Genomic DNA, 57,671 nt, shown 5'->3' on the forward strand with positions numbered 1-57,671 from the left:
CGCCGAGCATGGTCTACTACCGCGGCGGACGGGCCGCGGTGGACCAGACGGTGTACCCGGACCTGGAGGAGTTCTACGAGGACCTGGCCACCGCCTACCGCCAGCAGATCGCCGGCCTGGCCGGGCTCGGCTGCACGTACCTCCAGTTGGACGACACCAGCCTCGCCTACCTGAACGACCCCGAGCAGCGCGCGATGATCGCCAGCATCGGCGGTGACCCGGACAAGCAGCACGTGCGCAACATCGCCACGATGAACGCCGCCCTGCGCGACCGGCCCGAGGGGCTGCGCGTGACCACGCACCTGTGCCGCGGCAACTTCCGCTCGTCGTGGGTCGCGGCCGGTGGTTACGACTTCGTCGCCGACGCGTTGTTCAACGAGCTGAACGTGGACGGCTACTTCCTGGAGTTCGACGACGAGCGCTCGGGCGGGTTCGAGCCGCTTCGGTTCGTGCCCAAGGGAAAGCAGGTCGTGCTCGGCCTGGTCACCACCAAGCGCGGTGAGCTGGAGAGCGTCGATTCCCTGCGCGCCAGGGTGGAGGCCGCGGCGAAGTACGTCGATATCGACCAGCTCTGCCTGTCGCCGCAGTGTGGTTTCTCCTCGACCGAGGAGGGCAACGACCTGACCCTCGACGAGCAGAAGGCGAAGCTTGAACGCATCGTCGAAACGGCAGCGCTCATCTGGGGTTAGGGTGGGGATTCATCCGACTTTCGTCTGGCCGGTTTTGTCGGAAGCCGGTGCTTTTCCGCGGTTCGCGCGGGATTCGTGACAATCTGTTCCCGCGTCGGCGCAGCTCGTTCCCCTCCCGGTCCCCAAGGAGTGAACCGTGCTGTCCAACAAATTCAGAACCGGCTTGCTGGCCATCGGCGTCGCCGCGCTCGCGGCGGTTTCGGCCTTGCCCGCGGCCCAGGCGTTGCCCTCTGCGCAGGCGCTGCCCGAGCGGACGCTGACCGCCGGTGAGCAGCGCGTGCTCGACCAGCAGCCGCTCGTCCGCGCGGCGGAGGTGCTGCGCGCCCGGTTGGCCGAAGCAGGCGGCGGTTACGCGGGCATCGTGCTCGAAACCTCGGATGTGGTGCTGTGGTGGAAAGGCGCGACCACGCCCGCGGTCGAGGAAGCCGTGCGCGCGGCGAGTGCGCATGCGCCGGTTCGCGTCGGTGAGGCGGCCTACACCGAAGCCGAGCTCGACGCCGCCGCGGATCGCGTGAACCTTTGGCTGCGGCAGAATCCGGAGTCCGGCGCGTACGGCGTGAAGAGCCCCGGCGACGGCAGCGGACTGGTGCTTGCCGCGAAACCCGGCGTGATGAACACGTTCAGCGCACTGGACGAGGTCGCCGATGTCCCGGTGCGCGTACTGCACGAGGAACCGCTGGCGCCGGTGTCCCGCGGTGACGACGCCCCGCCGTGGAAGGGCGGCGCGCGCACCTGGAACCAGACCGCCAGCACCATCTGCACCGCCGGGTTCGGCGTGCGCAACGGCGCGGGCAACCAGTTCGTGCTGACCGCCGAGCACTGCGGCCAGAACGGGCACCGGATCGCCGACGGCGTCGGCGAGTTCATCGGCAACGTCGGCCAGGGCCACAACGACCACGACATCGCGCTCATCCCGACTTCCCAGGCGAGCAACCGGATGTACGTCGGCGGCGGCAACAGCAACACCACCGAGCAGGTGCTCGGCTGGACGCACGTCTTCGTCGGCCAGCTGCTCTGCCAGAGCGGGGTGACCAGCGCCGAGCAGACCGGGAACCCGGTGTGCGACCTGAAGGTGCTGTTCTTCTGGCAGGACGCCGAGGACCTGGTGGAGGTCGAACAGCAGCAGGGCCAGCCGGGCGCCCGCGGCGGGGACAGCGGTGGCTCGGTCTACCTGAAGGTCAACGGCGGGGTGCAGGCGGCGGGCACGGTGACCCGGGCGGCCGGACCGCGGATGGGCTTCCAGGACTTCGCCACCGCCAACGCCGACTTCGGCGTCTACATCCCCTGAGCCTCAGGCGCCGGTGGTCGAACCGGGCCGGACGATCATCAGCACCACGACCACCGCCCACAGCAGGTTGAACACACCGGTGAGCATGCTGAGCCGGGTCGCCAAGCGGCCCGGCTCGGCCTGTTCCGGCAGGTCGAGCAGCTTGCGCTGACCGGGCAGGATGGCCGCCACCAGTATCCCGGCCGCGGCCGCGGTGAGCACCACCGAGACCAGCAGCCAGACATCGGTGAGCACGCCGAGCGCGGCGCCGGTGGCCACGCCGAACACCGGGACCGCGATGCCGACCACGGTGTACCCGCGGCAGATCCGGTGCAGCAGCGCGCCCCCGCCGCCCTCGGCGCGCGCGTAGCGGGGGAACAGGGACGCGGCCACGGCGATCGGCCCGACCACCAGGATCGCCGCGAGCACGTGCACGGACAGCAGGAACTTGGTCAAGGGAGTAACCTCGCTACATGTAGGCAGCCAATATGTACCCTTCCTACTGCATTTATGGGTAGGCTGTCTACTCATGAGGGCGGACGCGGTGCGCGGGCACCTGGACGGGTTGCTGCTCGCGGTGCTCGAACCGGGGCCGCTGCACGGGTACGCGATCATCGCCGCGGTGCAGCAGCGCAGCGCCGGCGCGCTGGAACTGCGCACCGGCACCATCTACCCGGCGCTGAACCGGCTCGAGCGGATCGGCCTGCTGCGCAGCGGCTGGCAGTCGGTCGGCGAGCGCAAGCGCCGGTGCTACGAGCTGACCGACGCGGGCAGGCGCGCACTGGCCGACGAACGCACCGGCTGGGCCGAGTTCACCACCGCGATCGGCTCGGTGCTCAACCCGTCATGAGTGAAGACCCCGTCGAGGAGTACGCCGTCGCGCTGGCGGACGCGTTGCACGGGCCCGCGCGCGCCAAGGCCAGGATGGTCGGGGAGATCCGCGACGGGTTGGCCGACGCGATCACCGAGCACACCGCGGCCGGGGTGCCGCACCGGCAGGCCGTCGAAGCCGCGGTGCGCGAGTTCGGCACGGTCGAGGAACTGGTGCCCAGTTGCCAGCGCGAGCTGACCATCGGGCAGACCAGGGCCACCTCGCGGGTGGTGGCGCTGACCGTGCCGGTGCTGATCGTCTGCTGGCTGGCGGTGTGGAGCGGTCGGGAACTGCCCGAGGCCGCGCAGGTGCTGGCCGCGGTCGCGGTGGTCGCCGTGCTGGCGGCCGGGATCACCCTGGCCACCACCGGCGCGCTCGCGCGGCGGCTGCCGATGCCGCCGCTCCTGCCGCTGGTGGCCGCGTGGACCGGGACCACCGCGAGCGTGGCGATGCCGCTGGCCACCGTGGTGCTCGTGTTCGCGGCATCTGAGCACCGAGCCTGGCCGCTGGTGCTGCCCGCCGCGGTGCTCAGCGTGGTTTCCCACGGGGTGGTGGCGGCTTCGGCCCGTGCCTGCCGCCAGTGCGCCCGTCAGCTCAGCGCGTCGTAGACCGCCTTGGCGTAGGCCGCGCTGCGGTCCGAGCCGATGATGCCCGGGGCCATCCGGTTCATCATGTAGGTCAGCGTCATCCGGCGCTCCAGGTCCATGATCACCATCGAGCCGCCCCAGCCGCCCCAGAAGCAGATGCGGCCGTCCGGGATCCACGGCAGCACGTCCAGTCGCGGCAGCCCGAAGCCGATGCCCCAGCGCAACGGGATGCCGAGGCCGAGGTCCACCCCGTTGGCCTGCTCGTCGAAGATCAGCTCGATGGTGTCCCGGCCGAGCAACCGCACGCCGTCGACCGTGCCGCCGCGGGGGATCACCGAGAGCAGGCGCGCCAGCGAACGCGCGTTGCCGTGGCCGTTGACCGCGCCGAGATCGGCCTTCCGCCAGGCCGCGGTGTTGGCGACGCTCGCGTCGATCGCCGGTCCGGTCAGGGTTTTCACCATGATGTTGTCCGGGCCGAGCGCGGCGAAGTCCAGTGCCAAGGCCGGTGGCGGCACCACGTCGGCGATCCGGTGCCAGTCCTTTTCCTCGGCGCCCAGCCGGAAATCGGCCTCCAGCGGTCCGGCGAGCTCATCGGCGACGAACTGCTTCAGCGGCTTCCCGCTGACCCGGCGGACCACCTCGCCGATCAGGTGCCCGAAGTTCGACGCGTGGTAACCCGAGGCCGTGCCGGGCTCCCACCACGGCGCCTGCGCGGCCATCCGGGCGGCCGCCCCGGCGACGTCGTAGAGGTCCTCGACGGTGGCGGGCTGCTCCAGGCCGGACACCCCGGAGGTGTGCGAGAGCAGGTGCCGGACCTCGACGTTCTCCTTGCCGTTCGCGGCGAACTCGGGCCAGTAGCGGGAGACCGGCGCGTAGGGGTCCAGCTGACCGCGGTCGGCGAGCACCAGCGCGGCCAGGCTGGTCACGGTTTTGGTGGAGGACCAGACGTTCGTGATGGTGTGCTCGTCCCACGGGGAGCTGCGCGCCTGGTCGCGGAAGCCGCCCCAGAGGTCGACGACGCGCTCGCCGTCGAGGTCGACCACCAGCGACGCGCCCAGTTCCTCGCCGGAACCGAGGTTCTCCTCGAAAACCGCGCGGGCGGCGGCGAACCGCGGGTCATGGGTGCCGTGGACCAGGCTCATGATCATCTCCTCGAACGGGGCGGGGTGCCCTCGCTACGCTAAAACCTGACGCCCACGGCACAGGCAAGCCGGGGTCAGCCCTCGGTGATGCCGAGTTCCGCGGCGATCATCGGCTTGAGCGAAGTCGCGTACTCCCGGTTCAGGTGGTCGGCGTCGTAGTAGACGACCACGTTGCCGATCACGCCGTGGCACTGCTTGGCGTCGCAGAAGTAGTCGGTCAGGTCGATCAGGCCCACGCCGGGGTCCCGGCTGGTGCGCGCGGCCTCGGTGAGCGGGTCCAGCGGTTGCGCGCGCTTGCGGTCGACCCCGCAGGCCGCCGGGTTGTGCGCGTTGATGCTGACGCAGTCGGGCTGGCGGACGTCCCCGTTGAGCGGCGGGTCGGCGAGCACGTACACCTTGGCACCCGCCCCGGTCCACGCGCTCCAGTAGGTGCCGAGGCCTTCGCGGTACTGCGCCAGCTGTGACCGGCCGCTGCCGTCGTCGGCGGTTTCCTGCCTGGCGTAGAACGAGGTGAACACGTACGCGGGGCGTTCGGCGGCGATCGACGAGGCCAGGTCGCGCGACCAGTGCGTGCACTCCGGCACCTCGTCGGAGTCGCGGGGGTTGCCCCGGAAGCCGCGGTAGGAGATGTCGGCCATCGGGCAGGCGCCGAGCAGCCCGAGCTTGACCACCCAGCCGTGCTCGCGGGCCAGTTCGAACAGCGGGGCCTGCCACTGCTGCGCGTGCGAGTCGCCGACCAGCCAGGCGACCTTCGGCCGGGGCGTGCCGCCGCTGAAGTCGCAGACGCTGACGGTCTTCGTGTCGCCGGCCAGGTGCGTGTCGAGCCACTCACCGCATTCGGGCGGGCGCTGGTGGTACTCGCTCGACGGGCCGAGGTAGGGCACCTTGGCCGGGCCGAACGGCGCTTCGCACCCGCTGTCCGGTGCGAGGGCGGCCGCGCCGTGGCAGACCTTCACCGTGTCGCGCTTCGCGGCCAGTTCGCTCTCCGCGACCTCGTCGTCGTAGGCCCAGGTGAGGCTGGTCGAAGCCAGCGCGATCACCGCCATGCCGGCGACCACCGCGGTGAAGGTGGCCCGCGCGCTGCGTGCCAGCGGCTGCCAGCTCAGGCCGCGGTCCTCCACGAAGCGCTTGGTCAGCCAGGCCAGCAGCACGGACACCGCCAGCAGGCCCAACTGCTGCCACAGCGACAGGCGCGCCGAACCGAGCACGAACGGCGCGAGCACGATCAACGGCCAGTGCCACAAATAGAGCGAATAGCTGATGCCACCGAGGAACTGCACCGGACGTGCGGCGGTGACCCTGGTGTGCCACTGGTCCCCGGGCCGCGTACCGCCCAGGATGACCAGTCCGGTGCCGACCGTGGGCAGCAGCGCCAGCCAGCCGGGGAACGGGCTGGCGTGGTCGAAGAACACCGCCGAACCGAGGATCAGCGCGAACCCCGCGGCCGAGGCGAGCGCGCGTTCCCGCTTCAGCAGCGGGATCTTCAGCGCGCACAAGGCGAGCAGCGCGCCGATCGCGAACTCCCAGACGCGGACCGGGGTGACGAAGTAGGCCGCCTCCTTCGAGGTGGCGGTGAGGTAGACGCAGTAGGCCAGCGAGGCGGCCCCGGCGATGGCGATCCCGGTGGTCATCGCGCGCCACCCGCGCACGCGGAACAGCAGCAGCAACAGCAGCGGCCAGCAGAGGTAGAACTGCTCCTCCACCGACAGCGACCAGTAGTGCTGGGCCAGGCTCGCCGAGGCGGACAACGCCGAGTAGTCGACGGAATTGGCCGCCAGCAACCAGTTCTGCACGTAGAAGGCGCTGGCCAGGATCTCCTGCGCGTTCGTTTCCCAGCGCGGGAACGGGAGCACGAAGTAGGCGGCCAGCAGGCTGAAGAAGAGCACCAGCAGGGCCGCGGGCAGCAGCCGCCGCGCGCGGCGCGCGTAGAACTTCCCGAGCCGGATGCGGCCGGTGCGGCCCACCTCGCGGCCGAGGTGGGAGGTGATCAGGAAGCCGGAGATCACGAAGAAGACGTCCACGCCGACGTACCCGCCGGTCAGCCCCGTCGGCCAGAGGTGGTTGAACACCACCGCGAGCACCGCGATCGCCCGCAGCGCCTGGATGTCGGTGCGGAAAGGGGTCTGGGTCGCCAACAGGTCATCTTTCTCGGCTCGCGGGCGGGGCAGGGGGTCATCCAACCGGACGGGGGCGCGTGGACGCGAATTTCCTTGCTGTGAGTAGGTCCACACCGCTCGCGGGCAACCTTTTCCCGCGTGTGCGAACGGTTATCGCCGCCGCCACGCGTGGCTATCGCCGCTGGTGGCCAGGGCGTGTTTTATCGGTCTGTTCGATGGGCTTCGTGATCCAGGTGGTTCCTGGCGGTGCCGGGCGTTCGGCCTCGTACTGGCCGTACTCGGCCGAAGGCCCGGTGCCGCCAGGGGCCGCCTGGGCGCGAAGACTGCGAACAGACCGATAAAACACGCCCTAGGTGCCAGTGGCGCTGGGGAGCATGGCGGGGCACCCGGTGGCAGCGTAGTCGGCGCTGTACTCGAAGTGCCATTCCTCGTTCTCGTACCGGCGGCACCAGCCCAGCGCGGCCCCGTTGCGCTCCACCCAGCCCGCCGAGGCCAGCGGCTGGATGTCCACCGCGATGCCCTGGACGTGCATGGACTTCTCCGGCGGCAGCACGTACCGCCCGGCCAGTTCCGCGTTGCCGAACTTCTCCACGGCCTGGTCGAACTCCCGCTGCTGCTGGGCCAGGCTGCGCTTGCTGTCCTGCACGCACAACTGCACGCCCTTCGCCTGCGCGGCCTGGCGCAACCGGTCGAACGCGGCCTGCACGTCGGGGCGCAGGCCCGCGGGCTGCTCGTCGACGTACCGCTTGTCCAGCGGGCAGACCGGCCCCGTCTCCGGCCCGGGGACCTCGGCGAGGATGGCTTCGGCGCGGCCGGGCACGGGATCCTCCCCGAAGGTGACGCTGCCGGTGGCACCGAGCGTGACCACCGCGGCGATGGCGAGCACCAGCGCGGTCAGCGTGCTGATCAGGGTTCGTCTGTCTCCGGGGGTGGCCACCGCATCGATGGTAGCGACGCTGATCAACGACCGGCGACGTGCTGGATGTCACGCGTGGCGGGCAGAACCGGGGTGAGCGCGGCGATCGCGAGCATGATCAGCGCGATGCCGGTGAACGCGTCGCCGTAGTGCTGCGCCAGCGTCGCGGCACTGCCCGAGGTGCCGCTGGCGGTCACTGTCAGCAACACCGCCAGCCCGAACGCGCCGCCGAACTGGCGGGTGGTGTTCATCAGCCCGGAGGCCGCGCCCGCGTCGAGCGGTTCGACGCCGGAGGTGACCGTCCTGGCCAGCGGCGTGCCCACCAGCCCGCCGCCGATCGAGATCAGCACGGCCGGGCCGAGCACCCCGTCGAGGTAGGCGCTGTCCGGGGTGATCCGGCTCTGCCACCAGAACCCGACCGCGCCGATCACCGCGCCCGCCGCGATGAGCACCCTGGCCTGCACCCGCCGCATCAGCCACGGCACCAGCCGCAGGCCGACCACCAGCATCACCACCGCGTGCGGCACGAAGCCGAGCCCCGCCTGCGCGGCGCTGTAGCCCAGCACGTTCTGCATGGTCAGGGTCAGGAAGAACCACACCGGCACCTGGCTCGCCCCGGCCAGCAGCATGGCCAGGTTGCCCCAGCCGATCCCGGGCAGGCCGAACAACCGCGGCGGGATCAGCGGCGAGGCGGCGAACTTCGCCTCCACCACCACGAACCCGAGGAGCGCGAGCAGCCCGCCCGCCAGCGGCAGCGCCACGGACGGGTGATCCCACTGGTGCTCGTGGGTCTGCGAGACGCCGAAGGTGAGCAGCGTCAGCCCGGCCGTGGCCAGCACCGCGCCCGGCAGGTCCAGCCGGACCCGGCCCCACGGGGTGTCGGCGGGCCGGGCGAGCACGCGCGCGGCGAAGTACAGCACCGGGATGCCGATCGGCACGTTGACCAGCAGCACCGACCGCCACGACAGGAACTCGGTGAACACCCCGCCGAGCAGGTTGCCCGAGGCCCCGCCGACCAGCGCCACCGCGGTGGAGATGGTCAGCGCCCGGGTCCGGCGGGGACCTTCGGGGAACGAGGTGGTCAGCATGGTCACCGCCAGCGGCGCGAGCACCGCCGCCCCCGCGCCCTGCGCGGCCCGCGCCGCGATCAGCATCGCGGGGGAGGTGGCCAGCCCGCCGACCAGGCTCGCCGCGGTGAACACGGCGAGCCCGGCGAGGAACACCCGCCGGTGGCCGTGGATGTCCGCGAGCCTGCCGCCGAGCAGCAGCAGTCCGGCGAAGGCCAGCGTGTAGCTGTTGACCACCCACTGCAGGCTCGCCGGCGCGAAGCCGAGTTCCGCCCGCATCGACGGCAGCGCCACGGTGATCACCGAGGTGTCGAAGACCACCAGGAAGTGCGCGATGCAGGCCAGCGCCAGCGCGGTGCCGGCGGTGGCCCGGCTCCGGACGGTGGTCACCGCGCGGCGGCGGTCTTCCGGATGTTGATGTAGTTGCCGCCGATCCAGTCGTTGAAGGTGGCCGTCTCGGCGGGAATGCTGACGTCGAACCCGCACTCCCTGGCCCTGGGCACGGAGAAGGAGAAGTCACCGTTGGGGCGCAGGAAGAACACGCTGGAGGTGCGGCTGCTGCCGACCCGCTTGTCCGCACCGGGCGCGGCCACGTGGTGCTTGGGCGCCTTGATCCGGCCGTCGGCCACCAGGGTGGCCACCGCACCGCAGAACACCAGCACCGCGCCCTCCTGCGCCGGGATGTCCACATAGGACCCGCCGACTTCGACCTGGAGGCTGACGAACCCGTTCGCGCACGGGGTCTGGTGGATCAGGGTGACGATCGAGAGGTCGTAGTGCGGGGCCATCCGGAGCGGCTGTTCCTCGGCGACGCGGTCCTCGGGCACCTCCGGGAAGTACCGCAGGCGCAGCAGGGGTTCGCAGTCGAGGAAGGCGTCCATGCCCTCGACCGGCTCGGCACCCGCCGCGGTCAGCACCTGCCGCGCGACCTCCTGCGACGCCTGGTACATCCGCGCGAAGTAGTCCTCCCACGCCCGCGCGAACTCCGGGGTCGGGAACAGGTTGTCCGCCGTGCCCATCGAGTACGACATCGAGTAGTCGGTGTACTTGCCGGTGTTCGTGATCTGCGCGGTGCTCTCCGACTCCAGCCCGGCGTAGCCCCGGCGGATGGTCGGGATCGGCGTCATCACGGCCTTCTTCTCGGCCTCGGTGCCGTGGTCGAAGAAGTCGACCGCGACCTCGCGCGCCGGGGCGTGGTCGGCCTCACCGAGCCCGGTGCCCCTGAGGTAGAACACGCCCTTCTCGCTCAGCGCGCGGCGGAACTCCTCGGCGTGCAGGCCAGCGCGCAGTTCGGTCAGGTCGAAGGTGGGCACGGTCGTGTCGGTCATCTGCTCAGCTCCTTCAGCGCCTCCGCCAGGCGCTCGACTTCGGTTTCGGTGTTGTGGAAATGCGTGGACACCCGCAGCAGCGGGCGGTCGGGCGAGCCGGTCACCGGCACTTCGATCCGGAACCGCCGCCACAGCTCGCGGCTCACCTCGGGGCCGGTTCCCGGCGGCAGCGCGAACGCGGTCATCGCGCCGGACAGCTCCGGGTGCTCGGGCGTCACCGGCTCCAGCCCGTGCCAGCCGCTGAGGCGCTCACGGGTGAACGCCGCCAGCTCGCGCATGCGGGCCCGGACGCGCTCGTGCCCGAGTTCGGCCTGGAAGTCGATCGCGGCGGGTACGGCCAGCCACGGGCACAGGTCGCGCGTGCCCTCGCATTCGAGGTTGCGCAACCGGGGGGTGCTGCCGAATTCCGTGCGTTCGTCGGGTGCGTAGCCCGCCGGCGCGTGGTAACCCCAGCTCACCTGCGCGGGCTGGAGCACGTCGGCCTGGTCGTCGCCGAAGTGGAGGAAGCCGACGCCGGTCGGGGCCAGCAGCCACTTGTGCCCGCTGCCCGCGTAGTAGTCGCAGGCCAGGCCGTCCAGGTCCAGACCAGTGAAGCCGGGCGCCTGCGCCCCGTCGACCACGGTCAGGACACCGCGGCGGCGGGCCTCCTCGGCCAACCGCGCGGCGGGCAGCACCAGTCCGGTCGAGGACACCACGTGGCTGAAGAAGAACAGCCGGGTGCGCGGGGTCATCGCGGCCACCGCGGCCTCGACCACCTCCGCCGGGTCCGCCGGCTGGGCGGGGAGCCGAAAGGTCCGGACCACCGCGTCCTGCCGCCGGGCCGCCCGCTCCCAGCACCACCGCATGGGGGCGTACTCCTGGTCGGTGAGCAGGATTTCCGCACCGGGCGCCAGGCGCACGGACGAGGCCACGAGGTTGATCGCGCCGGTCACGTTGGTGGCGAAAGCCAGCCGGTGCGGTCGCGTGCCGGTGTACTCGGCGAGTCGTTCGCGCGCGGTCCAGAGCAGCGGGGGCAGTTGCCGGGAAAGGAAGTCCATCGGCGCGGAAGCCAACCGCGTACGCAGTGCGGTGACCCGGTCGAACACCGGGCGCGGCAGCGGGCCGCAGGAGCCGGTGTTGAGGTTGGTCACCGACGGGTCGCGCATCAGCTGGTCACGGGCGTTCGCCCAGGTTTTCGCGACCATGCGCAGCTCTCCCCGATAGGTAATGACAGCGGTGGGGAAATGCGCGGCCGCGCATTCTTCGAACGCACGCGCCGAGCACGGATAAAAGCATTCCCCAAGGAGCCGCAGTGCCGCGGCGAACTGTCAGGCGGAGCCCGCAGCCGATGTCGAAAGGCTACCAGTCGGCTCCGCGGGTTGGCAAAGAAAAACCGGACACGGGTGATGTGAGCGGTCGTGCGCACTGCGCGCGACCTGGCGAAATCCCTTGTGGGCAACCGATTCGCGCGCTCCACTCGGAGGAGGTCTGACGGCCCCCCGAGTTGTGGCACCCCGTCGAAGGGTGTCACTCCAATGGCGGTTTCCGGTCCGGCGCGCGCTGTTAGCCTCGGTCGAGTGGCGAGCAAGCTGCCACGTGTTGATGTGCGCTGATCATTTCCCGGCGCGGTCATCCGGCAATACCAAGAAATGGCACTGGGTGGAGCAACTGTGCGCTGAGCGAATTCGCTGATCCGTACTTCACTATCCGTATGCCCCGCTGCCGCCGAACGGGCGGATGGGGTAACTCGAACGGCCCTTTTCCCACCACACGCAGACGTTGGGGGACCGCATGGTTCTGGAGATGCCTCCCGCACGCCCGCCGGCCGCACCGGCGGCCCGCGACGTGCACCAGGCGCTCGCACGACACGTGCTCGCCGATGGCTACGACCTGGTGCTCGACCTCTCCGCGAGTTCGGGTTCCTGGCTCGTCGACGCCGTCACCGGCACCCGTTACCTCGACCTGTTCTCATTCTTCGCCTCGGCGCCACTCGGCATCAACCCGTCCTGCATAGTGGACGATCACGCGTTCGTCGCCGAACTCGCGGCGGCGGCGGTGAACAAGCCGTCCAACCCCGACTTCTACACCGTGCCGTACGCCAGGTTCGTCACCACCTTCGCCCGCGTGCTGGGTGATCCGCTGCTGCCGCACCTGTTCTTCGTCGACGGTGGCGCGCTGGCGGTGGAGAACGCGCTGAAGGCGGCGTTCGACTGGAAGGCGCAGAAACTCGGGCTGGACGAGCACGCGGTCAACCGGCTCCAGGTGCTCCACCTGGAGCGGTCCTTCCACGGCCGCAGCGGGTACACCATGTCGCTGACCAACACCGACCCGGCGAAAACCGCGCGCTACCCCAAGTTCGACTGGCCGCGCATCCCGGCCCCCGCGCTCGCGCACCCCCTCGCCGAGCACACCGAGGCCAACCGGAGGGCCGAGCGGGAAGCGCTCGCCGCCGCGGAGGCGGCCTTCCGCGCCGCCGACGGCATGATCGCCTGCTTCCTCGCCGAACCCATCCAGGGCGAGGGCGGCGACAACCACTTCAGCGCCGAGTTCCTCCAGTCGATGCAGGAGCTGTGTCACCGGCACGACGCCCTCTTCGTGCTCGACGAGGTGCAGAGCGGCTGCGGGCTCACCGGTACTGCCTGGGCCTACCAGCAACTGGGGCTCCGTCCGGACCTGGTGGCGTTCGGCAAGAAGACTCAGGTGTGCGGAGTGATGGGCGGCGGCCGGATCGGCGAGGTGCCGGGCAACGTGTTCGCGGTGTCCTCCCGGATCAGCTCGACCTGGGGCGGGAATCTGGCCGACATGGTCCGCGCCACCCGCGTACTGGAGACCATCGAGCGCACGCAGCTGCTGGACGCCGTGGTGCAGCGCGGGAAGTACCTGCGTGACGGGCTCGAAGCGCTGGCCGGGCAGCACGCCGAGATCACCAACGCGCGTGGTCGCGGCCTGATGTGCGCGGTCGACCTGCCCGACGCCGATGCGCGCGACCTCGTCCTGCGGCGGATGTACACCGAGCACCAGGTGATCGCGTTGCCGTGCGGTACCCGCAGCCTGCGCTTCCGGCCGCCGCTGACGATCACCGAAAGCGAGATCGACCTGGGGCTCGAAGCGCTGGCGAGCAGCGTGGCGCTCGCTGACGCCTGATCGCCGACCTCTTCCGCCGTTTTCCTGACGAGAAGGACCTTCCTCGATGACGTCAGCACGACACCTGAAGTCGGCCGCGGACTGGTGCGAGCGCATCGACGCGATCGCCGGTCAGCGCTGCGACCTGGAGATGTTGCTCAAGGACGAGTGGCGGCACCGCGTCGCCGTCCGTGACGACGGGTCCGGCGTCCGCGCCACCCAGGAGCAGGAGCTGGTTTTCTCCGGGCAGGACTACACGGCGCTGAAGGAAGCCCTCGGCGACCGCGGTTCGCTCGCCGCCTTCGCGCTCGCCACCCTGCACAGCGTGCTGCACGCCTACGGGCACGGGCACCAGACGGTGATCGCCTTCCTCCAGGAGGGCCGGGTGCTCCCGGTCATCGTCGACCACCTCGACCAGGCCGGGCTGACCTGCGCTGCCGCGGCCGAGCAGATCGACGACGAGGTCCGGCGGCAGGACGGATACCTCGCTGCACCGGAGTTGTTGCAGCGCGGCCTTTTCGACGCCCTGCTCGTGCTCGCCGACCGGCACCTGACGCTGCCCGAACTGCCGCCGTCCCCGCTGGTGGCGATCGTCCGGGACGACGCGGCGGCCGGTTGCCTGCACTGGACGCTCTCGTACGCCGGCGAGCTGTTCGAGGACAAGATCATCGCGGGCGTGCTCGACGTCGTTCGCGAGGTGCTCGGTCAGTTCATCGGCCGTCCCGAGCAGCTCGTCGCCGACCTCGACCTGGTCTCGGCGGAGCAGGAACTCCAGCTGCACCAGTGGAACGGCACCGACGGCGAGTTCGACGAGGACCGACGCCTCGACGAGATCTTCGAGGACGTGGTGCGGCGCGCGCCGGACCGCGAGGCGGTGGTCTGCGGGGAAACCGCCCTGACCTACCGCGAGATCAACGAGCGCGCGAACCAGTTCGCCCACTGGCTGCTCGGCGCGCCGGTGCGGGTCCAGCCCGAGGAACTGATCGGCCTCTACCTGGACAAGAGCGAACTGGGCGTGGTCGCCACCTTCGGCATCTGGAAGGCGGGCGCGGCCTACGTGCCGATCGACCCGGCCTATCCCGCCGAGCGCATCCGCTTCATCGTCGGCGACACCCGGCTGTCCGGCATCGTGACGAACCGCCGTCACGCCGACCGCCTCCGCGAAGTACTCGGCGCCGAGCACGCGTCGGTGCACGTCATCGAGGTCGAAGCGGTGCTGGCCGCGCACCACGCCGAGTCCGCCAGTGAGAACCCCGGCCTGGGGCTCAGCAGCCGGAACCGCGCGTACGTCACCTACACCTCGGGCACCACCGGGGTGCCCAAGGGCGTGCCGAAGTACCACTACAGCGTGGTCAACAGCATCACCGACCTCTCCGAGCGCTACGACATGCGCCGCCCCGGCACCGAACGCGTCGCGCTCTTCGCCTCCTACGTGTTCGAACCGCACCTGCGCCAGACGCTGATCGCGTTGATCAACGAGCAGACGCTGGTGATCGTGCCCGACGACGTCCGGCTCGACCCCGACCGCTTCCCCGAGTACATCGAGCGGTACGGCGTCACCTACCTCAACGCCACCGGTTCGGTGCTCCAGCACTTCGACCTGCGGCGGTGCCCGAGCCTGCGGAAATTGCTGCTGGTCGGCGAAGAGCTGACCGCGGCCGGGCTGCGACAGCTGCGCGAACGGTTCACCGGGCACGTCGTGAACGAGTACGCCTTCACCGAGGCCGCGTTCGTCACCGCGATCAAGGAGTTCGCGCCGGGCGTGACCGAGCGCCGCGACCGCAGCATTGGCAGGCCGCTGCGCAACGTCAAGTGGTACGTGCTCAGCCAGGGCCTCAAGCAGTTGCCGATCGGCGCGATCGGCGAGCTGTACATCGGCGGCTGCGGGGTCGCACCCGGGTACCTCAACCGCGACGACCTGACCGCCGAGCGCTTCACCGCGAACCCGTTCCAGACCGAGGAGGAGAAGGCCCGCGGCCGCAACGGCAGGCTCTACCGGACCGGCGACCTCGCGCGGGTGCTGCTGAACGGCGAGGTCGAGTTCATGGGCCGCAGCGACTTCCAGCTGAAGCTCAACGGTGTCCGCGTCGAGCCGGGTGAGATCGAGGCGCAGGCGACGGAGTTCCCCGGCGTGCGCAAGTGCGTGGTGGTGGCCAAGGAGAACGCCACCGGCGGCCGTCACCTCGTCGGGTACTACATCGCCGAGGACTCGGCGGAAGTCACCGAGGCCGATCTGCTGGCCTTCCTCGAACAGCGGCTCATCCGGATCATGGTGCCGGCGCGCATGGTGCCGATGTCGAGCATCCCGGTCAACGTCAACGGAAAGGTCGACTGGCGCGCCCTGCCGGACGTCAGCGTCGACGAGCGCGAGCACGTGCCCGCGGACGGCGTTCTCGGCGGGCTGCGGGAGATCTGGAGCGACGTGCTCGGTGTCCCGGCTTCCCGGATCGGCGACGGTGACGACTTCTTCCGGCTCGGCGGCCAGAGCATCTCGTGCATCCTGCTGATCGCCAGGGTGCGGCAGCGGTTCGCCCTCTCGCTCGGCGTGGAGGACGTGTTCGCGCTGCGCACGCTGGGCGCGCTGGCCGGGTACCTGGAGCAGCAGGCACTCGGCGCCGAATCGGCGGTGGTGACCGAGGCGGTGACCACCGGCAGCGAGCCGGTCCGCATGCTCGCGAACGGGCTCCAGCAGGGCCTGCTCTACCACCACCTGAAGACCGCCGGCGGCGACGACGCGTACGTGGTGCAGTCGGTGCACCACTACCACGCGCCCATCCGGCCGGAGCTGATGAAGGACGCCTGGCAGCTCGCCCGGCAGAAGTACCCGGCGCTGCGCCTGCGCTTCGAATGGGGCGACGAGCCGGTCCAGATCGTCGACAACGACGACAAGCCGTTCGACTGGCGCTTCGTCGACCTGAGCACGTCGGCCGACGCGGAAGGGCAGATCCGGGAGCTCCAGGAACGCGACCGCACCGAGCCCTACGAACTGGCCGGCGGCAGGCTCTTCCGCGTCTACCTGATCAAGCAGCGCGACGACCTGTTCTCGCTGATCTTCAGCTGCCACCACATCATCCTGGACGGCTGGAGCCTGCCGGTGCTGCACGACGAGGTGCACCGGGGTTATCTCGCCCTGCTCGCCGGTCGGCCCGCCGAGTCCGATGTGGACAACGCGTACGTGGCGGCCCAGCGGTACTGGGAAAGCCACCGCAACGACCACGCCGCCTACTGGGTCGAGCAGCTCGGCCGGATCGACGAGCGCGGTGACTTCGCCGGCCTGCTCAACGAGCGCAGCCGGTACCGCGTCTCGCTGGCCGACTACGACCACGTCCAGCAGCACCGGACCAGGAAGCTGTGCCTCGGTGCGGACCTCACCGAGGCGCTCCAGGCCGGGTGCGCCGCCGACCAGGTGACCCTGCACTCGGTGCTGCAGTTCGTCTGGCACAAGGTGCTCCACGCCATCGGCGGCGGCAACACCACCGTGGTCGGCACCATCGTCTCCGGCCGCAACCTGCCCGTCGACGGCATCGAGCACTCCGCCGGCCTCTACATCAACACGCTGCCGCTGATCGTCGACCACGACGAGCAGGCGGGCCGCAGCGTCGCCGAAGCGGTCCGCGACATCCAGGCCACGGTCAACACGATGAACACCAAGAGCATCGTGGAACTGGGCAGGCTGCAGAGCGGCGAGATGAAGCGCCGCCTGTTCGACACGCTGCTGGTGCTGGAGAACTACCCGCGCCTGCTGGACGAAGCCGAGGAGCGCGAACACCAGGAACTGCTGCGCTTCGAGAAGGCCTACGACGCCGACAAGGTCGACTACCCGATCGCCGTGGTGGCGCGGGAAGAGGGCGACGAGCTGACCGTCACCCTGTGGTACGCGGGCGAGTTGTTCGACGAGGACACCATCGACACCCTGCTCGAAGTCGCGCGGACGCTGTTCCGCCAGGTGGCCGAGGACATCTCGCGGCCGGTGCGGGAACTGGACCTGGTCTCCCCGGCGATGCTCGCGCGGTTCGACTCGTGGAACGAGACGGCCGAGGACTTCCCCGCGGACAAGACGCTGCACGCGGTGTTCGAGCAGATGGCCGCGCGCTGGCCGGACGAGATCGCCGTGGTGTACCGCGAAAACCGGCTCACCTACCGCGAACTGAACGAGCGGGCCAACCGCCTGGCGCACTACCTCCGCTCGGTGGTCGAGCTGCGCCCGGACGACCTCGTCGCGCTGGTGCTGGACAAGAGCGAGCTGATGATCACCGCGATCATCGCCGCCTGGAAGACCGGCGCCGCGTACGTGCCGATCGACTCCGGTTACCCGGACGACCGGATCGCGTTCATGCTGGAGGACACGGCGGCCCGCCTGGTGGTGACCAACGAGATCCACAGCGAACGCCTCCGCGCGCTGCCGGACGCCTCGTCGCGGCACGTGCTGGAGATCGAACTGCTGCACCTCGACGACCAGCCCGCCACCAACCCGGTCACCGAAACCACCAGCACCGACCTCGCCTACGCGATCTACACCTCGGGCACCACCGGCAAGCCGAAGGCCGTGCTCGTCGAACACCGCGGCGTGGTCAACCTCCAGGTGTCCCTGGCGAAGTTGTTCAACCTGGGCAAGGAGAACCGGGACGAGGCGCTGCTGTCGTTCTCGAACTACATCTTCGACCACTTCGTCGAGCAGATGACCGACGCGCTGCTCAACGGGCAGAAGCTGGTGGTGCTCGACGACAGCATGCGCACCGACCCGGAGCGCCTCTGCCGGTACATGAACGACGAGCAGGTCACCTACCTGTCCGGCACGCCGTCGGTGCTCTCGCTCTACGACTACTCGAGTGCCACCTCGCTGACCCGGATCGACGCGATCGGCGAGGACTTCACCGAACCGGTGTTCAGCAAGATCCGCGGTACCTTTCCCGGCCTGATCATCAACGGGTACGGGCCCACGGAGATCTCGATCACCAGCCACAAACGGCCCTACCCGCCGGACGTGCACCGGGTGAACAAGAGCATCGGTTTCCCGGTCGCCAACACCAAGTGCCACGTGCTGAACAAGGCGATGAAACCGGTACCGGTCGGCGGGATCGGCGAGCTGTACATCGGCGGCATCGGCGTGACCCGGGGTTACCTCAACCGGGAGGACCTGACCGCCGACCGGTTCGTGGACAACCCGTTCCAGACCCCGGAAGAGGCGCGGCTCGGCGAGAACGGCCGCCTCTACAAGACCGGCGACCTGGTGCGCTGGCTGCCCAACGGCGAGGTGGAGTACCTCGGCCGCACCGACCTCCAGGTCAAGATCCGCGGTCAGCGCGTGGAACTCGGCGAGGTGGAGGCGGCGCTGTCCTCCTACCCCGGCGTGGTCCGGTCGCTGGTGGTCGCCCGTGAGCACGCGGTGGGGCAGAAGTACCTGGTCGGGTTCTACGTCGGTGAGCAGGAGTTCGACGAGCAGGACCTGAAGCAGTGGATGCGCAAGAAGCTGCCCGAGTCCGTGGTGCCCGCGCGGGTCCTGCGGATCACCGACATCCCGGTGACGCCGAGCGGGAAGCTGGACGCGCGACGGCTGCCGGAGACGGACTTCGGGGCCGGTGAGGGCGCCGAGTACGTGGCGCCGGTCAGCGAGTTCGAGCTGAAGCTGTGCGGTATCTGGTCGCAGGTGCTGGAGGTCGCGCCGGACCGCATCGGCGTGCACGACGACTTCTTCGCGCTCGGCGGGGACAGCATTCGCGCGATGGCGCTGGCGCAGGCCATCACCACCGGCTTCGGCCAGGGCCTCGGCGTCGCGACCGTGCTCCAGCACACGACGCTCGCCGCGCAGGCCGAGCACATCCAGGCGGCTTCGCTCGACCACTCGGCGTGGACCCCGCTGCCCGCCGCGGCCGAGAACCCGCCGGTGTCGCTCGCGCAGGAACGCCTGCTGTTCATCGACGACTTCGAAGGCGGCACGGCGGCCTACAACATCCCGTTCGTGCTCCGGCTGCCCGTGGAACACCGCGACGCGGTCCCGTCGGCGCTGGGCGCGCTCGTCCGCCGCCACCCGGCGTTGCACACCCTGCTCAAGACCGACGAGCAAGGCGTGCGACGGCAGTTCCCCAGTCCCACAGCCGAATTCCGTGTCCTTTTCTCTACAGTGGACAGTCGTGCGGAGTTGGACGAGGTGCTGGTCCGGCACGCCGCCCACGTGTTCCGCCTGCACGAGGAACTGCCCATCCGCGCCGAGCTCGTCGAGTTCGACGGTGAGCTGTACCTCAGCGTCGTGGTGCACCACACCTGCTTCGACGGCTGGTCGTGGGACCTATTCCGCCGCGAACTGGCGGCCCTGCTGGACGGCGCCGAACTCGGCCCGCTCCGCGGTACCTACGGCGATTTCGCCGTGTGGCAGCGCCAGTACCTGACCGGCAGGCGCCTGTCCGCGCTGACCGAGTTCTGGACGGGCGCGCTCGGCGGGTTCGAGACGATCGGCCTGCCGCTGGACCACCCGCGTCCGCCGCGCTTCGACTACCGCGGCCGCGAGCTGGAGTTCGAGCTGGACGCGCGGACCACCGAAGCGCTGCGCGAGCTGGCCCGCACGGCCAGGGTGAGCCTCTACAGCGTGCTGCTCGGCGCGTGGTGCGTGATGCTGAACCTGTACACCGGGCAGCACGACCTGGTGATCGGCACGCCGTCGGCGAACCGCGGCCGCCCCGAGTTCGACCGCACGATCGGCTTCTTCGCGAACCTGCTGGCCTTGCGGGTCCGCATCGACCCGGCGGCGACCGTGCCCGCCTACGTGCGTTCGGTCGGTGAGGCCGTGGTGGCCGCGCAGGTGCACGGCGAGCTGCCGTTCGAGCAGCTGGTCAAGGAACTCGCGGTGGAGAAGGACCCGAGCCGCCACCCGATCCTGCAGCTCAACTTCACCCTGCAGAACGTCTCGGACCACACCAGCGCGCTGACCGAGTACAAGCCGGACGCCGGTGGCTGGACCACCACGAAGTTCGACCTGTCGGCGACGCTGACCGAAACGGCGACCGGGCTGGCGGGCAACCTCACCTACGCCGCCGCGTTGTTCGACGACACCAGTGCCAGCGGGTTCATCGCCACCTTCAAGCACGTACTGGCCGAATTCGCCGGGGCGGCGGCGCAAACCCCGATCGCCGAACTCACCGCGCTCGACTCGGACGGCCAGGCCGCCCTGCTGTCGGTGCCCGCCGAACCAGCCACCGGGCAGACCCGCACGCTGCACGCGGTGTTCGAGGAGATGGCCGCCGCGTGGCCCGACGAGATCGCCGTGGTCCACGGTGACGCGCGGTTGACCTACCGGGAGCTGAACGAGCGGGCCAACCGCCTCGCGCACCACCTGCGTTCGTGGGCCGAACTGCGCGGGGACGACCTCGTCGGCCTCGTGCTGGACCAGACCGAGCAGACCATCGTCGCGATCCTCGCGGTGTGGAAGGCGGGCGCGGCGTACCTGCCGGTCGATCCCAGCTATCCCGACGAGCGGATCGCGTTCATGCTGTCGGACACCGGCGCGAAGCTGGTGCTCGCCGGGGAGGCCCACGGTCCGCGGGTGCGCGGGCTGTCCTCGGTGCGGGTGCTGGATCTCGAACAGCTCGAACTGCACCAGGAGTCCCCGGCGACCCCGGTCACCGACACCACGAGCACCGAGCTGGCGTACGCGATCTACACCTCCGGCACCACGGGCAAGCCCAAGGCGGTGCTCGTCTCACACGGTTCGGTCGACAGCTTCCGCGCGCAGTTGCGCTATTTCGGCTCGCCCGGCGAGACCCGCGAAGCCGTGTTGTTCCTGGCGAACTACGTGTTCGACTTCTCCGTCGAGCAGCTGGCGCTCTCCGTGCTCGGCGGGCACAAGCTGATCGTGCCGCCGCCCTCGGCCGCCGACGATCCGGCGTTCTACGAACTGGCCAACCGCGAAGGCCTGAGCTACCTCAGCGGCACACCGACCCAGGTGCAGCGCTTCGACCTGACCCGGCTGACGCACCTGCGCCGGGTGCTGGTCGCGGGCGAAGCCTTCCAGCCGCAGCACTTCGACAAGCTCCGCGGCGAGTTCGACGGCCCGATCCTCAACGCCTACGGCACCACCGAAACCACCGTGTACAACACCGTGCACCGCTTCGAGCCCGGCGACCCCTACCGGAACACGCTCGGCACGCCGCTCGGCAACACGCGGCTGTACGTGCTCGGCGACGGGTTGAAGCTGCTGCCCACGGGCGCGGTCGGTGAGCTGTACGTGGCGGGCGAGTGCGTGACCGAGGGCTACCTGCACCGGCCCGAGCTGACGCGGGAGCGGTTCCTGCCGAACCCGTTCCCGGCCGAGGCCGGCCGGTACCCGATGATCTACCGGACCGGTGACGTGGTCCGGCGCGGTCCGGACGGCGAACTCCAGTACCTCGGCCGCAACGACGCCCAGGTGAAGATCAACGGCCTGCGCATCGAACCCGGCGAGGTCGAGGCCGTGCTGGCGGCGTGCCCGGGAGTGCGTCAGAGCGCGGTGCTCGCGGGTGCGGACCCGCAGGCGCCGGAGCGCAAACGGCTGGTCGGCTACTACCTGCCCGAGCCCGGCGCGTCCGTCGACGAAAGCGACCTCCTCGCCCAGTTGCGCGCGCGGTTGATGCCGAGCATGGTGCCGTCGTTGCTGGTCCGGCTCGATCGCCCGCTGCCGATGACGATCACCGGCAAGCTGGACGTCGACGCCCTGCCCAGCGCGGACTTCTCGCCGAAGCGCGCGGCCTACGCGGCGCCACGCGACCGCGTCGAAGCCCGGCTGTGCCAGCTGTGGAGCGCGCAGCTGCCAGGTGGCTCGGTTGGCATCGACGACGACTTCTTCCGCTCGGGCGGGGACAGCATCAGCGCACTGCACCTGGCGAGCCAGGTGCAGCGGGAGGTCGAGCACAAGATCAGCGTCAAGCACGTCTTCGACTACCCGACCGTGCGGCAGTTCGCCGACCACGTGCTCTCCGGTCTGGCCGCCACCGGCGGTGGGGAAGAGCCCGAACAAGGGCGCCTGACCGGCGAGTGCCCGATGCTGCCGATCCAGGAGTGGTTCTTCGCGAAGCCGCTGCCCGAGCCGCACCGGTGGAACCACCACTTCGCGATCCAGACGCCGCCGCTGGACCCGTCGCGGCTGCGTGCCGCGGTGGACCGGCTCGTCGACCACCACGACGCCTTCCGGCTGCGCTTCCCGGAATCCGGCGGTCAGGTCTACGCCGAGAACGCCCCGGCGCTCACGGTGCACGAGTTCGACGTGCGCGACGGGGGCCTCCAACAGCGGCTGGTCGACTGGCAGAGCGAGTTCGACCTGGCCGACGGGCCGACCGCCTGCGCGGCCTACCTGCACGGGTTCGAGGACGGCACCGCGCGGGTCTGGTTCGCCGTGCACCACCTCGTGGTCGACACGGTCAGCTGGCACATCCTCGCCCAGGACCTGGAGATCCTGTACAACGGCGGCGAACTGGGCGCGAAGACGGCCAGCTACCGCCAGTGGGCCCAGGCGGTGCGCGAGTACACCCCGCACGAGGACGAACGCCGGTTCTGGGCGGACACCACGCGGGACATGGAGTCGCCGGAACTGCTGGCGCAGACCGAAGGCGGCACCCGGCGGCGCGAGGAGTTCGCGCTCACCGCCGAGCACACCCGGACCCTGCTCGCGGACAGCCCGTGGGCCTACGACACCGAGGTCAACGACCTGCTGCTGACCGCGACCGGGTTCGCGCTGCGGTCGATCACCCGGCAGCCGGTGAACCACCTCACCGTCGAAGGCCACGGCCGCGAACTGTTCGACGGCGCGCCGGACGTGCGGGACACGGTCGGCTGGTTCACCACCATGCACCCGTTCGCCGTCGAGGTGGATCCGGGCGACCTCGGCCGCAGTGTGCGCGCCACCAAGGAGAACCGGCGGCGGATCCCGCACCACGGCATCGGCTACGGCGCGTTGTTCGGCGGCCGGGCCCCGCTGCCGGCGGTCAGCTTCAACTACCTCGGCAGGCTGGGCGACGCCGGCCCCGAGCCGACCGAGGCGTGGCGGCTCGACGCGGCGATGTCGGGCAGCCACACGGTGGACGGCAACCGCGCGGCGAACCGGTCCAGCATCGACGTGACGATGAGCTGCACCGGTGGCCGCCTGGTCGCCGTGGTCGACAGCCTGCTCGGCGAGGCCGCCACCCGGCTGTTCGCCAGCGAGCTGAAGGTGTGGCTGGAACGGCTGATCGCGCACACCGCGACCGTTGCCCGCAACGAGCCCGTTCGCGACACCGGCACCGACCTGTTCGACCCGTACATCCTGGTGAACGAGGACGCCGCGCCGACGCTCTTCGTGCTGCCGCCGGGCGAAGGCGGCGCGGAGAGCTACCTGAGCAACATCGCGCGCGAGCTGCCGGAACACCGGCTCGTGTTGTTCAACAACGTGCACCTGCACTCTCCCATGGGTTCGTTCGAGGAACTGGGCCGCTACTACGTCGAGCACATCCGGCGGTTGCAGCCGTCCGGGCCGTACCACCTCCTCGGCTGGAGCTTCGGCGGCGTGCTGTCGCTGGAGATCTCGCGCCAGCTCGCGCGGGCGGGGGAGCGGATCGCCGACCTGCTGCTGATCGATCCGTACTTCGGCATGCGGCAGGCCTCGGCGAGCATCGGCCTGCCCGAGGTCGAGGACATCCTCGACCCGATCAACTACCACTACCTGCCGGACGAGGCCGACCTCGCGCGGCTCGCCGACCGCCTCGGGAACCTGGTGCTGTTCAAGGCGGGCGAGCTGAACGACGTGGTGCAGGGCCCGCACCAGCCGCGGATGTTCGAGTTCTACCAGGGCACGCCCTACAACAACCTCGACCTCCTCCTGCCCGCCGAAGCGATCGAACTCCAGGTGCTGGAAGGGGAAACGCACCACTCGTGGGTGCGCAACACGAAGCTGGTCAAGGCCATGTGCGAGCGGATTTCGTCGAGCCTAGGGAGAAGTTCATGAAAATGCCCACAGCAGAGGTGCCGACCATCGACGTCTCGCCGTTGTTCGGGGACAACACCGATGAGAAGGTCCGCGTCGGCCAGGAGATCAACAAGGCCTGCCGCGGCTCGGGGTTCTTCTACGCCGCCAACCACGGTGTCGACGTGCAACTGCTCCAGGACGTGGTGAACGAGTTCCACCGGACCATGTCCGACGAGGAGAAGCACGAACTGGCGATCAACGCCTACAACCCGGACAACCCCCACGTGCGCAACGGGTACTACAAGGCGATCCCGGGCAAGAAGGCGGTGGAGTCCTTCTGCTACCTGAACCCGTCGTTCTCCGCGGAGCACCCGGAGATCAGGGCGGGCACGCCGATGCACGAGGTGAACATCTGGCCGGACGAGCGGAAGCACCCGCGGTTCCGCCCGTTCTGCGAGCAGTACTACTGGACCATGCACCGGCTGTCCAAGGTGATGATGCGCGGGTTCGCGCTGGCGCTGGGCAAGCCGGAGGACTTCTTCGAGCCGGAGCTGAAGGAGGCGGACACGCTCTCCTCGGTTTCGCTGATCCGGTACCCGTACCTGGAGGACTACCCGCCGGTGAAAACCGGTCCGGACGGCGCGAAGCTGAGCTTCGAGGACCACTTCGACGTCTCGATGATCACCGTGCTGTACCAGACCCAGGTGCAGAACCTCCAGGTCGAGACCGTGGACGGCTGGCGGGACCTGCCCACCTCGGAGGACAACTTCCTGGTCAACGCCGGCACGTACCTGGCGCACCTGACGCACGACTACTTCCCGGCCCCGCTGCACCGGGTGAAGTTCGTCAACGCGGAGCGCCTGTCGCTGCCGTTCTTCTTCCACGCCGGGCAGCACACGCTGCTCGAACCCTTCCACCCCGACGGCGCACCGGACGGCGAGCGCAACGAAGCCGTCCGCTACGGCCACTACCTCAACCACGGTCTGCACTCGCTGATCGTGAAGAACGGGCAGACCTGAGTGGTCACGATCGGAAGTCTGCCGGGGGTCTCGGCGGCCCAGCTTCCCGCTGGACGCACGGCCGGAAGACCCGAGTACAACGCCGGTACGAGGGTCTCCCGGCCGCACGCCCAGCGGAAACCTGGATCCACCGAATACCCCCACCACACTGCCGATCGCAACCACTAGGAGCACGCATGACGGACACCTTCCTGGACCTGAACCAGTTCCGGGGGCTGGGGGAGGACCCGGTCTACCACCCGCCGGTGCTGAGCGACCGCCCGCGCGACTGGCCGCTCGACCGCTGGGCCGACGCCCCCCGCGACCTCGGTTACCCCGACTTCTCCCGCTACCAGTGGCGGGGCCTGCGCATGCTCAAGGACCCGGACACCCAGGCCGCCTACCACGACCTGCTGTGCGAACTGCGCCCGCGCACGATCATCGAGCTCGGGGTGTACAGCGGTGGTTCGCTGGTCTGGTTCCGCGACATGGCCGACCTGATGGGCCTGGACTGCCAGGTGCTCGGCATCGACCGGGACCTGAGCCGCTGCCAGATCCCCCAGTCGGAGATGAAGAACATTTCGCTGCGCGAAGCCGACTGCGCCGACCTGACCACCTTCGAGCAGTTGCGCGACCTGCCGCACCCGCTGGTGTTCATCGACGACGCGCACGCGAACACTTTCAACATCATGAAGTGGTCGGTCGACCACCTCCTGGTGGAGGGCGACTACTTCATCATCGAGGACATGATCCCGTACTGGCACCGGTACTGCCCGAAGCTGCTGACCGAGTACCTCGCCGCGTTCCGCGACGTGCTGAGCATGGACATGGTCTACGCCAACGCCAGTTCCCAGCTGGACCGCGGGGTGCTGCGCCGCGTGGCGCCGTCGGCCTAGGCGAGCGGGGGAGGTAACCGTGCCGACCGTATCGAGTCTCCTGTACTACGCCGCCCCGCTGACACCGGCCGGCGGGGACGACGACTGGTGCATCGACGCCGTGACCCGGCCGCCGGAGGTGTTGTTCAACTTCCGCAAGGTGGGCATGGAGACGACCATCGAGGACCTGCGCGAAGGCGGGTTCCGGCCGTCGCTCGACGAAACGGGGTTCGAGAAGGTCGACGTGCCGACGGCGGTGGACCAGCGGGCGTTGCTGGACGGCGACGAAGGCGCGCTGGACGGTTACCGCCGCGAAACGGGTGAGCTGCTGAAGTCGCTGACGGGTGCGGACCGGGTGGAGTTCTTCGACGCCACGGTCCGGCGGCAGGACGCGGCCGAATCCGGTGATCCGGCCGCGCAGTCGCCGCACCAGCGGGTGCACATCGACCAGAGCCCGAAGAGCGCGCGGGCCAGGGCGGCCCGGCACACCGGACCGGGCCGGGAGTTCCGGCGGTTCCAGATCATCAACGTCTGGCGGCCGCTGCTCGAACCGGTGCGCAACTTCCCGCTGGCCGTGTGCGACTTCCGGTCGCTCGACCTCGCCGCGGACCTGGTGCCGACCCGGCTGGACTTCCCGGAGTGGCTCAAGGACCGGGAGAACTACTCGGTCCGGCACAATCCCGGACACCGTTGGTACTACTGGGATTCGCTCTCCCCGGCCGAAGCGCTGGTGTTCAAGTGCTACGACAGCGCGAGCCGCGGTCTGGCGTCGGTCAGCGAGGACGCGGCCGGCGGTGAGCTGAGCGACGTGGCGGGGCTGTGCCCGCACACGGCTTTCTTCGACGAGAACGGGCCGTCGACCGGTCACCTGCGCACGTCCCTGGAACTGCGCGCGCTGGCCTTCCACGAGTGAACAACCTTTAAGGAGCAGGGGAAAATGTCGGACAAGACGGTACCGGTCTTCACCATGGCCGAACTGCGCGAAGGCACCCGCGGCGACGAGTTCCGCGAGTGGGCGCGGAAGGGCGTCTTCTACCTCACCGGCTACGGCGCCACGGAACAGGACCACCGGGTGGCCACCGACACCGCGATGGACTTCTTCGCGCACGGCACGGCCGAGGAGAAGCAGGCCGTCACCACGAAGATCCCGACCATGCGGCGTGGGTATTCGGCGCTGGAGGCGGAAAGCACCGCCCAGGTCACCAACACCGGTACCTACACCGACTACTCGATGTCGTACTCGATGGGCATCGGCGGCAACCTGTTCCCGTCGGAGAAGTTCGAATCGGTGTGGACGAACTACTTCGACACCCTGTACCGCTCCGCGCAGGAGACCGCGCGGCTGGTGCTGACCGCCACGGGCACCTACGACGGCGAGGACCTCGACACCCTGCTCGACTGCGACCCGGTGCTGCGCCTGCGGTACTTCCCGGAGGTCCCGGAACACCGCGCGGCCGAGTACGAGCCCCGGCGGATGGCGCCGCACTACGACCTGTCGATCATCACCTTCATCCACCAGACCCCGTGCGCCAACGGTTTTGTCAGCCTGCAGGCCGAGGTCGACGGTGAGATGGTGAGCCTGCCGCACATCGAGGACGCCGTGGTGGTGCTGTGCGGTGCGATCGCGCCGCTGGTGACGCAGGGCGCCGTGCCCGCGCCGAACCACCACGTCGTTTCGCCGGACGCGAGCATGCTGAAGGGCAGCGACCGCACGTCGAGCGTGTTCTTCCTGCGCCCGTCCACCGACTTCAGCTTCTCGGTGCCCGCCGCCCGGCGCTACGGCCTCGACGTCAGCCTCGACATGGAGACGGCGACGTTCGGGGACTGGATCGGGACCAACTACGTCACGATGCACGCGGTCACCTCGTAAAGCCGTGCCGGTTCCCCGGCCCGCGAACCGGGCCGGGGAACGGAACCGATCCCTGCCACGCGTTGGAGGAACGAATGCTCATCGTCGCGTTCAAGCCGGGGCACGACGGTGCCGTCGCCGCGATCGGCGGTCGCCGGTTGCTGTACTCGCTCGAATCGGAGAAGGACTCGCGGCCGCGGTACTCGCCGATCCTGCCGACGACGATCCTCGACCTCGCCGAACGGCTCGACGCCGTGCCGGACGTGGTTGCCCTCGGCGGCTGGAGCGACCTCGCGTCGAGCCGCATCGCGTACACGGGCGCGGGGTACGAGGGAATCCAGGACCCCATCGTCTCCACCCGGCGCTTCTTCGGCAAGGACGTCAAGTTCTTCAGCTCGACGCACGAGCGCTCCCACATCTACATGGCCCTGGGCATGGCGCCGAAGGATGATGACAGTCCTTTGCGGACGGTCCTGGTCTGGGAAGGCGACGTCGGTGCCTTCTATGTCGTCGACGCGAGCAACCGAATCGTGCGCAAGATCCCGGTGATGACCGGCCCAGGCGCACGCTACTCGTTCCTGTTCGGCCTGGCCGACCCGACCTTCCCGACGACCGGCGGCAAACCCCGGCTCAACGACGCGGGGAAGCTGATGGCACTGGCCGCCTTCGGCAACGCCGCCGACGCGAACCCCGACATCACCCACGTCGTGGAACGCATCCTCAAGCAGGACTCGATGTACCCGGCGCCCAAGGCGGAGTACCGGGACTCGGTGCTGTACAACGCGGGCGTCGAATCGCCGGAGTGCAAGACGGCCGCCGCACTGCTCACCGAACGCCTCTTCGAGACCTTCGCCGAGGTCGCGCGCGAGGAGCTGCCCGCGGGCACCCCGCTCTACATTTCCGGCGGCTGCGGTCTCAATTGCGACTGGAACAGCATGTGGGCGCAGCTCGGCCATTTCTCGTCGGTTTTTGTCGCGCCGTGCACCAATGACTCGGGTTCCGCGCTGGGCACCGCCATCGACGCCCTCGCCACCTTCACCGGCGACCCGCACATCGAGTGGAACGTCTACAGCGGACTGGACTTCGTCACCGACACCCAGCCCGATCCGTCGAGGTGGAGCTCGCGCCCCTTGGATTGTGACGCCCTTTCCAGCGCACTGTCCGGCGGCCGGGTCGTGGCCTGGGTCCAGGGCCGCTGGGAGATCGGCCCGCGCGCACTGTGCAACCGCTCCCTGCTGGCCGAACCCTTCAGCGCCGCAACGAAGGATCGGCTGAACGAGATTAAGAAACGTGAGGACTACCGCCCCATCGCCCCAGTGTGCCGCGTAGAGGACCTGGGCCAGGTTTTCCACGAGGATTTCGAAGACCCGTACATGCTCTATTTTCGTCGCGTACGCGAGTCCAGCGGCGTGCACGCAGTGACTCATGTGGACGGTTCGGCCAGGGTCCAGACGGTCCGGGACTCGGGGAACCCGCAGATGCATCGGCTGCTGACCTCGTTCGCAGCTCAGCGGGGCCTGGGCGTCCTGTGCAACACCTCCCTCAACTTCAACGGCGAGGGCTTCATCAACCGCATGTCGGACCTAGTTCTCTACTGCGAGTCGAGGGGAATCCAAGACATGGTCGTCGGCGACACCTGGTACCAACGCACCGACAGCTAACCCACCGCCGTGACCCCCGGACACCCACTCGACCACGCGGACCTACCCGCCCGAATCACGGCCCTCGCCGGCCTATACCTCGCCCCACCCACCCGAGTGCTGGCCCTGGAACTGGCCCCCCACCCCCTTCACCGGGACCGGCCGGTGCTCCCCATGAACCCAGGCACCGCAACCCTCTTCGACCACCTAGACGCAGCAAGCAGGCGACCAACCGCCGCACCCCTACCCACAGTCCCCACGGGTGCTGTGCTTCCGGGTGCTGTGCCCCCGTGCGCTGGATCCTCGGGTGCTGTGCCTCCAACCGCTGTGTCCCCGACCAGTGCCGCCGACCTTCCCGACCTGCCCGGTGCTTCCGATCTGCCGGGACCGCCGGGTGCTTCCGCAGTGCCCTCGGGCGCTGCGCCCCTGACCACAATGCTCTCGGGCGCAGCGCCCCCGGGCGCTGTGTCCCCGCACCCTGTGCCCTCGGCCGCCTGCTTGCAGTTCTTGACCCGCCTCGACCACATCGTCCCGCCGACCCGAGCCGTCCACCTCGTCTGCCTGGCGTTCCCTCCGGCACTCCGGGGCTGGCTAGCCGCCCACCCGCGGTTCACCGCGACCCACCCCCACACCGAAGCACGCTGGGAAGACGAGGTCGCCCGCTGCCTAGGCCACCGAGGCGCCCGCCCCCTCCGACCCCAAACCAGGGCCCTCGAAACCAGCCTCCGACACCACCCCATCCGGAACAACGTCTTCACCTGGTTCCGCACCACCCCACCCACCCACGACGGCCGTGCTTCTGCCACTCCAACCGCTCACACCGGACAGGTCCACCGCTAGCCCAACTGCGCCCCACCGCGGACGTACCGCAACGGCCGATGCCGATCCCCGCCCACGCCGCCACCCCACGCAGCCAACCCGCGCCGCCAACCCACGTTGCCAAACCGCGCTGCCAACCTGCCTCGGGCGCCCACGCCACCAACCCGCGCAGATAACCCGTCCCGCCAACAACGCCCCGCCACCCCGACGTGCTGGCCGCACCACGACACGAACCTGCCCGTGTCCGCGGCGAGAAGGGCATCCGCTGGGGCGGGCGCACGGCAGCTGCGTGATCAATCGCTGACGTTGAGCGTCGCATGCTCCTCGATGCCGAGGTGGGACAGCACGCCACGGAGCCGATCCAATGCCGTCCCCGGGTCCACACTCGCTTCAATCTCAAGGTCGAGATGGCAACGCCCCATGCCGCTGCCCGCGCCCGTGATCTCACCATCGGAAGCGAACGCGGCTTCCAACGCCTCTTCGACCTCGTCGCGGTCGATCGGCAACCCCGTGAAGACGACCTCAACGAACACTGCAGTCCTCCGCTTCAACCCCGGCGAACCATACCGGTCAGAACACTGGCGGCCGCCCTGCCAACCCGCACTGATGACCCCGAGCGGTTGATCGGCGCACAGCCTGCACCATCCCCGCAAGACGTGACTCGGCGAAGCGCGGCTCCCAGCGAAGCGCAGCCGCAAGGCGATAAATGAGCCGACCTCGCCCACCCTGCCGGATGGCGCCCTCGTCCCCAGGGCAGAGCATGCTGATCTCGCTCAAGCACTCGGCTGATGTCGTGCGGGTGCTAACGGCGCGCAGCGCCCGGCTGCGGCGGTCCCCGGCTGTGGTGGTCCTGGGCAGCCGCGGTCCCGAGCGGCGGCGATCGAGGGTGGTGGGGGCCTCGGGCGGCGGAGAACACCGGCCGTGGCGATCGCGGGAGGTGGTGGGCTCGGGTGGTCGCGGTGCGCCTGTGGGGTCGTCAGCGTCCGCCGTCGGCAAGGCTGGGTCGTCGTTGGTGACCTCGACGTGGGCCGACTTGCCTGGGCGGGGCTGCTCGCCGCGAGCCGGTCCCGGTCCCGGTGCCGGTGCCGGTCCCGGTCCGGTCAAGCCGGTCTGGGACCGGCCTCGACCCTGGTCCTGGTCCCGGTTCCGGTCCCGGCTCTGGTCCGGACTGTGGGGCGTCCCGCGAGCAGGTAGCGCGTAGGTGGAGTCGATTAGTTCAGGGCGGTGACGGCGACGCGGGCTGCATCGGCGAGTAGGGCGTCGACGCGTTTGGCGCGCGGTTCGTCTCGGCTGGTCATCACGGCCATGACGATCGGCGCGCGGTTCGGCGGCCAGAGCACGGCGATGTCGTTCCGCCCGCCGTAGTAGCCGCTGCCGGTCTTGTCGCCGACAACCCAGTCGCCGGGCACGCCGGCGCGGATGACCGTAGCGCCGGTGGTGTTGCGTCGCAGCCAGTCGGTGAGTACGGCGCGGTCGTCTTCGGCGAGCGCGTCGCCGAGGACGTACTGCCGCAGGTTGCCTGCCATCGCGCGCGGGGTGCTCGTGTCCCGCACATCGCCGGGGATAGCCGAGTTCAGGTCGGGTTCGTAGCGGTCGACGGAGGTGACGTCGTCGCCGATCGCGGTCAGTGCGGCATCCAGCCCGGCCGGTCCGCCGACGTGGCGCAGCAGGATGTTGCCCGCGGTGTTGTCGCTGAAGCGGACCGCCGCGTCGCACAGGTCGCGCAGGGTCATCCCGGTGTCGAGGTGCTGTTCGGTGATCGGCGAGTTGGCGAGCATGTCCTCGGCGGTGTAGCGGACCACCTCGTCGAGCTGCTGCGGCGTGGTCGTGTCCAGTACCGCGGCGGCGGCCAGTGCCTTGAACGTGGACGCGTACGCGAACCGTTCATCGGCCCGGAAGGCGACCGACTTCCCCGACCCGGTGTCCACCGCGTAGATGCCCAACCGGGCGTCATGCTGCGTCTGCAGCCGGTTGAACTCCTGCTCGACAGCCGGATCGAGCGGGGTGGCGGCCGCACTGGTCGCCACCGGCGGTGCGGTCGGCGCCGGTGGGGCCTGGGGCGACGGCGGTGCTGGTTCGGTGGAGGCCGGTGCGCACGCGGTCAGCGTCAGTGCGGCGAGCACCGCCGCGGACCAAGCGCGCCGCTTCGGAATGCTGAGCAAGATTCGGTCCTTCGGTCGTGCGGAACTGTCTCCGGATTGCCGTGTGCCCGCGCCGGGGGATCGCGGCCCAGGAGACGCACTTCCGCGCACCGCCTTTCTCTCACCGTGGATATCGTCACTATGGCACGCGCGCGGTACGGACGGCCGCAAGCCACGCGGCGAACCACCAGAAAGTGTTCCCGGCCTGGTGCTTTATCCACCCCCGGTGGCCGAGTCCGCTTTACCGTGAATTCACCGGTTTCATTCCTTGTGCGAGCACGGGCAGAAAAAGCAATTGCGCGAATATGACTTGTGGCACGTTTCCCGGCGGATCAGGCGGCGGGCAGGTAGTCGGGGGTTTCGGCCGGGAGCGGCGGTAGGTGCACCACGGTCTGCGGGTGGCTGGTGAGGTACTTGAGCTTGCGCAGGCGCCGCTGGGCGAGACCGGCGCGCCGGGCTTCGTCGAACGCCGGACGCGCGGCGCGGTTGTGGGCCCGGCGGCCGGGCGATGGCTCCATCTGGTCCATGGGAGTCTCCTGACGGTTACAGAGGGTGATGGGCGGCGGGCGTGCTTGGCCGCCGTTTGAGGCAACGTGGTCAACGACAGGACGACGGACGAGGTCGTCGTCGGCTGGCCCGCTGATGGCGGGCCGCGGTGAGGGTGGAGAAGGCGCTGCCGTCCACGGCAGTAGGTGACGTGGGGAGGATGCCGTTCCCGGCATCGCTCCCCCTCCGGTGGTGCCCCCGGCAGGACTCGAACCTGCGACCTAGAGATTAGAAGGCTCTTGCTCTATCCGGCTGAGCTACGAGGGCCTGCGTCGATGCCACTGCTGGCCTCGTGCACGCCAGTAGCTTAGTCGCCGCCACCCTCTCGATCGTTCGATGCAGTCGAATCGTTTCAGGGTGTTCGCACGAACTACGCGAGCGGGTGGGTGCCCGTCGGCTCCTGGAGTGCTCGAGAACTAGGTTCTCGCTGGTCGGAGCTGTCTTCGGAGGTCGCGGCCGGTGCGGTGGGGCATCGCGATCTCCTGTCCGTGCGGGGGATGGTGCGCTGGCTGATCCGCGTGCAATTTTCGAGCACGCGCTCCCTATTGGCAAACATTAACCGAATTCACGACGGGGTGGGAACGCGGGTGGGCGGCCGATATTCCGCCGTTGGCTACGGTCGACGGTCGATCGGCGACGCACCGTGCCCCGCCCTGCCGAGAGCAAGATCACCCTGGCCGGGCCCCGGCGGCTCGTTCGCGTGCGGGGGACGCGAACGGGTCCTCCCTCCGCCGGGGCTCGGTCGGGTCCCGCCGGCGCGCATCACGGAGTCGAGACGGCGCGCTGCCGGCGGGCCACTCCGGGCCGCTGTTCGGGGTCGGCGGCCCGGGGTTCACCCGCGGCGGGGCAACCCCTGGGGCGGGGGTGCCGCGGGAGCTGGGTGCGGGATCAGTTCCACACCTGAATGGCGCGGACGGTGAACGGCGCCTGCGGAACGTAGGTGCCCCCGCCCGGATAGGTGGTGAAGTCGCCCTCGGTGGAACAGTCCTCGCCCTGGTACACGCTCACCATGCGATCCATCCGGTTGACAAAGGAATAGGCGGTGAAATCGGCGAGCAGCGGAACGCATTCCTCGGGATTCACCGTGCGCAGGTCCATGCGCTCCACGTCGCCGCCGTAGTTCTCCTCCGTCCACACGCAGAACTCCCCCTTCTGGCAGGTGACCTGCGGTTTCTCCGGCTCCTGCGGCATCGGCGACGAGGCGTGCGCGAGGCTGCCCATGCCGAATACGCCGACCGACGCCAGCAACAGGATCTTCGGCAGTCGCGAACGGAGTGACTTGATGGTCTTGGTCATTTTCTTCCCCCTGCTTTCCCGGTTTTCGGGTGAATTGGTGATGGCTCCACGATGGCCGGTGGGTGCGGGCTTTGTCAGCAGGGAAATGGGGATCTGTGGACAACTGGGGAATCGTCACCCGGTCGGGTCGGGGATATCCACAGGGGAAGAACTGGGCATTGCCGGGGATGGCGGGGGTGTGCTACTGGTGAGCGCCCGCTGGACTTTCTGAAGCGCTTAAGTCATTCTGGGACAACAGATTGAGCTGGGGAGGAGTGGGGATGGTCAGCGCACGTACCGCGGTGTTCATCGTGTTCGCCTTGAACGGTTGCGCGCTCGGCTCGTGGGCGCCCCGGGTGCCCGCGCTGACCGAGCAGGTCGGCGCCGTGCCCGGGTCGCTGGGCCTCGCGCTGCTCGGGGCGAGCGTCGGGCTGCTGCTCGCGGCCACGGTGACCGGGCGCTTGGTGGAATGGCTGGGCGCGCGCCTGGTCATGGCGCTGTCCACGGTCGCCGCGGCGCTGGTGCTGGCCGCGCTCGGGCTGACCACGTCGGTCCTCTGGCTGGGCATCGTGCTGTTCGCGCTGGGTGCCGCGATCGGCGTGCTCGACGTGGGGATGAACGTGGCCGCGGTGTTCGTCGAACGCGAGGTGGGCAAGCCGCTCATGCCGGTGTTCCACGCCGGGTTCAGCGTCGGCGCCCTGGCCGGCGCCCTGTTCGCCGGGCTCGCCGCGTCGCACGGCTGGACGCCGGCGCGCCAGCTCGCGGTGGCCGCCGCCTTCGCGATCATCGTGCTGTTCGCCGTGGTCAAGGCGTTGCCGGGGGTCAAACCCCACCACGAAACCCGCGAGAAGCGGACCTCGGCGGTCGCTCCGATCAAGCGCCCGGTGCTGTGGCTGCTCGCCGCCATCGCGTTGTGCTCGGCGATCGCCGAGGGCGCCAGTTCGGACTGGTCAGCGCTGCTCCTGGTCACCGAGCACGGCATCGCCGAGGGCCCGGCCGCGCTCGCCTACGCCGGGTTCTCGCTGGCCATGGCGATCGCGCGGCTGACCGGCGGCGTGTTGCAGGCCAAGCTGGGGGCGCGCCAGGTGCTCGCCGGCGGTGCGCTGCTCGCCGCGATCGGCCTGGTGGCCGCGGCGCTGGTCAGCTCGCCGGTCATCGGCTTCGCCGGGTTCGCGCTGGCCGGAGCGGGTCTCGCCGCGTCGTTCCCGGTCGCGCTCGGCCTCGCGGGGGAGGCGGGCAAACGCGCCGACGGCGGTGGTGGCGAACGCGAGATCGCCTTCGTCACCTCGGTCGCGTACACCGGTTTCCTCGCCGGGCCGCCGGTCATCGGCGGTATCGCGCAGCTGACCTCGCTGTCCACGTCGTTCGTCGTGGTCGCGCTGGTCGCGTCGCTGATCGCACCGTCGACCGTGGCCGCGTTGCGCGCCGGGAAGCGCGAACGGGAGCGGAGCTACTGCTGAACGGCCCCGTCCGGGGAGTCGCGCCACTGCTGGAACGGCCGGTCGAGCTTCCAGCGGCCGTCCACCAGCTCGACCACGCGGTGTTCGCAGGTCCCCAGGTTGGACAGGGATTCGAACAGCTCGATGCTCCAGCCGAAGAGCCGACGGCAGAGCAGACGGATGGTCAGCCCGTGCGAAACCACCAGCACTGAACGGGGATGCAGGGGATCGGGCCGCCGCAGTTCCAGTTCGCTGAGGAACGCGGCGACCCGGTCGTCCACGTCCGCGCCGGACTCCCCGAACGGCAGCCGGTAGAAGAAGTGCCCGAACTCGTGCCGCAGCCGCTTCTGCACGGCCTGCCCGTCGGCTTCCTGGAGGTTGCCCCAATCCTGTTCACGCAACCTGGGTTCGTGCATCACCCGTTCGGCGGGCAGGTTCAGCAGCCGCAGGGTTTCGCGGGTCCTCCGGTAGGGGCTCACGTAGACGGCCAGTGGCTCGTCACCAGCCAGTTCGGCGATCACCGGACCGGTCCGCCTCGCCTGCTCCTGACCGGCTTCGGTCAGTGGCAGAGCGTGGTCGGGGATCCGCGTGTAGGCGAGTTCGTCGACGTTGCCCAGTGACTCGGCGTGACGCAGCAGGATGATCCGCACTCCGCCATCTTGCCGGGCCGCGGGCGAGCAGATGGCGGATGGCTGTCCGCGAAGCGTTGCACTTACGCTCGTGTCGTGCCCGAGGAATCCACCGTGACCACGACCAGCAAGTCCCAGGTTTCACGAGGTAATGTCGGCCCGCTGGTCACGGTGGGGGTGCTGCTCGCGGTGCTCGTCGGCACCGGACTGGTCGCGCTCACCGGCGGCGCCGGTTCGGTGATCACCGGACTGGCTGACCCCGGAGTGGTGACGCGGTACGGCATCACCGTGGTCCGGGTGTTGTCCGAAGCCGCGTCCGTGCTCTGCGTCGGCTCACTGCTGCTCGCCGCGTTCCTGGTGCCGCCGCAGAAGTCGGGCGTGCTCGGCCCGGAGGGTTACGCCGCCCTGCGAACCGCGGGGATCGCCGCCTGGTGCTGGTTCTTCGCCGCGGTGGCCTCCATCTACTTCTCCGCCGCCGACGCCGCCGGGCGCCCGGTCACCGAGCTGCTCGACCCGCAGGCACTGCTGCAGATGGTCGACGCGATCGAGCAGCCGAAGGCGTGGGTGTTCACCGCGCTGATCGCGTTGCTGCTCGCCCTCGGCTGCCGACTCGCGCTTTCGTGGGGCTGGACCGCGACGCTGTTCTTCCTGGCCGTCGGCGGGCTGGTGCCGGTCGCGGTCACCGGCCACTCGGCCAGTGGCGGCGCGCACGACGTGGCCACCAACAGCCTGCTGTACCACCTCGTCGCCGCCACGCTGTGGGTCGGCGGCCTGGTCGCGTTGCTGGCGCTGGGCTGGCGGAGGGGTACGCACCTGTCACTGGCCGCGCAGCGCTTCTCGCGGCTGGCGCTGGTGTGCTGGATCGTGATGGCGGTATCCGGCGTGGTCAACGCCCTGATCCGGGTCTCGCCGGCGGAACTGCTGACCACCGACTACGGCCTGCTCGTGCTGGCGAAGGTCGTCGGCCTGCTGGTGCTCGGGGTGTTCGGGCACCAGCAGCGGCAACGCGGGGTGCGCGGTCTCGTCGACGGCGCGGGCGGCAGCCAGCTGCTGCGGCTCGCCTCGGTCGAGATCCTGATCATGTTCGTCACCATCGGCCTGGCCACCGCGCTGGCGCGGACGCCACCACCGCAGGAGGTGACGAGCCAGCCGTCGAACACCGAACTGCTCATCGGCTACGACCTCAGCGGCCCGCCGACCGTGCTCCGGCTGCTCCTGGACTGGCGGTTCGACCTGGTCTTCGGCACGCTCGCGATCACCCTCGCGGTGGTCTACCTGCTGGGGGTGCGCCGGCTGCGGCAGCGCGGCGACGCCTGGCCGGTCGGCCGGACGGTCGCCTGGCTGGCCGGGTGCGCGGTGCTGCTGGTGGCGACGTCGTCCGGGATCGGGCGGTACTCACCGGCGATGTTCAGCGTGCACATGGGCGGCCACATGCTGCTGTCCATGGTGATCCCGGTGCTGCTGGTGCTCGGCGGGCCGGTCACGCTGGCGCTGCGCGCGCTGCCGCCGGCGGGCAAGGACGGTCCGCCGGGGCCGCGCGAATGGCTGCTGGCGTTCGTGCATTCGCCGGTGTCGCGGGCGCTCACCCATCCGGTGGTGGCGCTGGTCCTGTTCGTGGGCTCGTTCTACGTGCTGTATTTCTCCGGGCTGTTCGGGGCCGCGCTCAACTACCACTGGGCCCACTTGCTGATGAACGCCCATTTCATCCTGTCGGGTTACGTCTTCTACTGGCCGGTGATCGGCGTGGACCCGGCGCCGCGGCGGATGCCGCCGCTGGGCAAGCTCGGCATGATGTTCGCTTCGATGCCGTTCCACGCGTTCTTCGGGGTGATCCTGATGAACACGCAGACGGTCCTCGGGGAGTCCTTCTACCAGGCGCTGAAGCTGCCGTGGGCCGGCGATCTGCTCACCGACCAGCGGCTCGGCGGCGGGATCGCGTGGGCGGCGGGCGAGGTGCCGGTGCTGCTGGTGCTGGTGGCGCTGCTGGTCCAGTGGGCGCGGGCGGACGAGCGCGAGGCCAAGCGGTCGGACCGGCGGTCCGATGCCACCGGTGAGGCGGATCTGGTCGCGTACAACGCGATGCTCAAGCAGTTGTCAGAACGCGGTGAAGAGCGCCCGTCCCGCGACTAGTTGTCCACAACGGCTCTGCTTGTCCACAGATCCCGCGCCTCCTGCCCACGCCGCCCGTTCTCCCCGCATCCTGGAAGCACGGACGAACCGCACGAGGGAGGGCGAGGAGCCATGGCTGTCGGAGAAACCCCGGTGACGCTGGTGGGCACGGTGCTGAGCGAGCTGAGCACCCGCAAGGTGGGCGACAGTGGGCACCACGTGGTGAGTTTCTGGGTGCGCAGCAACGAGCGAAGACGGGACCGGGAGACCGACGAATGGGTCGACGGCAGGCAGTTGACCGTGCGGGTCACCTGCTGGCGGCGGCTCGCCGAGACGGTCGGGGAGAGCCTGGTCAAGGGCGACCCGGTGATCGCCTCCGGGAAGCTGTACACGCGGGACTACCAGCAGGACGGGCAGAACAGGTCTCTAGTCGAACTTGAGGCCTACGCGATCGGGCCGAACCTGAGCCGGTGCGATGTCGTGGTCCGCCGCCGGGGCAGGCCGGAGCAGCCGGTGCCGTTGTGGGAAGAAGCGGGAGAAGGGGAGGTGAGCAGGGCACTCTCCCCCGGAGAGGGGATGAGCGCGGCATGACTGAGTTGTCAGCCGAGCACGCCCCGAGGTGACCGGCGTCGAGGCGTCAGTACGACGGCTCTACGATCGCTTGCATGGCCGAGTTCATCTACACCATGAAAAAGGTGCGCAAGACCGTCGGGGACAAGGTCATTCTCGACGACGTCAGCACCGCCTTCTACCCCGGCGCCAAGATCGGCGTGGTGGGTCCGAACGGTGCCGGTAAGTCCACTGTTCTCAAGATCATGGCCGGACTCGACCAGCCGAGCAACGGCGAGGCGTTCCTGCAGCCGGGTGCCTCGGTGGGCATCCTGCAGCAGGAGCCGCCGCTGAACGAGGAGAAGACGGTCCGGGGCAACGTCGAGGAGGGCCTCGGCGACATCAAGGTCAAGCTGGACCGCTTCAACGAGATCGCCGAGCTGATGGCCACCGACTACAGCGAAGCGCTCATGGACGAGATGGGCAAGCTGCAGGAGGAACTCGACCACGCCGACGCGTGGGAGTTGGACTCTCAGCTCGAGCAGGCGATGGACGCGCTGCGCTGCCCGCCGCCGGACGAGAAGGTCACCCACCTCTCCGGTGGTGAGCGCCGCCGGGTGGCGCTGTGCAAGCTGCTGCTGTCGAAGCCGGACCTGCTGCTGCTCGACGAGCCCACCAACCACCTGGACGCGGAGAGCGTGCTGTGGCTGGAGCAGTTCCTGGCCAGCTACCCCGGTGCCGTCCTGGCGGTCACCCACGACCGGTACTTCCTGGACAACGTCGCCGAGTGGATCATGGAGCTCGACCGGGGCCGCGTGGTCGGCTACGAGGGCAACTACTCCACCTACCTCGAGAAGAAGCGCGAACGGCTCGAGGTGCAGGGCAAGAAGGACGCGAAGCTGGCCAAGCGGCTGAAGACCGAACTCGACTGGGTCCGGTCCAACGCCAAGGCGCGGCAGACCAAGTCGCGGTCCCGCCTCGACCGCTACGAGGAGATGGCGGCCGAAGCGGAGAAGACGAGGAAGCTCGACTTCGAGGAGATCCAGATCCCGCCGGGGCCCCGGCTGGGCAATGTGGTCGTCGAGGTCAACAACCTGAGCAAGGGCTTCGACGACCGGGTGCTGATCGACGGGCTGTCGTTCGACCTGCCGCGCAACGGCATCGTCGGCGTGATCGGGCCGAACGGTGTCGGTAAGACGACCCTGTTCAAGACGATCGTCGGCCTGGAGGATGCGGACTCGGGCAGCGTCAAGATCGGCGAGACGGTCAAGCTGTCCTATGTGGACCAGAACCGGGCCGGGATCGACCCGAAGAAGACGGTGTGGGAGGTGGTGTCCGACAAGCTCGACTACATCCACGTCGGGCAGACCGAAATGCCGTCGCGGGCCTACGTCAGCGCGTTCGGCTTCAAGGGTCCTGACCAGCAGAAGCCGGCCGGCGTGCTCTCCGGTGGCGAGCGCAACCGGCTGAACCTGGCGATGACCCTGAAGCAGGGCGGGAACCTGATCCTGCTGGACGAGCCGACCAACGACCTGGACGTGGAGACGCTGGGTTCGCTGGAGAACGCGCTCGAGCAGTTCCCCGGCTGCGCCGTGGTGATTTCGCACGACCGGTGGTTCCTCGACCGCGTCGCGACGCACATCCTGGCTTGGGAAGGCACTGACGAGAATCCGGCGAAGTGGTTCTGGTTCGAGGGCAACTTCGAGGGCTACGAGAAGAACAAGATCGAGCGGCTGGGCGCGGAGGCGGCTCGTCCGCACCGGGTCACCCACCGGAAGCTGACCCGCGACTGAGTGGTTCGTGATAGGCCTGAAGTCCGCACAAGGCGAGCCCGACCGCCACGATCAACCGACCGGAGAGTGCCGTGGTAGCGAGCAACCAGATCCGGCCGGTCGAGCAACTTCTCGACCGGGCCTCGGACCTGCGGTTGCGCGCGCCCGAACTCGCACTGGTGCTCGGCGAGCGGGCGGCTTCGCTCGCCGAGGCCGCCCGGTCGGACCAGGCGTGGCTGCGTGCGGAATCGCTGGTGGTCTACGCGCGCGTCCGGCTGGGTGATCGTGCCCCGGTGACGGCGCGGGCCGTGGCGGCGCTGCGGTCGGCCGAGCACCTCGGGTACTCGCTGCTCTCGGCGCGGCTGCGGACGGACCTCGCGGTGTGCGCGCGCAGCGTCGGGATGCCGTTGACCGGGTTGGCTCTGCTGCGCCCGGTGCTGGCCGAACCCGACCTGACGCCCGGGGAGCGGGCCACGGCGTTGTGCCACCTGGTGGGCTGCATGGCCCAGCTGGGCCGGAAGCAGGAACTGGACCGGGTGCTGCTCGAAGCGGATCGGCTGTGCCTGTCCGACGAGAACTCCGACGGCGACTCGCGGCTGGTGATGCGTTCGCTGGTGAGGGTGGGCATGTCCGCGCACCGTCGCAGGCACGGCGACCTGACCGGGGCGGCCGACGCGGCGCGCACCGGGCTGGGGTTCATCGAGCAGTTGCGGGATCCGCAGGCGGATGGCGGGCTGGCCAGGGCTCGGCTGGTGTTGCAACTGGTGTGCACCCTGCTGGACCGCGGCAACATCGAGATGGCGCTCGAACTGGCGGAGCCAGTGCTCGAATCGCCGCCGCGGGCCGGAGTGATCGGTCCGGCGAGCTGGCTGCGGCTGGCCGTGGCGACGCGCGTGCACTTGAGCACGGGCGCGCCCGAGGCCGCCGGTTTGCTGCTGCGCGAGGCGGTTTACGACGCGGACCGGCACGGGTTGCACTCGCTGACCGCGAAGCTGCTGCTGGAGTTGGCGCACGTCGAGGAGCGGCTGGGCAGGCCGGCCGACGCGCTCGAATGCCTGCGGCGTTCGCGGGCGGCTGAGCAGGTACACCTGCGCGTGCGGCGACAGGCGTGCGCGGTGCTCAGTGGTGAGTTCGGTGGCGGTGAGCAGGCGCCGGTCGACCTGACCGACGTGCTCGCGCGCTCGCCGCGGACGTCCGGTGGGCAGGAAACCACGGTGATCCCGCGGATCACCGACTCGACGCCTCCGCCCGCGCAGTTGGCGCAGGTGCGTGAGGTCGCTCGCCCGAAGCCGCAGCGAGAGGCCGCCGCGAAGCAGCCCGTTCGGGTTGAGGCGCCGCAGTTCGCGCCGGAAGAGCTGACGCAGACCGACCTGCCGCGCTACGAGCCGCAGCGCGTGGACGCGGCGCGGTACGAGCAGCGGCCGGCGGAAGCGAAACCCGCTGCTGAGGCACCCCGGTACGCGCAGCCCGCAGCCGAAACACCTCGCTACGCACAACCGGCCGCCAGTGCGGCGCAGTACGCGCAGCCTGCGGCGGACGCGGCTCGGGCGCAACCGACAGCTGAGCCGGTTCGCTATGTGGCTCAGCCTGCTGCTGAACAGCCCCGGTATGCGCAGCCCGCAGCTCAATACGCGCAGCCCGCGGCGGAGGGTGCTCAGTACGCGTCCTCGGCTCAGTACGAAACTCAGTACGCACCGCGCGCGGGCGACGCGCTGCAGTACCTGCAGCCTGCCGCCGAGACGCCTCGGTATGCGCAACCCACCGAAGCCGCCCAGTACGCAGCGCCTGCGGCCGCGCAGCCTGCTCAGTACGCGCCGCCTGCGGCGGAGGCCGGGCAGTACGCGGCGGCTGAGGCGCCGGTTTATGCGCAGCCTGCCGCCGATGTGCCTCGGTACGCACAACCGGCGGCCGAGGCTGCCCGGTACACGACAACAGCCGCTGAGGCGCCCCGATACGCGCAACCTGCGGCAGAAGCGTCCAGGTACCCGACGCCTGCGGCGGAGACGCCCGGGTATGCGACGCCTGCGGCGGAAACGCCTGGGTACGCGCAGCCTGCGGCGGAGGCGCCTCGGTATGCGCAGCCCGCTGCGTCGGAGGCGCCCCGCTACGAGGCGGTCCAGCAGCCTCCTGCCGAGGCACCCCGGTACGAGCCGTCGGGTGGGGCGGTTCGGTATGAGCCGGTGCCTCAGCCCGCCGCGGATGCTCCGAGGTACCAGCAGGTCGCGCCTGAGCCGGTGCGGTATGCGGAGGCGCCGCCTCAGGCGGAGCCGGTGCGGATGTTGCCGCCGCCGGAACCGTTGCTGGCGCCGGCGCCCGCGGCCGAGCCGGAAGAGCGGCTGCCCGCGATGACCACCATGTCGCAGCCGGAGACGGCGCCGCGCCGGGAGGAACCGCACATCACCACCCGCCACGATTCCGAGCACGGGTCGGTGGCAGCGCGGTCGGTGCTCGACCGGCTCGGGGTGTCTGCGTCCGGTGCGGGCGGTGGGCGTCGACGGGCTGGGGACAAGCCGGTCGACCAGCCGCCCGCCGAGCAGGCCGTCAACCAGCCGCCTGCCGAAACGGCGGCGGAGGCGCCTCGGACCGAGCCGGTCGCCGCGGCTGAGCCGGAGAAGCCCGCGCAAGAAGGGGGCTGGCTGCCGAAGCTGCGGCTGCCACCGTCGCTGGCGCCGGTCGACGAGTACACCTCGGAGTACGGCAAGCCGAACTACGACCTTTCGGGCGGGGACTACACGCCGCCCGCGCCGCCTGCCGACTTCGTGATCCCGGCCGAGGATCCGCCGCCGGATGCCGGATTGGCCGAACTGCTCGCGCTGGCACTCGCCGAGCACCGGGCCGGAACGTCCAGCGCCGCCGCGCTCGTGAAGCGGCTGGGAACGCAGTCCGACGGGGAACCGGCGCAACCGGTGAACGGAAGCTCGCGCCGAGGCGAATACGACCACGGCCGCCGCCAAGCCGGCGGCGAAGCCTGATCGAGGGCGACCGCGCTGGGCGCCGCGGAAGCCGCCAGCGTCAGGCGTCACGAAGGCTGGCAGCGTCGGGTGCCGCGAGGGCTGGCCGCAGCAGGTGGCGGGGGCGGTCTTGCCGGGGGCGCCGGGGCGTCATGCGGAGGTGCGCCGGGCCGTCGAGTCGGGCGCGGCGAGGTGCCGTGCGGGGAGCGCGCCGGGCTGTCGAATTGGGGCGCCGGGGCGCCGAGTTGGGTGCGGGCGGCGCTGAGTTGGGGTGTGGTGGGGCATCGAGCGGGGACGCGGCGGGGCGCCGAGCGTGGGCCCGGCGGGGCGCCGAGCGTGGGTGCGGCGTGGCGCGGGGAGGGGCCGTGGCAGGCGTTGTTGGGGGACGCCGCAGCTAGGTGGGTGGCTAGTTTCCGGTGTGGTGTCGGCCACCGGGGGTGGTTCTTGCTGCTTACTGAATCGAAGGCTGAATCGAAGCCGCCTGCCCTGGGTGGGGAACGGTCGTTTCCCGGCCGATGGCGGTCGTTCCGGGTTCTGGTGAAGGCAGTATTTTCTTGCCACGTAATGCCCATACTGGGGCGAGCGAGAGACACAGCGCGGTGTCGGGAACGGGAGAGTTGCCTGCAATGAGTTCGACGGCGTCTTCGATCAGCTTTGGCGGGGCCTCGAACCCGCCCGGAGCGGGCACCAGCACCACGCTGGACCGCTCCGAGCGCGCGAGCCAGCGGCGCTCGGCCAGCCCCGAGCAGATCCGGGACGAACTCGTCGACGCGGCCGCCGCGCTGGCGCCGGACATCGAGGACCTGATCAGGCTCTACTTCCGCCACACCCCCGCCGAGGAGATCGTCGACGACGCGGCGGCCGACCTGGTCGGCGCGGTGCGGACCCACCTCCAGCTCGCGCAGGAGCGCGTGCCGGGGCGCCCCGTTGTCCGCCTGCTCAACCCGACCACCGCCGAGGACGGGTGGACCCGCGAGGCCACCGTGGTCCAGCTGGTCACCGACGACATGCCGTACCTGGTCGACTCCGTGGCCGCCGAGCTGGCGCGCACCGGCGTCCAGGTGCAGCGCATCGTGCACCCCATCGTGGTGGTGACCCGGGAGCTCACCGGCGAGCTGCGCGAGGTGCACGCGGGCGCCGACGTGGCCGAACCGCCGGAGGGCGCGGCCGCGGAATCCTGGATGTACCTGGAGATCGACTGCATCACCGACCCGCAGCGGGCGCGCGAGCTGGACAACCGGCTGACCTCCGTCCTCGGGGACGTCCGTGAGGTCGTCGAGGACGCCGAGAAGATGGCCGAGGCCGCGCTCTCCCTGGCCGCCGGGCTGGAGAACGAGCCGCCGTCGCTGCCGGCCGCCGAGGTGCGTGAGGGCGCCGAGCTGCTGCGCTGGCTGGCCGACGGGCACTTCACCTTCCTCGGCTACCGCCAGTACGAACTGGTCGAGGCGACCACCGTCGAGGGCGACGAGCCCGCGTTGCGCGCGGTGCTGGCCTCGGGCCTGGGCGTGCTGCGCCAGGACAGCCTCGCCGCCAGAAGCCTGACGGCCGGGCCGGATACGGCGGCGGCCGCGCTGGAGCCCTCGCTGCTGGTGCTCACCCAGGCGAGCGCGCCCTCGACCGTGCACCGCCCGATCTACCCCTACTACGTCGGCGTCAAGACCTTCGACGCCAAGGGCCGCGTCACCGGCGAGCACCGCTTCCTCGGCATGTTCACCACCACCGCCCTGCACGAGAACGTGCTGGACATCCCGGTGGTGGCCAGCCGCGTGCGCGAGGTGATCCACCGCGCCGGGTTCCCGATGGAGTCCTACTCCGGGCAGCGCATGCTCGAGGTGCTGCAGAACTGGCCGCGCGCGGACCTGTTCTCCGCCGACGCCGACTCGCTCTACGCGACCGCGACCGGCGCGATCACCCTCGCCGACCGCCGCCGGCTGCGGGTGTTCCTGCGCCGCGACCCGTACGGCCGCTTCTACTCGTGCCTGGTGTTCCTCCCGCGCGACCGCTACAGCACCCGCTCGCGCGTCGCGATGCAGGAGGTGCTGCTCGACGAGCTCGACGGCACGCACCTCGAATTCAGCACGCGCGTCGGCGAGACCCTGCTCGCCCAGGTGCACTTCACCGTGCACACCGAGCAGGGCGCGCGCACCGAACCGGACACCCTGCGCATCCAGGAACGCCTCAACGACGCCGTGCGCAGCTGGGACGACCTCATGGTCGAGGCGATCCTGGCCGAGCGCCGCGCCCGCGACGGCGAGGCGGGCTTCACCGGCGAGGAGTCGGCGACCGAGCAGGGCCAGCGGTTCGCCTCGGTGTTCCCCGAGGCCTACAAGGAGGACTACACCGCCGAAGAGGCGCTGGCCGACCTCCACCGGCTGGCCTCGCTGTCCGGCCCGGACGACCTGGCCATGTCGTTCTACCTGCCCGCCGACGCCGAACCGGGCGAGCGCCGGTTCAAGCTGTACCTGCTCGGCCAGGGCGTGACCCTGTCGACCGTGCTGCCGCTGCTGCAGCGCATGGGCGTCGAGGTGGTCGACGAACGGCCGTACGAGCTGAACCGCGAGGACGGCTCACGCTCGTGGATCTACGACTTCGGCCTGCGCATGGACCAGCGCGCCCTCGACGAGATCACCCAGGAGCAGGTCGAGGACCTGCGCATCCGGTTCCAGGACGCCTTCGCCGCGGCCTGGAAGGGCGAGTGCGAGGTCGACGGCTTCAACGCGCTCGTCCTGCGCGCCGGGCTGAACTGGCGTCAGGCGGCCGTGCTCCGCGCCTACTCGCGGTACCTGCGCCAGGCGGGCAGCCCGTACTCCCAGGAGTACATCGAGAACGCCGTGCTCGCGCACACCGACATCGCCACCGCGCTGGTCAGCCTCTTCGAGACCCGGTTCGACCTGGGCATCGAGCCCGAGCAGCGCGAGCAGGAAGCGGCCGCGAAGGCCGCCGAGATCGCGAACCTGATCGACGACGTGGTCAGCCTCGACGAGGACCGGATCCTGCGCCGCCTGATGGCGGTCATCGGGGCGACCCTGCGCACGAACTACCACGTCAAGTCGGCCGACGGCGTGCCGCGGCCGTACCTGGCGCTCAAGCTGGACCCGCAGGGCGTGCCCGACCTGCCGGAGCCGAGGCCCAAGTTCGAGGTCTTCGTCTACTCCCCGCGCGTCGAGGGCGTGCACCTGCGCTTCGGCTCGGTCGCGCGCGGCGGGTTGCGCTGGTCCGACCGCCGGGAGGACTTCCGCACCGAGATCCTGGGCCTGGTCAAGGCGCAGGCGGTGAAGAACGCGGTGATCGTGCCGGTCGGCGCGAAGGGTGGCTTCGTGGTCAAGCGGCCGCCTGCCGCCACCGGGGACGCGGGCATCGACCGCGACGCCCAGCTCAACGAGGGCATCGCCTGCTACCGCATGTTCATCTCCGGCCTGCTCGACCTGACCGACAACCTCAACGAGGGCCGGACCGTGCCGGCGCCGGACGTGGTGCGCTACGACGGTGACGACAGCTACCTCGTGGTCGCCGCGGACAAGGGCACCGCGAAGTTCTCCGACATCGCCAACGAGGTGGCCATCAGCTACGGCTTCTGGCTCGGCGACGCCTTCGCCTCCGGTGGCTCGGTCGGCTACGACCACAAGGCCATGGGCATCACCGCGAAGGGCGCGTGGGAGAGCGTCAAGCGCCACTTCCGCGAGCTGGGCGTGGACACCCAGAGCGAGGAGTTCACCGTCGTCGGCATCGGCGACATGGCCGGGGACGTGTTCGGCAACGGCATGCTGCTCTCCGAGCACATCCGGCTGGTGGCCGCGTTCAACCACCTGCACATCTTCCTGGACCCGAACCCGGACGCGGCGGCTTCCTACGCCGAGCGCCGCCGCCTGTTCGACCTGCCGCGGTCCTCGTGGGAGGACTACGACCGGTCGCTGATCAGCGCCGGTGGCGGCATCTACTCGCGGGCCGCGAAGACCATCCCGATCACCCCGCAGGTGCGCGAGGTGCTCGGCCTGCCCGACGACGTGCAGAAGCTGGCCCCGGCCGACCTGATGCGCGCGATCCTGCTCGCCCCGGTGGACCTGCTGTGGAACGGCGGCATCGGCACCTACGTCAAGGCCGAGACCGAATCGCACGCCGACGCCGGGGACAAGGCCAACGACGCGCTCCGCGTCAACGGCGAGGACCTGCGGGTCAAGGTGGTCGGCGAGGGCGGCAACCTCGGGCTGACCCAGCTCGGCCGGATCGAGTTCGCCCGGTCCGGCGGCAAGATCAACACCGACGCGCTGGACAACTCGGCCGGGGTGGACTGCTCCGACCACGAGGTGAACATCAAGATCCTGCTCGACCAGCAGGTCGCGGCCGGCAACCTGGACCGCGAGCAGCGCAACCAGCTGCTGCTGGAGATGACCGACGAGGTCGGCGAGCTGGTGCTCGCGGACAACTACCGGCAGAACGCGGTGCTCGGCGTCAGCCGGGCGCACCGGGCGCCGATGGTCTCGGTGCACGCCAGGCTGATCGCCGACCTGGAGGCCGACGGCAAGCTCGACCGCAAGCTGGAGGCACTGCCCAGCCCGGCCGAGTTCAAGCGGCTCGAGAAGGAGGAGAAGGGCCTCACCTCGCCCGAGCTGGCCACCGTGCTCGCGCACGTGAAGCTCGACCTCAAGGACCAGTTGCTGGCCAGCGAGCTGCCGGACAACGAGGTGTTCGCCCGGCGCCTGCCGGACTACTTCCCGAAGCCGCTGCGGGAGCGCTTCGGCGACGCCATCGCCCACCACCCGCTGCACCGCCAGATCATCACCACGCTGCTGGTCAACGAGGTGGTCGACGGGGCGGGCCTGTCGTACGCGTTCCGGCTCGACGAGGAGATGAACGCGACCGCGACCGACGCCGTGCGCGCCTACGCCGTGGTCACCTCGGTGTACGACCTGCCGTCGCTGTGGCGGGAGATCGACGCGCTCGACAACCTCGTGCCGTCCGAGATCGCCGACGAGATGATGCTGGAGACGCGCCGCCTGCTCGACCGGGCCGCGCGCTGGTTCCTCACCAACCGGCCGCAGCCGCTGGCCGTCGGCGCGGAGATCAACCGCTTCGGCGAGACCGTGGCCCAGCTGGCCACCCAGGTCGAGGGCTTCCTGCGCGGCCGCGAGGCGGAGTCGGTCCGCGAGGACGTCGAGCGGCTGACCTCGCACGGGGTCCCCGAGGCGGTGGCCAGGCGGGTGGCGGTGCTGCTGCACACCTACGGCCTGCTCGACGTCACCGAGGTCGCCGAACTGGCCGAGCAGGAGGTCGGCATCGACGTGGAGCGCAGCCCGGCCGAGACCGCCGAGCTGTACTACGCGCTGTCCGAGCACCTCAACGTGGACAAGATGCTCACCTCGATCAGCGCGCTGGAGCGGGGCAACCGCTGGCACGCGCTGGCGCGGCTGGCGCTGCGGGACGACCTGTACGCGTCGCTGCGGGCGATCACCCTGGACGCGCTGCGGCACAGCGACTCCGACGACACCGCCGACCAGAAGATCGAGCAGTGGGAGCACACCAACGCCTCGCGCCTGGCGCGGGCGCGGGTGTCGCTGGACGAGATCCAGCGCTCCGGCAGGCTCGACCTGGCGACGCTGTCGGTGGCCGCGCGGCAGATGCGGAGCACGGTCCGCTGATGGCACACCGCGCACTGGTCCGGCCGCGCTGGTCGGACATGGACGTCTACGGCCACGTCAACCACGCCAACATGGTCACCCTGCTGGAGGAGGCCAGGGTGCCGCTGCTGTTCGGCGAGTCGGCCGCGGCCGGGCTGACCGAGCTGGCGAAGGGCATCGTGGTGGTCTCGCTGCAGGTCGACTACCGGGCACCGGTGGTGGTCGGCAACGACGACGTGCTGGTCGAGATGACCATGACCGAGCTGCGGTACTCCTCGTTCACCATCGCCTACCGGGTGCACACCGGGCCGGACGAAGCGGACAAGGTGGCCGTGACCGCGCAGACCAAGCTGGCGCCCTACGATGTGGGTACCGAGCGCCCGCGCCGGCTCACCGAGGACGAGCGGGATTTCCTGCGGCGCGGATTAGGGGAGTCGGATGCCTGAACTGCGGATCGCTGATCCGGCGGACCGCGAAACGCTCGGCTCGTTCGTCGCGCGTGCGGTCCGGCTCGACGGCCAGGTGGCGGTGCGCCTGCGCAACCGCGCACCGGGCATCGTCGAAGCGTGGGTCGCCACCCCGTTCGACGTGCTGGCGACCAGGGCGGTGGCCGGGGAGATCAGCCCGGCCGACGTGACCGTGTCCGGGTCCGAGCTGCTCGCCGCGCTGACCGTGGCCGGTGGCGAGCGGATGGACCCCGGCCCGTCGCGGGACCTGCTGTGGCACTCCGAGCTGCCCGCGGCCGGGCGGTGGCAGCCGGTGGACGACCTGCCGGTCGGCGTGGTCGCCGATCTCGCCGACCGCGGGGTGTCGCTGGCCAGGGAGAACGCCGGGCCGCACGGGAACCCGCCCGCTTCGCTGATGGACCAGGCGGTGCTCACCGTGAGCGGGGGCGAGCTGGAGGTCAAGGTCCAGATGCGCTGCCTGTTCGCGTTGTCCGGGATGGGCTTCCTGGACTCGTCGATCAGCGACGACGTGGTGCGGGTGACCGCGACCGACTCGTGGCTGCGCATGGACGCCCGGTACGGCGCGATCGTGCGGCGGCGGCACGCCCTGCTGCCGCTGCTGTTCGGCGCGCACTAGGAGTTCTTACGAAGGTGTTACCAGGGCCGTTCCGGTGGATCCGGGACGGCCCTGGTGTCATCGTAGGGGCATGACCGAGCGCGACCAGGCTGCTGAACCGGATCCCACCAGGGAGTTCCTCGACGGTGTGCGCGCCGAGGAGACCCCGTGGCGGACCGAGCGCCCCGCCGACCAGGAACGGCCGGAGCCGGCGACCGAGAAGCCGTCGCGGTGGCGCCGGGCGGCGCCGTACCTGCAGGCCGGGGCGGCGGTGGGCTGGATCGCCAGCGCCGCGCTGTCCGACGACGACTACGAGGACGGCTACGACGCCGGGTTCGAGGCGGGCTCGGGCGGCGAGAGCTACGGGAGCTGAATCGCGCGCATCCGCTCGATCTCGGCGGTCTGCCCGGTGAGCACTTCCTGCGCCATCTCCTGCGCGCGGACGTTGAGCCCACCGCCGAGCTGCTGCTCCGCCATGGTCAGCGCGCCCTCGTGGTGGCGGATCATCAGTTCCAGGAACAACCGGTCGAAGTCGGTGCCCTTCGCCGCGCGCAACGCGTCCAGCTGCTCCGGGGTGGCCATGCCCGGCATGGTGGAGTGGTCGTGACCGCCGTGTGAACCGTGCCCCGCGTGCCCGCCGGTGTCCTCGGGCGGCACCGGCTTCCCGTGCTCGGTGAGCCAGGAGGACATCTGCGCGATTTCGGCGCCCTGCGCCACGTCGATCCGGCTCGACACCCCGCGCACCAGCTCGTTGCTCGCGCGGTCGGCCACCAGCGCGGTCATCACGAGCGCCTGCCGGTGGTGCGGGATCATGTTGGTGACGTAGTTCACATCGGCTTCGCTGATCGTCACGTTCTGCTGATGCTGCGCGGCTTCCCCGGGCGGGACCTCGGTGGCGGCCTCACCGGGTTTGCCGGGAACGAGCACCCCCGCCGAGGGTTGCGGGGGCGGGACCGGCTCGTTCGAGCACCCCGCCAGCACCACGCAGGCGAGCCCGGCGGCGATCGCGGCGGTCACTGTTCGTGTCATGGGCGCCAGCGAACCGTCTCGGCCGCCGGTTCGTCAATCCTCTCGCAGGTCGGACCCCTCTTAAGTAGCTATCGACCATCTGCGCGAAAGGTAATAATCTCCGGCGACCAGTAAAGATTGGGGGCTCGTGTGGTGAACAGGATTTTCCGGACCCACCGCCTTTCCCGTGTGTTCGTGGCGGCGGCCGGTGCGGTCGGCCTCGCGCTCTCCGGCGTCGCCGGGGTCCCGGGCGCGGTCGCCCAGAGCGGGATCCCGCCGGTCGACCAGATCGTGCACAGCCCGAACATCCGGCAGATCGCCAACATCCCGAAGCAGGCGCCGTTCAACACGACGAACGCGCTCGGCACCGACATCGCCTTCACCAAGGACCACGCGATCGTCGGCAACTACGACGGCTTCGTCATCTACGACATCAAGCAGCCGTCGAAGCCGAAGATCGTCAGCCAGGTGCTCTGCCCCGGTGCGCAGAACGACGTCTCGGTGGTCGGTGACCTGCTCTTCCTCTCCACCGACTCCTCGCGCAGCGACGATTCCTGCCAGAGCACCCCGCTGCCCGCCTCGAACAAGGCGGCGTGGGAGGGCATCAAGGTCTTCGACATCTCCGACCTGGCGAAGCCGCGCTACGTCTCCGCGGTGGAGACCGACTGCGGTTCGCACACCCACACGCTGGTGCCGGACGAGAAGACCGACTCCACGCTGCTCTACATCTCCTCGTACGCGCCGGCCTCGAACCTGCCGGACTGCCAGCCGCCGCACGACAAGGTGTCCATCGTCAAGGTGCCGAACCAGGCCCCGGAGGACGCGGCGCTGATCGCCACCCCGGTGCTCTTCCCGGACGGCGGCAACCCCGGTGGCGACAACCCGGACGGCACGCGCCGCTCGGCCACCACCGGCTGCCACGACCTCACCGCGTACCCGGAGAAGGACCTGATCGGCGGCGCCTGCATGGGTGACGGCGTGCTGATCGACATCAAGGACCGGCTGAACCCGCGGGTGATCGAGCGGGTGCAGGACAACGTGAACTTCGCGTTCTGGCACTCGGCCACGTTCAACAACGACGGCACCAAGGTCATCTTCACCGACGAGCTGGGTGGCGGTGGCCAGGCCATCTGCAACGCGAAGTTCGGCCCGAACCGCGGTGCCGACGGCATCTACGACATCACCGGCTCCGGCGACGACCGCAAGCTCGAGTTCCGCAGCTACTACAAGATCTCGCGCTACCAGGCCGACACGGAGAACTGCGTGGCGCACAACGGTTCGCTGATCCCGGTCAAGGGCCGCGACATCATGGTGCAGGCCTGGTACCAGGGCGGCATCTCGGTGTGGGACTTCACCGACTCGGCGAACCCCAAGGAGATCGCCTGGTGGGACCGCGGCCCGCTGTCGAACACCGAGAGCATCACCGGCGGCTCGTGGTCGGCGTACTACTACAACGGCTACATCTACTCGTCGGACATCCAGAAGGGCCTCGATGTGCTCGATGTGCGTGACCGCGCCACCGCGCCCGCGAAGTCCGTGAAGTACGACCAGTTCAACCCCCAGACGCAGCCGCGCTACGGCCGCTGACGGGCCCGTCCCAACGCTATGAGTGGGGCATTACTTGCAATCAACGCAAGTAATGCCCCACTCATAGCATTCGGGGGAGGCTAGATGAGCCAGGCGGCGGCGTCGGGCGGCAGCTTGCCCTCGACCAGCGGGCTGCTGGACAGCAGCACCTCGCCCGGGGGCAGGTCCACCGGTGCCGCCGAGGTGTTCAGTGCGCAGACGAGCCCGCCGGGCTTGCGCCGCAGGGCGAAGCAGCCCGCCGGGGCGCCGTACCACTCGACCTCGTCGCCGTCGAAGGCCGGATGCTGGTGCCGCAGTTCCAGCGCGTGCCGGTAGAGCGAGAGCGTGGAGTCGGCGTCCTCCAGTTGCGCCTCCACGGTCAGCTCGGCCCAGTCGTCCGGCATCGGCAGCCAGGCGCGGTCCGCGGTGGAGAAGCCGAACGGCGGTTCCTTGCCCTCCCAGGGGATCGGCACGCGGCAGCCGTCGCGGCCCCCGTCCGGGCCCGCCGTGCGCACCCGCGGGTCCACCAGCGCCTCCGCCGGAAGGTCCACATTGGCCAGACCGAGTTCTTCGCCGTTGTACAGGTAGATCGCGCCCGGCAGGGCCAGTTCCACCAGCGCCATCGCGCGCGCCCGCCGCACGCCCTGCTCGCCGCCGCCGTACCGGCTCACCTGCCGCCAGACGTCGTGGTTGGAGAGCGTCCAGGTGGCGGCCACCCCGGCACTGCCGGCGATCGCCAGCGAGCGTTCGATCGACGCCCGCATCGCGTCGGCGTCGAAATGGGTGAGCACCAGGCGGAAGTTGAAGCCGAGGTGGAGTTCGTCCGGCCGGAGGTAGCGGGCGAAGCGCTCCTCGTCGGACACCCAGATCTCCCCGACGGCCATCGTGCCCGGGTACTCGTCGAGCACCTTGCGGATCATCTGGTGGATCTCGTGCACGCCGTCGTTGTCGAAGCGGCGGTCGGGGATGTCGCGGTAGTCCCCGCTGATCAGCGCGTCCGCGGCGGCCGCCCGCAGGTCCATGTCGGGCAGGCCGGGCGGTTTCGCCATGCCGTGCGCCACGTCGATGCGGAACCCGTCGACCCCGCGGTCCAGCCAGAACCGCAGCGTCCGCTCGAGGTCGGCGGGCACCTCCGGATTGCCCCAGTTGAGGTCCGGCTGCTCCGGCGCGAACAGGTGCAGGTACCACTGGCCGTCCGGCACCCTGGTCCACGCCGGGCCGCCGAACGCGCTGACCCAGTTGTTCGGCGGGTGCTCACCGGTGATGCCGAGGCCTTCGCGGAAGATGTAGCGCTCCCGCTCGGGACTGCCCGGCAGCGAGGCCAGCGCGGCGGTGAACCACTCGTGCTGGTCGCTGGTGTGGTTGGGCACCAGGTCGATGGTGACCTTCATGCCGCGCGCGTGGGCCGCTTCGAGCAACCGGTCGAAGGCGGCCAGATCGCCGAACAACGGGTCGACCGCACGGGGATCCGAGATGTCGTAACCGTTGTCGGCCATCGGCGAGCGGTAGAACGGGGTCAGCCACAGCGCGTCGACCCCCAGCAGCTCCAGGTACCCGAGTCTGCTGCGGATCCCGTCCAGGTCACCGACCCCGTCGCCGTCGGAGTCGGCGAACGACCGGACGTAGACCTGGTAGAAAACGCTGTCACGCCACCACTGGACCTCGCCAGCCGCGGTGGTTCTGCTGTCGGCAGCTCTGCGCACGAGGCGCAATCCTTCCACCTCCACGGCGGGGCTTGTCCAGCAGCGTCGGGTTTTCTCTTGGGAGGCCTCAGATCCAGCTGTTCATCATGCTCTGTGCGGCCATTTCGAGGTATGCCCAGAGCTGATCGGCGTAAGGCTGCGGCAGCTTCGCCTCGTCGACCGCCACCCGCATCGCGCGCAGCCACGCGTCGCGCTCGATCGGCCCGATCTTGAACGGCGCGTGCCGCATCCGCAGCCGGGGGTGGCCGCGCTGGTCGGAGTAGGTGTGCGGACCGCCCCAGTACTGCATCAGGAACAGCCGGAACCGCTCCTCGGCCGGGCCGAGGTCCTCCTCCGGGTAGAGCGGGCGGAGGATCTCGTCCTCGGCGACCTGCTGGTAGAACCGCGCGACGATGAACCGGAACGTCGGCTCACCGCCGACGGCCTCGTAGAACGTCTGGGGGTCCTGCGTTTCCGGGGTCACGTTCACCACTCCATCATGCCTGCTGGCTGTTCGACGCCGAGCCGCCGAAGAACCGGCCGAGCGGCGGTTCGAACCCGGCGTCCTCCAGCGCGCTCATGATCTTGGCGCGCAGCGCGCGCTGGGCGGCCCACTGCCTGCCGGGGCGGACCTTCACCGTCATCCGGAGCTGCATGCCCTCCGGGGTGACGGCCTCCACCCCGAGCACCTCGGGCGCCTCCAGCACGTCGGAGGCCAGCGGCTCGGTCTTGACCGCGTCCTCGGCGACCTCGGCCAGCAGCGTGGTCGCCCGGCCGACGTCGGCGTTGTAGTTCAGCGGCACGTCGACCACGGCCACCGCGTGGCCCTGGCTGGAGTTGCCGACCCGGAGCACCTCGCCGTTGCGGACGTACCAGACGGTGCCGTTCAGGTCGCGCACCGTGGTGATCCGCAGGCCGACCGCCTCGACGGTGCCGGTGGCCTCACCGAGGTCGACCACGTCGCCGACGCCGTACTGGTCCTCGAGCATCATGAACATGCCGGACAGGAAGTCCTTGACCAGGTTCTGCGCACCGAACCCGAGCGCGACCCCGACGATGCCCGCCGAGGCGATGATCGGGCCGAGATTGATGCCGAGCTCGCCGAGCACCAGGATGAAGGCCAGGCCGTAGACCAGGAACGTGGTCAGCGACTTGAGTACCGAGCCGATGGTCTTGGCGCGCTGCCGCCGTCGTTCGGCGACCAGCGGGCCGAGGATCTCCGGGGCGCGTTCGCGCAGCGGCCGCAGTATCGTCGGCAGCTTGCCGCTGCTGCCGTTGTTCTCCGGCAGCGTGGTGACCTTGTCGATCAGCCTGCGGGCGACGAGCCGGATGACGAACGCGATGATCAGGATCATCAGGATGCGCACCGGCTTCTCGAGCAGCCAGTCCGCGGATCCGGCCAGCCACGCGTTGCCGGTGACGTCGTAGACCCAGCGGCACCAGCTGCCCGCTTCCTGGGTGCAGAGCGGCAGTGCGTCGGGGGGCTGCTGGCTGAGCAGTGCGTTCACGGCTGAGAAGTACTCCTTTTCCGTGGGTTTCGCTCATCGTCACATGGATTTCACGTGCTCCGGCGAGTGTTCCGGGGAGGGCGGGCGAGGCACGCGCTCGGGGTCGCCGGAACCGGCCACCACGGTACCGGTCGATGACACGTCGGATAACACACGTGCGCATTGGGTGTGATCTGTGGTCGACTATGGCTGAACCGGTGGAGGTGGTCGAGTGCCAGACCGACAACCGATCCCCTTCGGCGCGCCGGGCCGGGAGAAGGCCGGGCAGGCGCCGGAGGTCGTGTCCTGTGCGCACTCGGGCGGGTCGAACGGACCCCAGCCCAGTGGGCCGCCGAGCCGTGGCGGGCGTGTGACCCGCGTACACGGCCAGCGCAAGGGGCGCGATCCGGGGGGTTCGGGGCCGGTCGCACCGCTGGGCGGGCGCCGCCGGGTGCTGCTGCTCAACGCCACCTTCGAACCGCTGACCGCGCTGCCGCTGCGGCGCGCGGTGGTGCTGCTGCTGTGCGGCAAGGCCGAGGTGGTGCACGGCGATCCGGCCGGGCTGATCCTGCACGCGGCGACGATGACCGTGCCGGTGCCCTCGGTGATCCGCCTGAGCACCTACGTGCGGGTCCCCTACCGGGCGCAGGTGCCGCTGACCAGGGCCGGGTTGATGCACCGCGACCGGTACCGCTGCGTGTACTGCGGTGGCCGCGCGGAGACCATCGACCACGTGGTGCCGCGCAGCAAGGGCGGGGAGCACAGCTGGCAGAACTGCGTGGCGTGCTGCACGAAGTGCAACCACCGCAAGGCGGACTCGCTGCTCAGCGAGATCGGCTGGCGGCTGCCGGTGATCCCGCGGGCACCGCACGGTCCGCACTGGCGGCTGCTCGCCCACACCACGGACGCCGACCCGCTCTGGCGCCAGTACCTCGGCGCCCCGGCCGCCTAGGGCAGCCGGGGCGTTCGACCGCTTCGCGCCTCAGGCGGTGACGCGGGTCCCGCAGGTGACCCGGGTGCCACGCGTCACACGCGTGCCCCGGGTGACTCGCGTGCCCGCGGTGACCCGGGTGCCCGCCGTGACGCGGGTGCCGCAGGTGACTCGGGTGCCGGGGGTGGCGGCCGCGGTGACTCGCGTCCCGGGGGTGGCGGCGGTCGCGGTGACGCGCGTGCCCCTGGTGACCCTCGTGCCCCGGGTGACTCGCGTGCCGCAGGTGACCCTCGTGCCCGCGGTGACGCGCGTGCCGGCGGTGACCCGGGTACCGCGGGTCACCCTCGTGCCCCGAGTGACACGCGTACCGGCAGTGACGCGTGTGCCCCGCGTCACCCTCGTGCCACGCCCGTCCGAGTCAAGGATCATTCGGGTCATCTCGTTGAGTGACGAAAAACGGTCGTACGTCGCCTGGGCGGGGGTGGGGGCGCTGTGCATGACGTGTCCTCCTGGGACCGTTCCGTGACAATTGAAGCCGGGAAGCGAGGCGGCAAGGCCCGTACAGGTGAAAAAAGTACGAGGATTTCACCGCCGGAACAAGACAACAGCGGTGAGTACCGCCGCACGTACGTTGAGTTGCCACCTTTCGGCTACCCCGCTTCGCCCTGTTGGCCGGTTGCCGACGGGGCAAGCGGGGGACGTCCGGTGAATGGTTGGCGAACCGCGGCGTCCCGGC

Annotated in this window: 39 protein-coding genes and 1 tRNA gene (1 of these 40 cut by a window edge); 22 read left to right on the forward strand and 18 right to left on the reverse strand. The window is 70.0% G+C overall.

Annotated elements, in window-relative coordinates:
• Together JYK18_RS20675 and JYK18_RS20680 are read left to right on the forward strand one after the other, a co-directional pair.
• On the forward strand, window positions 1-689 hold the 3' portion of the coding sequence (locus JYK18_RS20675) for a 5-methyltetrahydropteroyltriglutamate--homocysteine S-methyltransferase (RefSeq protein ID WP_206803578.1). The gene continues 433 nt to the left of window position 1, outside the view; only the last 689 of its 1,122 coding nucleotides appear in the window; the start codon falls outside the window, past its left edge; it ends in the stop codon at window positions 687-689.
• Window positions 690-825: 136 nt separating this feature from the next.
• Window positions 826-1,977: a hypothetical protein gene (locus JYK18_RS20680; protein ID WP_307795966.1), complete on the forward strand. Its 1,152-nt coding sequence runs from the start codon at window positions 826-828 to the stop codon at window positions 1,975-1,977.
• 3 nt (window positions 1,978-1,980) lie between these two features.
• On the opposite strand, the gene JYK18_RS20685 is transcribed toward JYK18_RS20680, so the two are convergent.
• Window positions 1,981-2,412, reverse strand: a complete 432-nt coding sequence (locus JYK18_RS20685) for a hypothetical protein (protein WP_206803579.1) — start codon at window positions 2,410-2,412, stop codon at window positions 1,981-1,983.
• Window positions 2,413-2,485: 73 nt separating this feature from the next.
• Here JYK18_RS20685 and JYK18_RS20690 point away from each other — a divergent pair, with 73 nt between their 5' ends.
• Both JYK18_RS20690 and JYK18_RS20695 read left to right on the forward strand, forming a co-directional pair.
• On the forward strand, window positions 2,486-2,806 hold the full coding sequence (locus tag JYK18_RS20690) for a PadR family transcriptional regulator (protein ID WP_206803580.1): 321 nt from the start codon (window positions 2,486-2,488) through the stop codon (window positions 2,804-2,806).
• Entirely contained in the window at window positions 2,803-3,435 is a 633-nt protein-coding gene (locus tag JYK18_RS20695) for a permease prefix domain 1-containing protein (protein ID WP_206803581.1), read from the forward strand. The genes JYK18_RS20690 and JYK18_RS20695 overlap by 4 nt, the downstream gene beginning before the upstream one ends.
• On the opposite strand, the gene JYK18_RS20700 is transcribed toward JYK18_RS20695, so the two are convergent.
• From JYK18_RS20700 to JYK18_RS20725, 6 genes are all read right to left on the reverse strand, one after another.
• Window positions 3,417-4,556, reverse strand: a complete 1,140-nt coding sequence (locus JYK18_RS20700) for a serine hydrolase (protein ID WP_206803582.1) — start codon at window positions 4,554-4,556, stop codon at window positions 3,417-3,419. The genes JYK18_RS20695 and JYK18_RS20700 overlap by 19 nt on opposite strands.
• A gap of 74 nt (window positions 4,557-4,630) precedes the next feature.
• The gene (locus tag JYK18_RS47550; protein ID WP_206803583.1) at window positions 4,631-6,691 is read right to left on the reverse strand and encodes an acyltransferase family protein; all 2,061 of its coding nucleotides are present in this window, start codon (window positions 6,689-6,691) and stop codon (window positions 4,631-4,633) included.
• 331 nt (window positions 6,692-7,022) lie between these two features.
• The gene (locus JYK18_RS20710) at window positions 7,023-7,610 is read right to left on the reverse strand and encodes a D-alanyl-D-alanine carboxypeptidase family protein (protein WP_307795967.1); all 588 of its coding nucleotides are present in this window, start codon (window positions 7,608-7,610) and stop codon (window positions 7,023-7,025) included.
• Window positions 7,611-7,633: 23 nt separating this feature from the next.
• Window positions 7,634-9,046: an MFS transporter gene (locus JYK18_RS20715; protein WP_206803584.1), complete on the reverse strand. Its 1,413-nt coding sequence runs from the start codon at window positions 9,044-9,046 to the stop codon at window positions 7,634-7,636.
• Window positions 9,043-9,984 carry a 2OG-Fe(II) oxygenase family protein gene (locus JYK18_RS20720; protein ID WP_206803585.1) on the reverse strand — a complete coding sequence of 314 codons (942 nt, stop codon included), beginning with the start codon at window positions 9,982-9,984 and terminating at the stop codon, window positions 9,043-9,045. The genes JYK18_RS20715 and JYK18_RS20720 overlap by 4 nt, the downstream gene beginning before the upstream one ends.
• Window positions 9,981-11,168 (reverse strand): aminotransferase class V-fold PLP-dependent enzyme, encoded by a 1,188-nt coding sequence (locus tag JYK18_RS20725; protein WP_206803586.1) that lies wholly within the window; start codon window positions 11,166-11,168, stop codon window positions 9,981-9,983. The genes JYK18_RS20720 and JYK18_RS20725 overlap by 4 nt, the downstream gene beginning before the upstream one ends.
• A gap of 598 nt (window positions 11,169-11,766) precedes the next feature.
• Between JYK18_RS20725 and lat the strand changes: the two genes are divergently transcribed.
• The 7 genes from lat to cmcH all read left to right on the forward strand — a co-directional run bounded on the left by lat (window position 11,767) and on the right by cmcH (window position 29,375).
• Window positions 11,767-13,107 (forward strand): L-lysine 6-transaminase, encoded by a 1,341-nt coding sequence (lat, locus tag JYK18_RS20730; protein ID WP_242579296.1) that lies wholly within the window; start codon window positions 11,767-11,769, stop codon window positions 13,105-13,107.
• A 46-nt stretch (window positions 13,108-13,153) separates the two neighbouring features.
• Window positions 13,154-24,031 (forward strand): non-ribosomal peptide synthetase, encoded by a 10,878-nt coding sequence (locus JYK18_RS20735; protein WP_206803588.1) that lies wholly within the window; start codon window positions 13,154-13,156, stop codon window positions 24,029-24,031.
• Window positions 24,032-24,033: 2 nt separating this feature from the next.
• Window positions 24,034-25,011: an isopenicillin N synthase family oxygenase gene (locus JYK18_RS20740; protein ID WP_206803589.1), complete on the forward strand. Its 978-nt coding sequence runs from the start codon at window positions 24,034-24,036 to the stop codon at window positions 25,009-25,011.
• Window positions 25,012-25,187: 176 nt separating this feature from the next.
• On the forward strand, window positions 25,188-25,886 hold the full coding sequence (locus JYK18_RS20745) for a CmcI family methyltransferase (RefSeq protein WP_206803590.1): 699 nt from the start codon (window positions 25,188-25,190) through the stop codon (window positions 25,884-25,886).
• Window positions 25,887-25,905: 19 nt separating this feature from the next.
• Complete coding sequence (locus JYK18_RS20750; RefSeq protein WP_206803591.1) at window positions 25,906-26,778, forward strand: CmcJ/NvfI family oxidoreductase; 873 nt, start codon at window positions 25,906-25,908, stop codon at window positions 26,776-26,778.
• Between the two features lie 24 nt (window positions 26,779-26,802).
• The gene (locus JYK18_RS20755) at window positions 26,803-27,735 is read left to right on the forward strand and encodes a 2OG-Fe(II) oxygenase family protein (RefSeq protein WP_206803592.1); all 933 of its coding nucleotides are present in this window, start codon (window positions 26,803-26,805) and stop codon (window positions 27,733-27,735) included.
• Between the two features lie 74 nt (window positions 27,736-27,809).
• Window positions 27,810-29,375 carry a carbamoyltransferase C-terminal domain-containing protein gene (cmcH, locus tag JYK18_RS20760; protein ID WP_206803593.1) on the forward strand — a complete coding sequence of 522 codons (1,566 nt, stop codon included), beginning with the start codon at window positions 27,810-27,812 and terminating at the stop codon, window positions 29,373-29,375.
• Between the two features lie 1,091 nt (window positions 29,376-30,466).
• On the opposite strand, the gene JYK18_RS20765 is transcribed toward cmcH, so the two are convergent.
• The 5 genes from JYK18_RS20765 to JYK18_RS20785 form a co-directional block, all read right to left on the reverse strand.
• Window positions 30,467-30,706, reverse strand: coding sequence for a hypothetical protein (locus tag JYK18_RS20765; RefSeq protein WP_206803594.1), 240 nt, complete (start codon window positions 30,704-30,706; stop codon window positions 30,467-30,469).
• A gap of 678 nt (window positions 30,707-31,384) precedes the next feature.
• Window positions 31,385-32,338, reverse strand: a complete 954-nt coding sequence (gene bla, locus JYK18_RS20770) for a class A beta-lactamase (RefSeq protein WP_374195055.1) — start codon at window positions 32,336-32,338, stop codon at window positions 31,385-31,387.
• Window positions 32,339-32,646: 308 nt separating this feature from the next.
• Window positions 32,647-32,841 carry a hypothetical protein gene (locus tag JYK18_RS20775; protein WP_206803596.1) on the reverse strand — a complete coding sequence of 65 codons (195 nt, stop codon included), beginning with the start codon at window positions 32,839-32,841 and terminating at the stop codon, window positions 32,647-32,649.
• A 209-nt stretch (window positions 32,842-33,050) separates the two neighbouring features.
• Window positions 33,051-33,127: transfer RNA gene (locus JYK18_RS20780), tRNA-Arg, on the reverse strand.
• Window positions 33,128-33,748: 621 nt separating this feature from the next.
• Window positions 33,749-34,156 (reverse strand): peptidase inhibitor family I36 protein, encoded by a 408-nt coding sequence (locus JYK18_RS20785; protein WP_206803597.1) that lies wholly within the window; start codon window positions 34,154-34,156, stop codon window positions 33,749-33,751.
• A 260-nt stretch (window positions 34,157-34,416) separates the two neighbouring features.
• On the opposite strand from JYK18_RS20785, the gene JYK18_RS20790 reads away from it, so the two are divergent.
• Window positions 34,417-35,595, forward strand: a complete 1,179-nt coding sequence (locus JYK18_RS20790; protein WP_206803598.1) for an MFS transporter — start codon at window positions 34,417-34,419, stop codon at window positions 35,593-35,595.
• On the opposite strand, the gene JYK18_RS20795 is transcribed toward JYK18_RS20790, so the two are convergent.
• Complete coding sequence (locus tag JYK18_RS20795; RefSeq protein ID WP_206803599.1) at window positions 35,586-36,224, reverse strand: histidine phosphatase family protein; 639 nt, start codon at window positions 36,222-36,224, stop codon at window positions 35,586-35,588. The two genes, JYK18_RS20790 and JYK18_RS20795, sit on opposite strands and share 10 nt — an antisense overlap.
• A 93-nt stretch (window positions 36,225-36,317) precedes the next feature.
• On the opposite strand from JYK18_RS20795, the gene JYK18_RS20800 reads away from it, so the two are divergent.
• The 8 genes from JYK18_RS20800 to JYK18_RS20835 all read left to right on the forward strand — a co-directional run bounded on the left by JYK18_RS20800 (window position 36,318) and on the right by JYK18_RS20835 (window position 50,634).
• A complete protein-coding gene (locus JYK18_RS20800; protein WP_206804370.1) occupies window positions 36,318-38,333 on the forward strand; it encodes a cytochrome c oxidase assembly protein in 2,016 nt (671 codons plus the stop codon).
• 111 nt (window positions 38,334-38,444) lie between these two features.
• Window positions 38,445-38,903 carry a single-stranded DNA-binding protein gene (locus JYK18_RS20805; RefSeq protein ID WP_206803600.1) on the forward strand — a complete coding sequence of 153 codons (459 nt, stop codon included), beginning with the start codon at window positions 38,445-38,447 and terminating at the stop codon, window positions 38,901-38,903.
• A 74-nt stretch (window positions 38,904-38,977) separates the two neighbouring features.
• Window positions 38,978-40,654 carry an energy-dependent translational throttle protein EttA gene (gene ettA / locus JYK18_RS20810; RefSeq protein WP_206803601.1) on the forward strand — a complete coding sequence of 559 codons (1,677 nt, stop codon included), beginning with the start codon at window positions 38,978-38,980 and terminating at the stop codon, window positions 40,652-40,654.
• A gap of 71 nt (window positions 40,655-40,725) precedes the next feature.
• Window positions 40,726-43,605: a hypothetical protein gene (locus JYK18_RS20815; protein WP_206803602.1), complete on the forward strand. Its 2,880-nt coding sequence runs from the start codon at window positions 40,726-40,728 to the stop codon at window positions 43,603-43,605.
• 605 nt (window positions 43,606-44,210) lie between these two features.
• Window positions 44,211-49,220 carry an NAD-glutamate dehydrogenase gene (locus tag JYK18_RS20820; protein WP_206803603.1) on the forward strand — a complete coding sequence of 1,670 codons (5,010 nt, stop codon included), beginning with the start codon at window positions 44,211-44,213 and terminating at the stop codon, window positions 49,218-49,220.
• A complete protein-coding gene (locus tag JYK18_RS20825; RefSeq protein ID WP_206803604.1) occupies window positions 49,220-49,645 on the forward strand; it encodes a thioesterase family protein in 426 nt (141 codons plus the stop codon). Before JYK18_RS20820 ends, JYK18_RS20825 begins: the two co-directional genes overlap by 1 nt.
• Window positions 49,638-50,282 carry a hypothetical protein gene (locus tag JYK18_RS20830; RefSeq protein ID WP_206803605.1) on the forward strand — a complete coding sequence of 215 codons (645 nt, stop codon included), beginning with the start codon at window positions 49,638-49,640 and terminating at the stop codon, window positions 50,280-50,282. Before JYK18_RS20825 ends, JYK18_RS20830 begins: the two co-directional genes overlap by 8 nt.
• A gap of 70 nt (window positions 50,283-50,352) precedes the next feature.
• Complete coding sequence (locus JYK18_RS20835; RefSeq protein WP_206803606.1) at window positions 50,353-50,634, forward strand: hypothetical protein; 282 nt, start codon at window positions 50,353-50,355, stop codon at window positions 50,632-50,634.
• Here JYK18_RS20835 and JYK18_RS20840 read toward each other — a convergent pair.
• The gene (locus tag JYK18_RS20840) at window positions 50,622-51,290 is read right to left on the reverse strand and encodes a DUF305 domain-containing protein (RefSeq protein WP_206803607.1); all 669 of its coding nucleotides are present in this window, start codon (window positions 51,288-51,290) and stop codon (window positions 50,622-50,624) included. The genes JYK18_RS20835 and JYK18_RS20840 overlap by 13 nt on opposite strands.
• A 132-nt stretch (window positions 51,291-51,422) precedes the next feature.
• Here JYK18_RS20840 and JYK18_RS20845 point away from each other — a divergent pair, with 132 nt between their 5' ends.
• Window positions 51,423-52,856 carry an LVIVD repeat-containing protein gene (locus JYK18_RS20845; protein WP_374195037.1) on the forward strand — a complete coding sequence of 478 codons (1,434 nt, stop codon included), beginning with the start codon at window positions 51,423-51,425 and terminating at the stop codon, window positions 52,854-52,856.
• An 80-nt stretch (window positions 52,857-52,936) separates the two neighbouring features.
• Here the strand turns inward: JYK18_RS20845 and JYK18_RS20850 are convergent, their stop codons facing one another.
• The 3 genes from JYK18_RS20850 to JYK18_RS20860 form a co-directional block, all read right to left on the reverse strand.
• Window positions 52,937-54,538, reverse strand: a complete 1,602-nt coding sequence (locus tag JYK18_RS20850; RefSeq protein WP_206803608.1) for a glycoside hydrolase family 13 protein — start codon at window positions 54,536-54,538, stop codon at window positions 52,937-52,939.
• Between the two features lie 67 nt (window positions 54,539-54,605).
• The gene (locus JYK18_RS20855; RefSeq protein WP_374195056.1) at window positions 54,606-55,001 is read right to left on the reverse strand and encodes a globin; all 396 of its coding nucleotides are present in this window, start codon (window positions 54,999-55,001) and stop codon (window positions 54,606-54,608) included.
• 13 nt (window positions 55,002-55,014) lie between these two features.
• Complete coding sequence (locus tag JYK18_RS20860) at window positions 55,015-56,016, reverse strand: mechanosensitive ion channel family protein (protein ID WP_242581652.1); 1,002 nt, start codon at window positions 56,014-56,016, stop codon at window positions 55,015-55,017.
• A gap of 220 nt (window positions 56,017-56,236) precedes the next feature.
• Here JYK18_RS20860 and JYK18_RS20865 point away from each other — a divergent pair, with 220 nt between their 5' ends.
• Window positions 56,237-56,956: an HNH endonuclease gene (locus JYK18_RS20865; RefSeq protein WP_307795969.1), complete on the forward strand. Its 720-nt coding sequence runs from the start codon at window positions 56,237-56,239 to the stop codon at window positions 56,954-56,956.
• 30 nt (window positions 56,957-56,986) lie between these two features.
• Here the strand turns inward: JYK18_RS20865 and JYK18_RS48030 are convergent, their stop codons facing one another.
• Window positions 56,987-57,373 (reverse strand): hypothetical protein, encoded by a 387-nt coding sequence (locus JYK18_RS48030; RefSeq protein ID WP_374195038.1) that lies wholly within the window; start codon window positions 57,371-57,373, stop codon window positions 56,987-56,989.
• Window positions 57,374-57,671 lie beyond the last annotated feature (298 nt).

This window comes from Amycolatopsis sp. 195334CR (assembly GCF_017309385.1).
Classification (GTDB): domain Bacteria; phylum Actinomycetota; class Actinomycetes; order Mycobacteriales; family Pseudonocardiaceae; genus Amycolatopsis.

What these genes read in the sequence shown, in the direction of transcription:
- JYK18_RS20690 (WP_206803580.1), top strand. Translation starts at nt 2,486, where the DNA reads ATGAGGGCGGACGCGGTGCGCGGGCACCTGGACGGGTTGCTGCTCGCG.
- JYK18_RS20695 (WP_206803581.1), top strand. Translation starts at nt 2,803, where the DNA reads ATGAGTGAAGACCCCGTCGAGGAGTACGCCGTCGCGCTGGCGGACGCG.
- JYK18_RS20700 (WP_206803582.1), bottom strand. Translation starts at nt 4,556, where the DNA reads ATGAGCCTGGTCCACGGCACCCATGACCCGCGGTTCGCCGCCGCCCGC.
- JYK18_RS20720 (WP_206803585.1), bottom strand. Translation starts at nt 9,984, where the DNA reads ATGACCGACACGACCGTGCCCACCTTCGACCTGACCGAACTGCGCGCT.
- JYK18_RS20725 (WP_206803586.1), bottom strand. Translation starts at nt 11,168, where the DNA reads ATGGTCGCGAAAACCTGGGCGAACGCCCGTGACCAGCTGATGCGCGAC.
- lat (WP_242579296.1), top strand. Translation starts at nt 11,767, where the DNA reads ATGCCTCCCGCACGCCCGCCGGCCGCACCGGCGGCCCGCGACGTGCAC.
- JYK18_RS20735 (WP_206803588.1), top strand. Translation starts at nt 13,154, where the DNA reads ATGACGTCAGCACGACACCTGAAGTCGGCCGCGGACTGGTGCGAGCGC.
- JYK18_RS20740 (WP_206803589.1), top strand. Translation starts at nt 24,034, where the DNA reads ATGCCCACAGCAGAGGTGCCGACCATCGACGTCTCGCCGTTGTTCGGG.
- JYK18_RS20745 (WP_206803590.1), top strand. Translation starts at nt 25,188, where the DNA reads ATGACGGACACCTTCCTGGACCTGAACCAGTTCCGGGGGCTGGGGGAG.
- JYK18_RS20755 (WP_206803592.1), top strand. Translation starts at nt 26,803, where the DNA reads ATGTCGGACAAGACGGTACCGGTCTTCACCATGGCCGAACTGCGCGAA.
- cmcH (WP_206803593.1), top strand. Translation starts at nt 27,810, where the DNA reads ATGCTCATCGTCGCGTTCAAGCCGGGGCACGACGGTGCCGTCGCCGCG.
- JYK18_RS20775 (WP_206803596.1), bottom strand. Translation starts at nt 32,841, where the DNA reads ATGGACCAGATGGAGCCATCGCCCGGCCGCCGGGCCCACAACCGCGCC.
- JYK18_RS20785 (WP_206803597.1), bottom strand. Translation starts at nt 34,156, where the DNA reads ATGACCAAGACCATCAAGTCACTCCGTTCGCGACTGCCGAAGATCCTG.
- JYK18_RS20790 (WP_206803598.1), top strand. Translation starts at nt 34,417, where the DNA reads ATGGTCAGCGCACGTACCGCGGTGTTCATCGTGTTCGCCTTGAACGGT.
- JYK18_RS20805 (WP_206803600.1), top strand. Translation starts at nt 38,445, where the DNA reads ATGGCTGTCGGAGAAACCCCGGTGACGCTGGTGGGCACGGTGCTGAGC.
- ettA (WP_206803601.1), top strand. Translation starts at nt 38,978, where the DNA reads ATGGCCGAGTTCATCTACACCATGAAAAAGGTGCGCAAGACCGTCGGG.
- JYK18_RS20820 (WP_206803603.1), top strand. Translation starts at nt 44,211, where the DNA reads ATGAGTTCGACGGCGTCTTCGATCAGCTTTGGCGGGGCCTCGAACCCG.
- JYK18_RS20825 (WP_206803604.1), top strand. Translation starts at nt 49,220, where the DNA reads ATGGCACACCGCGCACTGGTCCGGCCGCGCTGGTCGGACATGGACGTC.
- JYK18_RS20830 (WP_206803605.1), top strand. Translation starts at nt 49,638, where the DNA reads ATGCCTGAACTGCGGATCGCTGATCCGGCGGACCGCGAAACGCTCGGC.
- JYK18_RS20835 (WP_206803606.1), top strand. Translation starts at nt 50,353, where the DNA reads ATGACCGAGCGCGACCAGGCTGCTGAACCGGATCCCACCAGGGAGTTC.
- JYK18_RS20840 (WP_206803607.1), bottom strand. Translation starts at nt 51,290, where the DNA reads ATGACACGAACAGTGACCGCCGCGATCGCCGCCGGGCTCGCCTGCGTG.
- JYK18_RS48030 (WP_374195038.1), bottom strand. Translation starts at nt 57,373, where the DNA reads ATGACCCGAATGATCCTTGACTCGGACGGGCGTGGCACGAGGGTGACG.